Origin of the sequence: Luteibacter sp. 9133 (assembly GCF_000800155.1) — a bacterium.
Classification (GTDB): Bacteria; Pseudomonadota; Gammaproteobacteria; order Xanthomonadales; family Rhodanobacteraceae; genus Luteibacter; species Luteibacter mycovicinus.
On record NZ_JUHO01000001.1, the window covers coordinates 4,434,099 to 4,491,769 of the forward strand.

44 protein-coding genes (2 of these 44 cut by a window edge) are annotated in these 57,671 nt (G+C 65.5%); 28 read left to right on the forward strand and 16 right to left on the reverse strand.

Going from position 1 to position 57,671, the window contains the following annotated elements; genetic code table 11:
• From rsmG to FA87_RS19335, 6 genes are all read left to right on the forward strand, one after another.
• On the forward strand, window positions 1–420 hold the 3' portion of the coding sequence (gene rsmG / locus FA87_RS19310) for a 16S rRNA (guanine(527)-N(7))-methyltransferase RsmG (RefSeq protein ID WP_043696922.1). Its footprint begins 210 nt before the window's first position; the window shows 420 of its 630 coding nt (coding positions 211–630); the start codon falls outside the window, past its left edge; its stop codon occupies window positions 418–420.
• A gap of 83 nt (window positions 421–503) precedes the next feature.
• Window positions 504–1,358: a ParA family protein gene (locus FA87_RS19315; RefSeq protein ID WP_043696923.1), complete on the forward strand. Its 855-nt coding sequence runs from the start codon at window positions 504–506 to the stop codon at window positions 1,356–1,358.
• A 9-nt stretch (window positions 1,359–1,367) separates the two neighbouring features.
• Window positions 1,368–2,240: a ParB/RepB/Spo0J family partition protein gene (locus FA87_RS19320; protein ID WP_036108901.1), complete on the forward strand. Its 873-nt coding sequence runs from the start codon at window positions 1,368–1,370 to the stop codon at window positions 2,238–2,240.
• 25 nt (window positions 2,241–2,265) lie between these two features.
• On the forward strand, window positions 2,266–2,799 hold the full coding sequence (locus tag FA87_RS19325) for a sigma-70 family RNA polymerase sigma factor (RefSeq protein WP_051943113.1): 534 nt from the start codon (window positions 2,266–2,268) through the stop codon (window positions 2,797–2,799).
• Window positions 2,796–3,533, forward strand: coding sequence for a DUF3379 family protein (locus tag FA87_RS19330; protein WP_043696925.1), 738 nt, complete (start codon window positions 2,796–2,798; stop codon window positions 3,531–3,533). Before FA87_RS19325 ends, FA87_RS19330 begins: the two co-directional genes overlap by 4 nt.
• 80 nt (window positions 3,534–3,613) lie before the next feature.
• Window positions 3,614–4,330 carry a glycosyltransferase gene (locus FA87_RS19335; RefSeq protein WP_036108895.1) on the forward strand — a complete coding sequence of 239 codons (717 nt, stop codon included), beginning with the start codon at window positions 3,614–3,616 and terminating at the stop codon, window positions 4,328–4,330.
• On the opposite strand, the gene FA87_RS19340 is transcribed toward FA87_RS19335, so the two are convergent.
• Both FA87_RS19340 and FA87_RS19345 read right to left on the reverse strand, forming a co-directional pair.
• Window positions 4,327–5,277 carry a patatin-like phospholipase family protein gene (locus FA87_RS19340; RefSeq protein ID WP_052191463.1) on the reverse strand — a complete coding sequence of 317 codons (951 nt, stop codon included), beginning with the start codon at window positions 5,275–5,277 and terminating at the stop codon, window positions 4,327–4,329. The genes FA87_RS19335 and FA87_RS19340 overlap by 4 nt on opposite strands.
• A gap of 13 nt (window positions 5,278–5,290) precedes the next feature.
• Window positions 5,291–6,283, reverse strand: a complete 993-nt coding sequence (locus FA87_RS19345; protein WP_036108893.1) for a YafY family protein — start codon at window positions 6,281–6,283, stop codon at window positions 5,291–5,293.
• 196 nt (window positions 6,284–6,479) lie between these two features.
• Here FA87_RS19345 and FA87_RS19350 point away from each other — a divergent pair, with 196 nt between their 5' ends.
• On the forward strand, window positions 6,480–7,409 hold the full coding sequence (locus FA87_RS19350) for a hypothetical protein (protein WP_052191464.1): 930 nt from the start codon (window positions 6,480–6,482) through the stop codon (window positions 7,407–7,409).
• A gap of 31 nt (window positions 7,410–7,440) precedes the next feature.
• On the forward strand, window positions 7,441–8,304 hold the full coding sequence (locus FA87_RS19355; protein ID WP_036108890.1) for a DUF481 domain-containing protein: 864 nt from the start codon (window positions 7,441–7,443) through the stop codon (window positions 8,302–8,304).
• Window positions 8,305–8,500: 196 nt separating this feature from the next.
• On the opposite strand, the gene hemC is transcribed toward FA87_RS19355, so the two are convergent.
• The 4 genes from hemC to FA87_RS19375 all read right to left on the reverse strand — a co-directional run bounded on the left by hemC (window position 8,501) and on the right by FA87_RS19375 (window position 11,976).
• The gene (gene hemC / locus FA87_RS19360; RefSeq protein ID WP_043696929.1) at window positions 8,501–9,421 is read right to left on the reverse strand and encodes a hydroxymethylbilane synthase; all 921 of its coding nucleotides are present in this window, start codon (window positions 9,419–9,421) and stop codon (window positions 8,501–8,503) included.
• Window positions 9,422–9,504: 83 nt separating this feature from the next.
• Window positions 9,505–10,221: a LytTR family DNA-binding domain-containing protein gene (locus FA87_RS19365; RefSeq protein ID WP_043696932.1), complete on the reverse strand. Its 717-nt coding sequence runs from the start codon at window positions 10,219–10,221 to the stop codon at window positions 9,505–9,507.
• Window positions 10,199–11,266: a histidine kinase gene (locus FA87_RS19370; protein ID WP_036108885.1), complete on the reverse strand. Its 1,068-nt coding sequence runs from the start codon at window positions 11,264–11,266 to the stop codon at window positions 10,199–10,201. Before FA87_RS19370 ends, FA87_RS19365 begins: the two co-directional genes overlap by 23 nt.
• 44 nt (window positions 11,267–11,310) lie before the next feature.
• The gene (locus FA87_RS19375; protein ID WP_036108882.1) at window positions 11,311–11,976 is read right to left on the reverse strand and encodes a carboxylesterase; all 666 of its coding nucleotides are present in this window, start codon (window positions 11,974–11,976) and stop codon (window positions 11,311–11,313) included.
• Window positions 11,977–12,165: 189 nt separating this feature from the next.
• On the opposite strand from FA87_RS19375, the gene FA87_RS19380 reads away from it, so the two are divergent.
• Entirely contained in the window at window positions 12,166–13,650 is a 1,485-nt protein-coding gene (locus FA87_RS19380) for an FAD-dependent oxidoreductase (RefSeq protein WP_043696934.1), read from the forward strand.
• Between the two features lie 52 nt (window positions 13,651–13,702).
• On the opposite strand, the gene FA87_RS19385 is transcribed toward FA87_RS19380, so the two are convergent.
• From FA87_RS19385 to FA87_RS19400, 4 genes are all read right to left on the reverse strand, one after another.
• Window positions 13,703–14,803: a glutathionylspermidine synthase family protein gene (locus FA87_RS19385; RefSeq protein ID WP_043696935.1), complete on the reverse strand. Its 1,101-nt coding sequence runs from the start codon at window positions 14,801–14,803 to the stop codon at window positions 13,703–13,705.
• Window positions 14,803–15,282: a hypothetical protein gene (locus tag FA87_RS19390; RefSeq protein ID WP_043696938.1), complete on the reverse strand. Its 480-nt coding sequence runs from the start codon at window positions 15,280–15,282 to the stop codon at window positions 14,803–14,805. The genes FA87_RS19385 and FA87_RS19390 overlap by 1 nt, the downstream gene beginning before the upstream one ends.
• Window positions 15,283–15,294: 12 nt before the next feature.
• Window positions 15,295–15,699, reverse strand: coding sequence for a DUF350 domain-containing protein (locus tag FA87_RS19395; protein ID WP_036108873.1), 405 nt, complete (start codon window positions 15,697–15,699; stop codon window positions 15,295–15,297).
• 89 nt (window positions 15,700–15,788) lie between these two features.
• Window positions 15,789–17,891: a prolyl oligopeptidase family serine peptidase gene (locus FA87_RS19400; RefSeq protein WP_081996664.1), complete on the reverse strand. Its 2,103-nt coding sequence runs from the start codon at window positions 17,889–17,891 to the stop codon at window positions 15,789–15,791.
• Window positions 17,892–18,012: 121 nt separating this feature from the next.
• Between FA87_RS19400 and FA87_RS19405 the strand changes: the two genes are divergently transcribed.
• Window positions 18,013–20,424 carry a prolyl oligopeptidase family serine peptidase gene (locus tag FA87_RS19405; protein WP_043698576.1) on the forward strand — a complete coding sequence of 804 codons (2,412 nt, stop codon included), beginning with the start codon at window positions 18,013–18,015 and terminating at the stop codon, window positions 20,422–20,424.
• A 3-nt stretch (window positions 20,425–20,427) separates the two neighbouring features.
• Here the strand turns inward: FA87_RS19405 and FA87_RS20895 are convergent, their stop codons facing one another.
• Window positions 20,428–29,901 (reverse strand): neuraminidase-like domain-containing protein, encoded by a 9,474-nt coding sequence (locus FA87_RS20895; protein WP_043696941.1) that lies wholly within the window; start codon window positions 29,899–29,901, stop codon window positions 20,428–20,430.
• Between the two features lie 135 nt (window positions 29,902–30,036).
• Window positions 30,037–30,384, reverse strand: coding sequence for a hypothetical protein (locus FA87_RS19415; protein WP_156128596.1), 348 nt, complete (start codon window positions 30,382–30,384; stop codon window positions 30,037–30,039).
• A gap of 343 nt (window positions 30,385–30,727) precedes the next feature.
• Here FA87_RS19415 and kdpF point away from each other — a divergent pair, with 343 nt between their 5' ends.
• The 9 genes from kdpF to FA87_RS19455 all read left to right on the forward strand — a co-directional run bounded on the left by kdpF (window position 30,728) and on the right by FA87_RS19455 (window position 40,848).
• Entirely contained in the window at window positions 30,728–30,820 is a 93-nt protein-coding gene (kdpF, locus tag FA87_RS20570; RefSeq protein ID WP_081908594.1) for a K(+)-transporting ATPase subunit F, read from the forward strand.
• Window positions 30,817–32,538: a potassium-transporting ATPase subunit KdpA gene (gene kdpA, locus FA87_RS19420; protein ID WP_043696946.1), complete on the forward strand. Its 1,722-nt coding sequence runs from the start codon at window positions 30,817–30,819 to the stop codon at window positions 32,536–32,538. The genes kdpF and kdpA overlap by 4 nt, the downstream gene beginning before the upstream one ends.
• 3 nt (window positions 32,539–32,541) lie before the next feature.
• Window positions 32,542–34,617 carry a potassium-transporting ATPase subunit KdpB gene (gene kdpB, locus FA87_RS19425; protein WP_036116842.1) on the forward strand — a complete coding sequence of 692 codons (2,076 nt, stop codon included), beginning with the start codon at window positions 32,542–32,544 and terminating at the stop codon, window positions 34,615–34,617.
• A 17-nt stretch (window positions 34,618–34,634) separates the two neighbouring features.
• Window positions 34,635–34,826, forward strand: a complete 192-nt coding sequence (locus FA87_RS19430; RefSeq protein ID WP_036116841.1) for a hypothetical protein — start codon at window positions 34,635–34,637, stop codon at window positions 34,824–34,826.
• A gap of 62 nt (window positions 34,827–34,888) precedes the next feature.
• Window positions 34,889–36,307 carry an outer membrane beta-barrel protein gene (locus tag FA87_RS19435; RefSeq protein ID WP_043696947.1) on the forward strand — a complete coding sequence of 473 codons (1,419 nt, stop codon included), beginning with the start codon at window positions 34,889–34,891 and terminating at the stop codon, window positions 36,305–36,307.
• A gap of 11 nt (window positions 36,308–36,318) precedes the next feature.
• Window positions 36,319–36,894, forward strand: coding sequence for a potassium-transporting ATPase subunit KdpC (kdpC, locus tag FA87_RS19440; RefSeq protein WP_043696949.1), 576 nt, complete (start codon window positions 36,319–36,321; stop codon window positions 36,892–36,894).
• Between the two features lie 83 nt (window positions 36,895–36,977).
• The gene (locus FA87_RS19445) at window positions 36,978–39,635 is read left to right on the forward strand and encodes a sensor histidine kinase KdpD (protein WP_043696951.1); all 2,658 of its coding nucleotides are present in this window, start codon (window positions 36,978–36,980) and stop codon (window positions 39,633–39,635) included.
• Window positions 39,632–40,330 (forward strand): response regulator transcription factor, encoded by a 699-nt coding sequence (locus tag FA87_RS19450; protein ID WP_036116834.1) that lies wholly within the window; start codon window positions 39,632–39,634, stop codon window positions 40,328–40,330. Before FA87_RS19445 ends, FA87_RS19450 begins: the two co-directional genes overlap by 4 nt.
• A 122-nt stretch (window positions 40,331–40,452) precedes the next feature.
• The gene (locus FA87_RS19455) at window positions 40,453–40,848 is read left to right on the forward strand and encodes a hypothetical protein (protein ID WP_043696954.1); all 396 of its coding nucleotides are present in this window, start codon (window positions 40,453–40,455) and stop codon (window positions 40,846–40,848) included.
• Here FA87_RS19455 and FA87_RS19460 read toward each other — a convergent pair.
• On the reverse strand, window positions 40,841–41,635 hold the full coding sequence (locus tag FA87_RS19460) for a helix-turn-helix transcriptional regulator (RefSeq protein WP_043696956.1): 795 nt from the start codon (window positions 41,633–41,635) through the stop codon (window positions 40,841–40,843). The genes FA87_RS19455 and FA87_RS19460 overlap by 8 nt on opposite strands.
• A gap of 111 nt (window positions 41,636–41,746) precedes the next feature.
• Here FA87_RS19460 and FA87_RS19465 point away from each other — a divergent pair, with 111 nt between their 5' ends.
• The 5 genes from FA87_RS19465 (at window position 41,747) to FA87_RS19485 (ending at window position 46,783) form a co-directional block, all read left to right on the forward strand.
• Window positions 41,747–41,989 carry a hypothetical protein gene (locus tag FA87_RS19465; protein WP_043696958.1) on the forward strand — a complete coding sequence of 81 codons (243 nt, stop codon included), beginning with the start codon at window positions 41,747–41,749 and terminating at the stop codon, window positions 41,987–41,989.
• Between the two features lie 78 nt (window positions 41,990–42,067).
• Entirely contained in the window at window positions 42,068–42,523 is a 456-nt protein-coding gene (locus tag FA87_RS19470; RefSeq protein ID WP_043696961.1) for a MarR family transcriptional regulator, read from the forward strand.
• 24 nt (window positions 42,524–42,547) lie between these two features.
• On the forward strand, window positions 42,548–44,008 hold the full coding sequence (locus FA87_RS19475; protein WP_043696964.1) for an efflux transporter outer membrane subunit: 1,461 nt from the start codon (window positions 42,548–42,550) through the stop codon (window positions 44,006–44,008).
• 24 nt (window positions 44,009–44,032) lie between these two features.
• Window positions 44,033–45,247, forward strand: a complete 1,215-nt coding sequence (locus FA87_RS19480; protein WP_043696967.1) for an HlyD family efflux transporter periplasmic adaptor subunit — start codon at window positions 44,033–44,035, stop codon at window positions 45,245–45,247.
• 9 nt (window positions 45,248–45,256) lie between these two features.
• Complete coding sequence (locus FA87_RS19485) at window positions 45,257–46,783, forward strand: DHA2 family efflux MFS transporter permease subunit (RefSeq protein ID WP_036116823.1); 1,527 nt, start codon at window positions 45,257–45,259, stop codon at window positions 46,781–46,783.
• 68 nt (window positions 46,784–46,851) lie between these two features.
• Here the strand turns inward: FA87_RS19485 and FA87_RS19490 are convergent, their stop codons facing one another.
• Window positions 46,852–47,385 carry an acyloxyacyl hydrolase gene (locus FA87_RS19490; RefSeq protein ID WP_043696970.1) on the reverse strand — a complete coding sequence of 178 codons (534 nt, stop codon included), beginning with the start codon at window positions 47,383–47,385 and terminating at the stop codon, window positions 46,852–46,854.
• 277 nt (window positions 47,386–47,662) lie between these two features.
• Here FA87_RS19490 and FA87_RS20105 point away from each other — a divergent pair, with 277 nt between their 5' ends.
• The gene (locus FA87_RS20105; protein ID WP_052191465.1) at window positions 47,663–50,593 is read left to right on the forward strand and encodes a GGDEF domain-containing phosphodiesterase; all 2,931 of its coding nucleotides are present in this window, start codon (window positions 47,663–47,665) and stop codon (window positions 50,591–50,593) included.
• 62 nt (window positions 50,594–50,655) lie between these two features.
• Here FA87_RS20105 and FA87_RS19500 read toward each other — a convergent pair whose 3' ends face one another.
• Window positions 50,656–51,432: an SDR family oxidoreductase gene (locus FA87_RS19500; RefSeq protein WP_052191466.1), complete on the reverse strand. Its 777-nt coding sequence runs from the start codon at window positions 51,430–51,432 to the stop codon at window positions 50,656–50,658.
• Window positions 51,433–51,541: 109 nt separating this feature from the next.
• Between FA87_RS19500 and FA87_RS19505 the strand changes: the two genes are divergently transcribed.
• From FA87_RS19505 to FA87_RS19515, 3 genes are read left to right on the forward strand one after another with little or no spacing between them, the layout of a single operon-like run.
• Window positions 51,542–52,480, forward strand: coding sequence for a LysR family transcriptional regulator (locus FA87_RS19505; protein WP_052191467.1), 939 nt, complete (start codon window positions 51,542–51,544; stop codon window positions 52,478–52,480).
• Between the two features lie 54 nt (window positions 52,481–52,534).
• On the forward strand, window positions 52,535–53,095 hold the full coding sequence (locus FA87_RS19510) for a DUF2239 family protein (protein ID WP_036118728.1): 561 nt from the start codon (window positions 52,535–52,537) through the stop codon (window positions 53,093–53,095).
• Complete coding sequence (locus FA87_RS19515) at window positions 53,092–54,510, forward strand: MATE family efflux transporter (RefSeq protein WP_052191468.1); 1,419 nt, start codon at window positions 53,092–53,094, stop codon at window positions 54,508–54,510. The genes FA87_RS19510 and FA87_RS19515 overlap by 4 nt, the downstream gene beginning before the upstream one ends.
• Window positions 54,511–54,562: 52 nt before the next feature.
• Here FA87_RS19515 and FA87_RS19520 read toward each other — a convergent pair whose 3' ends face one another.
• Window positions 54,563–57,671 carry the 3' portion of an efflux RND transporter permease subunit gene (locus FA87_RS19520; RefSeq protein ID WP_043696973.1) on the reverse strand. The gene runs 65 nt beyond the window's last position, so the window shows 3,109 of its 3,174 coding nt (coding positions 66–3,174); its start codon lies off the right edge, out of view — the gene reads right to left on this strand; the stop codon is at window positions 54,563–54,565.

Below are 57,671 nucleotides of genomic sequence, written 5' to 3' on the forward strand. Positions count from 1 at the left end.
GAAGGCCGCACTCTTGCCGATCTGGGCACGGGCCCAGGCTTGCCCGGTATTCCGTTAGCCATCGCCGAGCCGGCGCGCGAAGTGCTGATGGTCGACTCCAACGGCAAGAAGGTCCGCTTTCTGCGCGAGGCCATCCGTTCGCTGAAGCTGACCAACGGCCGCGCGCTGCAGAGCCGCGTGGAAGAGGTCGAGGGCACGTTCGAGTGCATCACCGCGCGTGCCTTCGCCAGCCTGGCCGACATGCTCGGCTGGGGCGGCCACCTGCTGGCGCCGGGCGGCGTATGGCTGGCGATGAAGGGCAAGCATCCCGCCGAGGAGCTGGACGGCGTGCCCGATGGGTTCAAGGTCGAGGCGATTCACGCGCTGACCGTGCCGGGTGTGGAAGGTGAGCGGCATCTCGTGGTGATTCGGCGGGACTGAACCACCTGCAGGCTGTCTAGGGCGAAACCACCCGTCGATGCTACGCTAACGCCCTTTCCGCGCACGGCAGCGAACCACAGCCCATGGCCCGCATCATCGCAGTCGCTAACCAGAAGGGCGGCGTTGGCAAGACCACCACCTCCGTCAACCTCGCCGCGGCCCTGGCCGCCGCGAAGCGTAAGGTGCTGCTCGTCGACCTGGATCCGCAGGGCAACGCGACCATGGCCTCGGGTGTGGACAAGTACGAAACCAAGCCCAATGGCTGCGAAGTGCTGCTCGATGAGGTCGGTATCGCCGACGTTCTCGTCCGTACCGAAGCCGCCTTCGATCTTCTTCCGGGCAATGGCGACCTCACCGCCGCCGAGCTGAAGTTGATGGACGGTCTGGCGCGCGAGCACCGCCTGAAAGAACAGCTGGGCAAGGTGTCGGATAACTACGACACCATCATCATCGACTGCCCGCCGTCCCTGCACCTGCTGACGTTGAACGCGCTGACCGCCGCCGACGGCGTGCTTATTCCCGTGCAGTGCGAGTACTTCGCGCTCGAGGGACTCTCGAGTCTGCTCGACACCATCTCGGCCGTGCGCCAGCGCCTGAATCCGCAGCTCGAGGTCGAAGGCCTGCTGCGGACCATGTACGACGTGCGCAACAACCTCGGTAACGAGGTGTCGGCCCAGCTGACCCAGCATTTCGGCGACCAGGTGCTGCGCTCGATCATCCCGCGCAACGTGCGTCTTGCCGAGGCGCCCAGCCACGGCCAGCCCATTCATCTGTACGACCGCGGTTCGCGCGGCGCCATCGCTTACATCGGTCTTGCCGGCGAGATCATCCGCCGCGAGCGCGCCCGCCACGCGGCGGCCGGCGGCGACGTCGCCGCGGAGCCCGCTGTCGACGAAGCGGCGACCGGCGCCTCCGACGCCGCCCCGACGACTTCCTGAGGAACCCCCATGGCAGCACCTAAGAAACGTGGTCTCGGCCGTGGCCTGGATGCCCTGCTTGGCGGCGGCACCGGTCCGGAGGCGCCTCCCTCGGTGATCGAGCAGGAAGGCGAGCTGCGTACGCTGCCCATCCATCAGATCCAGGCGGGCAAGTACCAGCCGCGCCGGCACTGGAACGACGAAGCCCTCGACGAACTGGCCGCCTCGATCAAGGCCCAGGGCCTGATCCAGCCGGTGGTCGTCCGCGCCATCGGCAAGAACAGCTACGAGCTGATCGCCGGTGAGCGCCGCTGGCGCGCTGCACAGCGTGCCTCGATGAGCGAGATCCCGGCGCTCGTGAAGGACGTGCCAGAGCAGTCCGTGCTGGCCATGGCGCTGATCGAGAACATCCAGCGCCAGGAGCTGACACCGCTCGAGGAAGCCCAGGCACTTCAGCGCCTCATCGACGAGTTCGACCTGACCCACCAGCAGGCGGCCGATGCCGTGGGCCGGTCGCGCGCGGCGGTCTCCAACCTCCTGCGCCTGATCGACCTGCCCGAGTCGATCAAGCAGCTGCTCGACCAGAGCAAGCTCGAGATGGGCCACGCCCGCGCCCTGCTGACCCTGCCCGCCAGCATTGCCGAGCCGCTGGCGCTCGAGGCGGCACGCCACGGCTGGACCGTGCGCGAACTGGAAGAAGCGGCACGCAAGGCCCAGCTGGCGCCGAAGGGCAAAGCCAAAACCAATGCGGTCGACCCGAACATCGCCAACCTCGAGCGCGAGCTGGCCGAGCGCTTCGCCACCCGTGTCGAGCTGGCGCACGGTCGTGGTGGCAAGGGCAAGCTCGTCATTCATTACCACAGCCTCGACGAGCTGGACGGCATCCTGACGAAGGTCCGCTGAGCGGCCGGCCTGAAAGGAAATCCGTATGCCTCCGGTCCATAAGGACGTGAACCCGAAGCAGCGCCAGTACGAAGCCATGGTGCGCGCCCTGTCGGCCGACCTTTACCGGTTCGCCTTCTGGCTGTCGCGCTCCGAAACCGTCGCCCAGGATCTGGTCCAGGAGACCTTCCTGCGCGCGTGGAAGAATCTCGATGCCCTGCGCGACGCGGAATCGGCCAAGCCCTGGCTGATCACCATCCTGCGCCGGGAGCATGCCCGGCTCTACGAGCGCAAACGTTTCGACACGGTGGAGCTGGACGACAGCGTCCCCGAGGATGCTGCCTTTGCCAGCCCCGAACGGAGTGGCGACGCCGCCCAGGTGCGCGACGCTATGCTGAAATTGCCTGAAAAATATCGGGAGCCGCTGGCCATGCAGGTACTGGGCGGGATGAGCTGCGACGAAATCGCCGAAGCCACCCAGCAACAGCCGGGCGCGGTCATGACTCAGTTGTTTCGCGCCCGTCAGCGCCTCAAGGCGATGCTTGGCGGACGTGCCGCGGCTGAAGGGGGACGGACGTGAACTGCCTCGACTTCCGCCGCCGGATCACCGCCGAACCGCGTTCCCGCGATGCCGACCTGTTGGCTCATCGCGACAGCTGTAAGGAAGGTTGCGCCCCGTTCTGGCAGCGTGCACAGCGTTTTGAGGACGACGTCGAATCGGCGTTGGCGGGCATTCCCGTGCCCGACGGGCTGGCCGATCGCATTCTGCTCGCCCATGCGACCGACGAGCGTCGCGGACAGGTGCGCCGACGCCGCTCGTGGATGGCCATGGCGGCATCCGTCCTGATCGCCTTCGGCGGTGTCGGCCTGGTGTGGCGTCACATGGATGGCACCTCACTGCCCGCGCTCGCCGTGGCGCACATGCCCTGGGAAATGGATTCCCTGAACATGACTCGCCCCATGACCGATGCCCAGGTCGAAGCTGGGTTTGTCGGCCGTTCCGCCCATCTGAAGGGGCCCGCCCCCGCTGGCGTCACCTATGTGCACGACTGCACCGTGGGGCCGTACCCGGCGGTGCATCTGGTGACGCGGATGAACGACGAGCCCGTGGTCGCCCTCTACATGCCCGGCAAGATGAGCGATGCCGACAGCGACTTCCACCGCGACGGCTGGGATGGACGGCAGATCGCCCTGAGCGGCGGTACCCTGGTGGTGATGGCGCAAGGCGCGAGCCGCAACACCATGGACGCCGTGGCCCGCGGTTGGCGCGAGGCCATCGAGGGGCCGGTCGCTCCCAGCGTCGGCCAGATCTGAACGAACGGCCGCTTTCGCGGCCCCATGGGCCGCCGCTTGGGCGATAATGCCGCCCCGAATCCTCCAGCCCCGGAAAAGCGATGACCGACCTCGCCGTGGTCGTGCCCGTCTTCAACGAGCGCGACAACATCCCGCCCCTCCTCGCCGAGATCGCGTCGGCACTGCGTGGCCGGATCGACTTCGAGATCATCTACGTCGACGACGACAGCACCGACGACAGCGTCGCCGTGCTGACCGCCGCCCGCGCTCAGTACCCGGAACTGCGGATCATTCGCCACGTTACCCGAAGCGGCCAGAGCACGGCCGTCTGGAACGGTGTGCGCAACGCGCGCGCGCCGTGGATCGCCACGCTCGACGGCGACGGCCAGAACGACCCGGCCGATATTCCGAAGCTGCTCGAGGCGCGGGCGGGCGCGGCACCGGATCTGAAGCTGTTCGCCGGATGGCGCGTGACCCGTCGCGACAGCTTCAACAAGCGGATCTCGTCCAGGGTCGCCAACGCCGTGCGCTCGCGCATGCTCAAGGACAGCACCCCGGATACCGGCTGCGGCCTCAAGCTGTTCGAGCGGGAGACCTTCATGCGGCTGCCCTATTTCGACCATATGCACCGGTATCTGCCGGCGCTGGTGAAACGTGCGGGGTTTGCCAGCCAGAGCGTGCCGGTCGGTCATCGTCCGCGCACGGCGGGCACCTCCAAGTACGGCATGCTGGACCGCCTTTGGGTCGGCCTCGCCGACCTGCGTGGCGTGGCGTGGCTCATGCGCCGCGCCAAGGTCACGCGTACCGAAGAACTCTAACCAAGGTGCAGGTGCCGCGGCTGCCAGCTGTCGAGCATCTGCTCGGTACGCACGCGACCCAGTTCGATCAGCTCGCGCGCCCGGTAAAACTCGTACACCGTGGACACGTTGCGCGGGATCTCGATCAGCAGGTCGGGCGGATAGGCCGCCAGACGCAGGCGCGACAGGTTGGCCTGCATCAGGTCCATCGACTGGGTCATCAGGTCGAACGCGCCGGGGTCCTTGAGCTTCGGCTTGCCGTCGCCGGCGGGTAACACCCGTCCGAAGAGCCGCCCCAGCTTCGCCGTGTAGCCATGATCGGCCACGGCGGTGACGTTTTTCTCGGGCGGCTTTTGCATTTCAGCCGCGCCATCGACGCTTACCGCGAACACGTAATCGGCCTCTTCGCGCATCAACGGCAGGACGGGCAACGGGTTGAGCAAGGCGCCGTCGACCAGACGACGACCTTCATGCGTATAGGGCCGGAACAGCGTCGGAATGGCGATCGATGCACGTATGGCGTCGAACAGCGGCCCGCGCGTCAGCCAGACTTCGCGTTCCCGGTCGATGTCGGTCGCCACCGCCGTATAGGCGATCGGCAACTCCTCGATATTGACCTCACCGATCAGCTCGCGCAGCGCGGCCATGATCCGGTCGCCCTTGATGAAGCCACCGCCGGAGAAGCTCCAGTCGACCAGACGCAGCACGTCGAAGCGGGCCAGCGTGGAGACCCAGTCGCGATAGATGTCGAGCTTGCCCATGCCGTAGATGCCGCCGATCAGCGCCCCCATCGACGTGCCGGCAATGGCGACGATCTCGAAGCCGCGCTGTTCGAGGACCTCGATGGCACCGATGTGGGCCAGACCCTTGGCCGCGCCCGCCCCGAGGGCAAGCGCGACGCGGGGTTTACGGGGTTCAGTGCTGAGAGCGGGCAGGGCGCCGGTTTCGGCGATATCGAAGTCACTCATGTAACGGCGGCGCTCAGTGGGAGTGGTTCGAACCGTTCTGGTAACCGGACAAGGCCAGTTGCAGCAGGATCTTCATTTCTTCGCGTAACGGCAGCGGTGCGACGATCTCGGCGTCGGGACCGTACTTCAGCACGTCCATCAGCAATTCGCGGGAGTTGGAATACGGCACCTTGAGCTCGTAACGGCCGTCGCCCAGCCATTCGCCCTTCTGCTGCGAGTGCCAGTGCTCGTCGGCCACCCAGCGTGCGGCATGCGACGAGAAGCGAATGGTCGCCCAGGCCTTCGGCTTGCCGGCAAAGATGCCGTAGCTGGACGCGAGCAGATCGTTGAGCTCGGCATCCTCGACATCCCTGGCTTTCGCGTCGAGCGCCTGCGGATCGGCGATGCGGTCGACGGCGAAGCTGCGCAGCGCTTCGCGGTCGTGGTCCCAGACATCGAGGTACCAGTTGTCACGATAGTGGGTCAGGCGCTGCGGCGAGACCGTACGCTTCGTGTCGGAATTGGTGGTGCGCGCGCGGTAGCGGAAGCTGACCTGACGTCGCTCCAGCGTGGCGCCCGCGACGATGCGGAAGACCTGCTGGTCCATCTTCCGCGCACCCCAGGAAATCACCCGGATGCGATCGACCGGCAGCGCCTTGCCGCTGCCGTGATCGGACAGCAGACGTTCGATGCGCGCCTTGAACGGCGCCAGGGCGCCGGCGAGCACGCCTGGGTCGGAGCGGCCGATCAGTTCGTTCAGCGCCATGAGGGCGGCCAGCTCGTCGCTGGTCAGCCACAAGCCGGGCAATTCAAACGAATCGCCCTCGCCCGCCTCGTAGCGGAACGACGCCTGCTCGCCTGCGACGCTCTGCACGGGCGCGCCGAGCGCATCGCGCAGGAAGGCCACATCGCGGTATAGCGTGGCGCGTGAACACTCCAGCTCGTCCATCAACCGGGACAGGGGTACCGGGTAATGGGCGGACTTCAGGAGTCGGTGCAGGGTGAGAATGCGCTCGTAGCGGTCCATGTGTGTCGCCGGCAGGATGGAGCTTCGGAAAGTGTGTCCGCGCGGGCGTGACGCCCGTATCTACGCGGGCCAAGCATGGCGTCGCCGGGAGCCGTCCGCAAGGGAGTCTCGCGGGCGTCGCGACATGCCCGTTTGCGCCGGGCGCCATAAGGCGCAAAAATGCCGCTTTGCGATTCGCCGAAGGCCCTCCCCGACCATGGCGGAACCCAACGACGTCCCTTCCGTCGCGCTGGATCCCCTGGACCGGCCTGGCGAAGTCACGCCCGTCCAGAGCCTCTTCTCGACGCCCGGTGTCGTCGTCCAGACCGCGATGGCGGCCGGCTATGGCCTGTGGATGGTGCTGGGCACGGCCCTGGCGCTCGGCCTGTATCCCGATGGCCGGGGCGAGGTACTGGTCCCGCTCTCGATCGGGCTGGTACTGGTAAGCCTCGGCCTCGTGGCCACGTGCCTGCGCCTTTCCTTCGCGCCGGCGTGGCATGGCTGGGACCCCGTCAAGCGCATGATGCCCACGGCCGAGGGCATGGTGGCCATGGCCAATTACCTGCCGATGCTGGCGCTTGCCGGGCTGGCGCGGGGTGGCAACGACTTTTGGGCGACGCGGCTGGCAGGCGCCGCGCTGATGCTCTGCAGCCTCGCCACGCTGGTCTATACGGCGCGAGGTGCCTCACGCCATCTGCCGCTCTCCGTGGCGTCGGTCGCCAATGCCTTGCCCCTCGGCCGCACCGTATCGGCGTTGTTCGCCGGCGGCCTGTGGTTCTGGCTCTGCGTCGCGCTGCAGAGCGAGGTCCCGATCAATCCGCTCAATCCGTGGCGACTCGCGCTTCTCGCGGTGGCGCTCGCGCTGGGCGTCGTCGAGGGCATGCGCTGGCGTGCCTTGCGCCAGCTTGCCGAAGAGAGCGGTGCCACCGGGTACTTCACGACGGGGCGGACGGCGGTCTCGTTGCTGGCCTGGCGCTTCACCGTCGCGGTGCTCTCGGTCGGTTTGCCCTGCGTTTTGCTGGTTTCGCACCCCGCGGGACCGCTGCTGCCGGTGGCCGCCGGTCTGGCCGCGTTAAGCTGCATTATCGGTCAATGTCTCGAGCAGCGGCTTTATGGCCGGGCTTACGCACAGTGGGTTCACGGCTGACGCCACCTTCCATTCCATCTACGGGTAGACGATGAAAAAACTCCTTCTCGCCACGCTCGTCCTTGCCGCGCTGCCGTTCACCGCGTCGGCCCAGGACGCGACCGCCAATCCGGCTGCCACTCCCGACCAGAACGCCGACGCCGCGAAAAACGGCGGGTGGACCGGCAACGGCGAATTCGGCTTCGCGTCCTCGCGGGGCAACTCCCGCTCGGAAAATGCCAACGCCAAGATCGGATTCAATCAGGAAAACGAGCTGTGGAAGAACAACTTCTACCTCAACGGCCTGCGCTCCAAGGGCGAAGTGGATGACGGGGACGGCAACAGTCAGTTCAGCACCACGGCGAACCGTTACGACACCGGTGCGTCGGTGGGCTACAAATTCGATCCGCGCAGCTACGTGGTCACGGCGGCGCGTTACGAGCACGACGACTTCGGCGCCAATCTCTGGCAGGGCATCGTGTCGGTCGGCTACGGTTATATCGCTCTGAAGAACGAGAAAGCCGAGCTGTCCTTCGAAATCGGTCCCGGTTTCAAGCGCTATCAGCCGGCGAAGTCGACCCGCGACCTGGTCAACGCCGACGGCACACCGGTACTGAATGCCGATGGCACCACGGCGACCGAGGAATACAAGCCCGACGCTGAAAGCGAAGTGGTCGGCCGTGGCCTGATCAACGCGAAATACCGCCTGACCGACAACACGGCACTGGAAGACACGCTGCTGGTGGAAGCGGGCTCGAAGAACCAGTACTACCAGAACGACATCGGCCTCTCGGTCAGCATGACGAAGAAGCTGGCGCTGAAGATCGGCTACCAGATCCGCTACAACAGCGACACGCAGCCGGGTACCGTCAGCACGGATAAGCTGACGACGACTAACCTGGTTTACAACTTCTAAGCGAAGCGCGCCTCGTTGCAGGAGCGCCCTTTTTTGTAGGAGCGCGCCCTGCGCGCGAAAAGCCAACGGAGCGGTGAAGCGGTAGCCTTGCCGCATCTTCGCTTCGTTGGCTTTTCGCGAGCAAGGCGCGCTCCTACGACAGCAGCGGCCAGCGTCAGCGGCAGTAAGCGTGAGCCGTTGCCAGCGTCGGCCGCCGCTAGCGCTGCGGTTTCAGAAACTCTTCGGCACCCAGGCCGATCAGCATCGCCGCCACTTCGTGGCCCAGTGTTACCGGATCGCCCGAGGCGTTGTCGGCCTGCGCATGCAGCAACTCGCCAGTGAGCGCATTGCCGACCATGCCGTGAAGCGTGAGTCCGTGTTCCGCGACCACGCACCACGCACCGATCGCCACGGCGCAGCTGCCACCCAGCTGCTCGTTCATGGCGCGCTCCGCGTTGACGGCCAGCAGCGTGTCTTCATCCGTCAGTACGGCCAGCAGCTCGTTGACGCGAGTGTCGCTGGCGAGGGATTCCACCGCGATGGCACCCTGCCCCGGTGCGGGCAGCCAGTCCGGGCTAGCCAGGCGTGCGGTGATGCGATGGCCGAGGCCGAGCCGCTCGACGCCTGCGCAGGCCAGGATGATGGCGTCGTAATGCCCCTCGTCCAGCTTGGCCAGTCGGGTGTTCACGTTACCGCGCAGGTCCAGCAGTTGCAGGTCGCCGCGGACGGCGCGCAGCTGTGCCTGACGCCGCAATGACGAAGTACCGACCCGGGCGCCGTTCGGCAGGTCGACCAGCGTGGCGTAGTCATTGCTGATGAAGGCGTCGGCGGCATCGGCACGCGGCAGGATCGCCGACAGCGCGAAGCCGGGTTCGAGCTCGGCGGGCACGTCCTTCAGCGAATGCACGGCGATGTCGGCGCGACCGTCCTGCATCGCGACTTCGAGCTCCTTGAGGAACAGGCCCTTGCCGCCGATGGTCGCCAGTGAGCGGTCGAGGATCTCGTCACCCCGCGTAGAAAGCGGAACCAGTTCCACCACCAGGCCGGGATGCGCCTGGCGCAGAAGGCTGGCCACGTGTTCGGCCTGCCAGAGGGCCAACGCGCTCTTGCGCGTGGCGATGCGAAGCGGTGCGGTCATGGGATCCTGGCGCTGGCTCGGTCGAAAGCGTGATTGTCCCGCAATCCAACCCGGCGTGCAGCGCGGCGACGTGTCACGCGGCCTCAGCCGGCCTCCGCGCGAAGCAGCTGGCGCACCGCGGGCAGGTTGCGCCGGCTGACTTCGGGTGTGACCTCGGTACCGGCCAGGCGCGCCATCACGCGACCGTCGGTCAACGTTTTCAGACCTACCAGGCGTGTACGCGGCACCAGGCAGTTGCGGTGCAGGCGGATCAGGCGCTCGCCATGCGCGATCTCGAGCTGGCGCAGCGACTCATCGATCAGCCACATCCCGCCACTATGATGCACGGCGACATACTTCTCGTCGGCGAGGAGATAGAGCACGTCGTCGAGCGCCACACGGACCTCGTCGTTGCCACTGCGCGCACGGAGCCACGCGTTACGCGATGGCTGAGGGGCGCGTACCGTGCGCATCGCGGCACGATCCAGCGCCTCGGCCAGACGCTCCGCGAGTATGGGCTTGAGCACGTAGTCGGTCGCACCGAGGTCGAAAGCGCTCAGCGCGTGTTGCTCGTAGGCCGTGCAGAAAATGACCTGCGGACGCTCGACGAGCGTGGCCAGCTGCACGGCGACGGCGGTGCCCGACAATCCAGGCATTTCCACATCGAGCAGCACGAGGTCCGGTCGCAACGACGCGCAGGCGGCGATCACCGCATCGCCGTCGGCGGCCTCGCCGACGATTTCCACGTCGTCGCGTGGCGCCAGCAACGCCTTCAGGCGTGCCCGTGCCAGCGGCTCGTCATCGGCGATCAGGACGCGCATGCGCGGACTCCGGCAGAAAAACGGTGACGATGAAATGGCCCTCGCGCTGTTCCGCACGCACGCTGGCGCGCTGGCCGAAATGATAGGCGACGCGTTCGCGCACGTTGCGCAGTCCATGTCCGGTGCCGGGCGTCGGCAGAGCATCGGAGAGCGAGTTCTCGATCACGATCTCCACGCCACCGGGGACACGTCGTCCGGCAAGGCGAATGCTTCCACCGGTGCGGCTGGGCTGCACGCCGTGACGAACCGCGTTCTCGACCAGCGGCTGCAGCAGCAGGTGCGGCAACGGCAGATCGGCGGGTACGTCGATGTCGCGCTCGACGCGCAGCCGGTCGCCCAGGCGCAGGGACTCGATCTCCAGATAACGGTCGACCAGGGTCCACTCGTCACCCAGCGTGCCTACCGCATGATGATCGCTGCCCAGCGCCGCGCGGAACAACTCGCCCAGGTTCTCGACGGTGCGTTCGGCCGCGTCGGGATCGACGCGGATCAGCGCGGCCACCGCATTCATGCTGTTGAAGAGGAAATGCGGGCGGATGCGTGCCTGCAGCGCGGCGACCTGTGCCTGTGCGGCAGCGGCGACCCGTGCCTGCCATTGTGCGACGACGTAGAAGTAGCGGAGCAAGCCGGCACCGAGCAGCCCCGTGGCGATGCTGGCGTCGCGCACGAAGCCGGTGCGCGACGCCGGCGTCATGCCTGTCCTGATGCTGTGGTCGACCCAGCCAAGCAAAGCGGCGCTCGCCGCCACCAGCAGGACGAGTACGAGCCACACCGCGGCATACGGTGCCATGCCGGGGAGACGCTGCATCCATGGCCGCAGTTTGCACAGCGCGACCGTCAGCAGAACCGACAGCCAGCTGGTGAAAAGCACCGCTGTTCCATAGTCGCGCCAGTCGGCGTGGCTGCCGGGTGCCAGGCACATGAGGGTGACCGTGAGCGAGCCGACCACCAGCAACGCGAACAGCAGCGGCAGGCTGCAGAAGTCGGGCAGAGGCGCCGACGGAGGGCGCAAGCCCTGGGTCGAGTCGGTAGGGGCGGCGGACATGCGGCGAGTATGCCGGATGCCCGCACGCGCCGACGCGCGCGGGATCACGCGTTCGCGAAGAGCCCGGAGAACCAGGCGCGGATGTCGACGATCTCCGGCAGGCTCACCTGATGAGCCATCGGATAGCTGTGCCAGTCCACGCGATGGCCGAGCAGCTCGAGCACCTGCCGCGAGTGCTCGCCGAGCGCCATCGGCACGACCGGGTCGGCGCTGCCGTGGCCCCAGAAGATCGGCGTGGCGTGGTTGGCGCCGCTGCGCTCGGCTTCGATGGTGTCGTGCAGGGGCAGGTAGGCCGAAAGAATCAGCAGGCCGGCCAGACCTTCGCGATGACGCAGGCCTGCCGACAACGCCATCGCGCCGCCCTGCGAAAAGCCGGCCAGCACGATCCGCGATGCGGGCACGCCACGCTCGACCTCACGGGCGATCAGCGCCTCGACTTCGTCGATGGAAGCGCGGATGCCTTCGGCGTCCTGCTTGTCCGCGATGGACAAGCCTTTGATGTCGTACCAGGCGCGCATGGGCACGCCGTTGTTTACCGTCACCGGCCTGACCGGCGCATGCGGAAACACGAAGCGGATCGCCGGCCACGACGGATCGGCCAGCTCAGGCACGATCGGCGCGAAGTCATTGCCGTCCGCGCCGAGCCCATGCAGCCAGATCACCGACCAGACGGGCGATGGACGGGTTTCCTGTTCGACGGTAGGCAGCATGAGGTGTTCCGGTATTCGAGGACTCCGAATCCTACCAGCCCCGATATTCCCCCGGAGATCGATCGGCGCCGACGCCAGATACGCGCGGGCGCCTGGATCTGACGAGATATGTGTATCTTGCACTTTCTTTGGTGCACGCTTAGCCTCGCCTCCAATATGTGCATATTGCACACGATTCGGAGGTTCCCCATGCGTGATTCCGTTGACGTCCTGATCTGCGGTGCCGGAGCGGCCGGCCTGACCCTGGCTATCGATCTGGCCCGCCGTGGCATCGCTTTTCGCCTGATCGAAAAGCTCCCCTCGCCCTTTCAGGGGTCCCGTGGCAAGGGTATTCAGCCGCGCAGCCTGGAGGTCTTCGAAGACTTAGGCCTTCTGGACCGGGCCATGGCGACGGGCGGTGCCTATCCTCCCGTGCGCAAATATGCCGCCGACGGCTCCTTCGTCGACCAGGAAATGGTCGGGGCCGATCACCCCCCGACGCCAGCGGAGCCGTACCGGCTGCCGCTGATGGTTCCGCAGTTCCTCACCGAGACGCTGATGCGCGAGCGTCTTCTCGAGCTCGGGGCGGTGGTCGAATTCGGTGTGGAGCTGACCGGCTTAGCGGCGACTGACACGGGCGTTGAAGCCACCGTGCGGAGCGAACGAGGCGACGAGGTCATCCGCGCAAGCTATCTGATCGGATGCGACGGCGGACGAAGCTTCGTCCGCGGTGCGTTGGGCATCGACTTTCCCGGTAAGACACTGGGCGTGAGAGCGATCGTGGCCGACGTGATTCTGGAAGGTCTGTCGCGCGACGTCTGGCATCGGTTCGACGGCGGTGATGGTAAGCACCTGAGCATCTGTCCGCTTGCGGGCAGCGACCTGTTCCAGATTCAGGGCCCCATTCCGCTGGAAGGCGACATCGATCTTTCCGCCGAAGGGCTGACTCGCCGTGTCGTCGAGGCGACGGGTCGTGAGGACATCGTGCTGCGTTCGGTGTCCTGGGCCTCGGCATACACCATGAACGCGCGGCTGGCGGATCGCTATCGCGACGGCCGCGTCTTTCTCGCAGGCGATGCGGCGCATATCCATCCGCCGACCGGCGGCCAGGGCCTCAATACCAGTCTCCAGGATGCCTACAACCTCGGCTGGAAACTGGCGGCCGTGCTTCGCGGCGCACCCGGGTCGCTGCTCGATACCTACGAGGCCGAACGCCGTCCGATCGCGGCCGGGATGCTGGGCCTTTCCACGCGTCTGCTCGAGGGATTCAAAAAAGGCGATAACCGCCGGGGCCGCGAGGTACAGCAGCTGGATCTGGATTACGCCGAATCGCCGCTGTCCTTCGTGTCAGACGCCGCCAGTCATCTTGCACCGGGGAGTCGCGCACCGGACGCCAACGTGCGCGGCGCGGGTGGCGGCGCCACGCGGCTCTTTCATCTGTTCAGGGGAACGCACTGGACGTTGCTGGTGAGCGGGTCGGCGCCGTTCACTCCACGCGCCGGTATGCACATCCACCGGATCGGACCGGGACTGGAGTTCGACGACCATCTCGGTCAGTTCACCGCCTTCTACGGTGTGCCGGATCGTGCGGCCATGCTGATCCGGCCGGATGGTTATGTGGCCGGCGTCTTCGCTGCCGCGCAGGCCGAGGCATTGCAGGCGTATCTCGACCGGGTGTTGCCCGCCGGTACGTAGCGCCTGCGCCGGCTGGCTCCCATCAGAGCGGCGCGTCCCCGAGTAACCGCCGTCAACGAAACAGATGCGGCACGAAGCAGCTGGTGTTGCGCGTGATCCGGTCGTCATCCTCGCGGATGCCGATGCCGGCCGGCTCATCGCCGATCACCCAGGAACCGACCAACGCGTGCCGACCCTGGAATACCGGCAGCGGTGCGAGCGCCTGATACACGGTAAGCGGCGTCTGCGCACCACGCTCATGGGCATCGAGCACCGCGATGCCCTCGCCTTCGCGACCCCAGTAAGGCTTGGCCACCGCCGCGCCGACGATGTCTTCGCGCCGCCTGCTCGCTGCGAGAAGATTCGGGTGCCCCGGAAAGAACTCCCACAGCAACGGGAGAATCGCCTTGTTCGACAGCAGCATCTTCCATGGTGGCTCGAGCCAGCGCGTGCCGCTTGCGGGAATGTGTTGCGCGAACGCTTCGCTCATCAGCCATTCCCACGGATACAGCTTGAACAACCGGTCGATGGGACGGTCGGCCAGGTCGATGAATGCCTTGCCCGACCAGCCGATGTCCTCGATGTCCAGCGCCTGCACGTCGTGCCCGGCCTGCCGGCAGGTGTCCACGAGATAGTCCGTCGTGGTCGCGTCTTCAGGGTTGTCGTAACACGCCGCGAAGTGCACACGCGGTCCACCCCCGACGGTGCGCCAGCGGTCGATCAGCTTCTCGTGGATCGAATTGAACTGATCCGCGTCGGAGGCGACTTCTTCCAGCCAGTACCACTGCACGACCGAGGCTTCGAACAGCGACGTCGGTGTATCCGCGTTGTACTCGAGCAGCTTCGGCGCCGAACGGCCGTCGTACGACAGGTCCATGCGCCCGTAGAGCGCAGGGTCGCGATCGAACCAGCTGCGCTCGATCAGGCGCGCGGCGCGGTCATCGAGCCCGAGCTCGGTGTAGCGGCCGTCGCGTACGATCCGGTCGACGGCTTCGAGACACAGGGCATGCAATTCGGCCGTGGCGGCCTCGAGCACGTCGACCTGCGCTTCGTCGAACACGTAGCAGGCATCCTCGCGCCAGTACGTTTTGCCGTCGATGGTGTGAAAACCAAAGCCGATGGCTTCGACGTGCGTCTGCCAGTCCTTGCGAGGGACGATGGTCTCGCGGCGCATCAGCCGCCCCGCGCGGAGACGCGTCCGCTCGAGCCGAAGCCTCCGCGGCTGCCGAAATCGAAGCCGGTCGGGCCGTGGCCGGCGAAGCCGCCGCCACCCGCGACGGTGCGCCCCGGACCCGGGTCACCCTTGAACGCGTTGCCGCGCCAGTCGCTGCGATACCAGGGGCCGTAGTAGTGATAGCCGGCCGAATGGCCACCGCCGCTTCCCGACACGGGCTGGTCCTGAGTGCACTGCCCGGTGGCGTAGTCGTGCTCGCAGTCCTCGAGCGAGGCGTAGCTGTTGCGTTGGACATCCTTGCCGCCGAAGGCGGCATAGCCGGCCACCGTCGCACCCAGGAGGCCGAGCGCGATCGCAACCGACCGGCGCCGGGTCAACGGCTCCTCCGTGAGGCGTGTCGGAGCGTTATAACCGCGCGGCAGATCGATGGACCAGGAGGCCGGTTTGAAGGGATGATCGGACTCAGGACGTTCGGACATGATGAGCCGTCCTCAGTACGTCATCGCTGCGGCGTTGAGCGTGCCGACACAGGCCGCCACGATCGCCACGAACAGTGCCACGGAGCGGACGTCCGCTTCGATCCGGCCACGCAGGTCGCGCACGACGAGGCGCAGGACGAGGTGGGTCAACAACTGGACGACCCAGGCAACCAGACCCCAGAGGGCGAGATCGACGAGGCTCACGCTGTGCGCGATCGCACTCGCCAGTGGCTGTACGAAGCCGATGGCCGCACCGCCGAGGCTGATCGCCGCCGAGAGATTGCCCTCGCGGATCAGCGCCATCTCACGCTGCGGGGTGATCCAGATGTAGGTCACCACGAAGGCGACGAAATAAAACACGCCCAGGGCCAGGTAGGCCACGAACGCGGGCAGGGTGAACAGGTCCGACACGATCACGCAGGCATCCTTGTTTGAGGCGGCCTCCCCTGGCCGCCTCGCAAGGATAGGCTGGCTACCCGGTGGGAGCCAGCCCCGTTGGCGAACGCTTACTCGCCGAGCCCCAGTTCCGTCGCAAAGAACGTCAGCTGCAGCGCCGCATTACCTACCCGCTGGCTGAAAGGCGCACCGACGCCATGCCCTGCATTCATCCGCGTCAGCAACAGTACCGGCTGACCGGAAGTCGAGGCGTCCTGCAACGCGGCGGCGAACTTGCGCGACTGCCACGGCGCGACGCGTGGATCGTTGGCGCCCGTGGTGAGCAGCACCGCCGGATACTTCGTCCCCGCCTTGACGTTGTGCAGCGGCGAATACGCCAGCATCGCCTTCGCGATCACCGGATCCGTCGTGCTGCCGTACTCGCTCACGTTGTATGGACCATTCGTAAAAGCCGTCTCGTGACGCGGCACGTCATAGATGCCGACGGCACCGACCACGGCGCGATACTGCTCCGGATGCTGCGTCAGCGCGGCACCCATCAACAGGCCGCCGTTGCTGCCGCCGAGGATGCCCAGGTGGCCGCGGTCGGTCCAATTCGTGTCGATCAGCGCCTGCGATGCGGCGTAGAAGTCGTCGAACACGTTTTGCTTGCGCTGCTTCTGGCCCTGCTCGTGCCACGCTTCACCGAACTCGTTGCCGCCGCGAATGTTGGCGTAAGCGAGCACGCCACCACGCTCCAGCCAGGCCAGGTTGGCGCCGACGAAGCCCGGCGTTACCGGAAGGCCGAAACCGCCATAGCTGTAGAGGATGGTCGGCCGCTTGCCGTTCGGGGTGATCGCATCCATCGAAATCACGGTGACGGGAATCTTCGTGCCGTCCTTCGATACGCCGTCGATGCGCGACACTTTCACCTTCGAGTAGTCCGCGGCGGGCTTTACCTCGAACACGGTTTTCAACGTGCCGCTGGCGCCGTCGTACTCCGCCCAGCGGGTCGGGGTGGTCCAGCCGCCGTAGCTCAGCAAGGCCTTGTTCTGTCCGGCTTCGGAAGCGACGCCGCCGATCGTGATACCGGTCGCCGGCAGCGGCACGCGGCGGACCAGGGTGGCCTTCGCGTCGTACTGATCGGCCCACCAGTCGGGGCCGGCGCTGCGCACGACGAGAAACCCGTCGCCCATGGCGGAGACACGCTGAATCGCACCGTCACCCTGGGCGAGCACATCGCTGCGCTTGCCATTGGCGCCGACGGCGAGGAGTCTGCCACGCGGCGCATCGGCGAAAGCGACGACGATCAGGCGGTCGCCGACCCACGCGGCGGAGCGCACGTCCGCATCGCGGCCCAGCACACGCTTGAACTCACCCTTGCCCTGCCGCAGGTACACCTCCGCCGGGCCGCCGTCGCCTTCATTGGCGAGCAGCGCGGTGGACGCACCTCCCTTGCCCTCGAGCAGGATGTACTCGGCGACATGCGAGTAGCCCTTGCCGAAAACCGTGCGGTCCTTCGTGGCGGCCTCGCCGATCGTGTGATGCGCGAGCACCGCGTCGAACTCGCGCAGCGCCTGGCCCGCGGCGGGCGTCTCGAAACGCGCGTAGGTCACGCCCTTCTCATCGGCATCCCAGGCGAGCGCCTGCGGTGTGGTGCCGCCGCCGGCCAGGGGCAGCAGGTCGGGCAACGCCTTGCCGGTCGTGGTGTCGAGGATGTGGATGGTGGTCAGTTCGCTGCCGCCTTCCGCCGTGCCATAGGCCAGGTACCTGCCGCTGGGCGACGGCCAGTATTCGGTGATCGCGGTGCTGCCGTCACCCTGGTTCGGGTCGACCAGCGTGCGCGTCGGACCATCGGGCCACGCCTTCGCCACCAGCAGCGGTTGTGCCTGCGGCGGCGTGCTCTCGAAGTAGAACAGGGTGCCGCCGGCGAGCGTCGGCGAACTGCGCGTGGTCGACGTGATCGCCAGTTCGCGCACGCGAGCGCTCAGCGCCTTGCCCAACGGCATCGCGCCGATGGTGGCTTCGGTGTAGGCGTTCTGGGCATCGATCCACTGTTTGACGTCGGCGGCTTCGGGGTTCTCGAGCCAGCGGTAGGGGTCGTTGACCGGCTGGCCGGCCAGGGTTTCGGAGACCATGCGCTTCGGCGTCGAGGGGGCCTGGCTCGTGGCGGCATGGGCACCGCAGGCGACGAACAGGCTCACGGCGAGCAGGCGGGGGACAAAGGCGCGCATGGGATCGACTCCAGGGTGGGAAGGCGTCGAGCGTAGCAAACCGGGCGGGAGGACTCGCCGTGCCGAAAGGGGTGGCTGGCGGGTTATGCTCGTCCGCTTTGCCATTCCCGGGATCCGCCCGATGCGTGTACTTGCCGCCGCCCTGCTCACCGCCTTTGCCGCCGCGCCGTCGCTGGCCGCGCCGCCGCCTCCGCTGGACATGGAGATGATCATGGCGAACCCGGACTGGATCGGGCCGGCGGTGGAAGACGCGTACTGGGGTGTCGATGGCCGCGAGGTGTATTACTCGCTGAAACACGACGGCACGCCGGTGCGCGACCTCTACCGCGTCGGCGCCAACGGCGGAGTGCCGGAGCGCCTCGATCCGAGGGCAGCGGCGAATGCCGACGGCACGAAGCTGGTGTTCGACCGCGACCATCGCCATGCCGCTTTCATCCGCCACGGTGACGTCTTTCTCCGCGACCTTGGCACGGGCGCCACGGTGCAGGTCACGCGTACCGAAGCGACCGAAAGTCAGCCGCGCTTTTCCCTCGATGGCCGCCTGCTGACTTTCCGCGCGGGCAACGAATGGTTTGCCTATGCCGTTGCCGGTGGCCCCGCTGGCAAAGCGGCGGTGCTCGAGGAAAAGGACGACCCCAGCGCAAAGACCTCCGACGACCTCGAAGACGACCAGCAAAAGCTGTTCTCCACCCTGCGCGGTCTGCGCGCCGACGAGGCGGCAATGAAGACCGAGAAGGACGCCCTCGCCGCCGCCGACCCCGGTCGTGCGCCCGCGCCCTTCTGGCTGGGCAAGAACGTCAGCGTCGCCGATACCTCGCTCTCGCCCGACGGCCACTGGCTCCTCGTCGTCACCCAGGCCAAGGATGCGGACGCCGGCAAGATCGCCGACCTCACCCACTACGTGACCGACTCGGGCTACGCCGAGCCTGAAGCGACGCGCGCGTACGTCGGCCGCAGCGACCCCGCGCCGCAGTCGCTGCGTCTGCTCGACCTGAGCACGCACACCAGCTACGACCTCGACACGAAGACGTTGCCCGGCATCGGCGACGACCCGCTGGCCGACCTGCGCGCGAAGACCGTGGCCGCGCTGCGCAAGGACGGCAAGAACGACCGCGCCGACGCGCTGGCCGCACCCAAGACACGCCCGGTCATCGTCAACGGTGAATACAGCCCCGGCATCGTCTGGAGCGACGATGGCCATAACGTCGCCGTGCAGCTCCGTGCGATCGACAACAAAGACCGCTGGATCGCCACGGTCGACTTCGGCAGGCACACACTGGTCAGCCAGCACCGCCTGACCGACAAGGCATGGATCAACTGGGATGGCAACGACTTCGGCTGGTTGAACGATGGCCGTACGCTCTGGTACCTGAGCGAAGAATCCGGCTTTGCGCAGCTCTATACCCGTCCGCTGGGCGGCAAGGCCACGGCGCTGACCTCCGGCCGCTTCGAGGTCGACCACCCGGTGCTCAGCCCGGATGGCGGTACGTTCTACGTGCGCAGCAACAAGGTCGCGCCGTACAGCTACGACATCTACCGTGTGCCGTCGACGGGTGGCGAACTGCGCCGTGTCACGCAGTACGGCAGTCTCGACGATTTCTCGCTGTCGCCGGACGGACGTTCGCTGGCGGTGCTGCACTCGTCGCCGTACGTGCCTTCGCAGTTGTCGACCGTTAGCGTCGACGGCGGCGCACCGCGCGAACTCACCGACACGCGAAAGCCGGGCTACAAGGCGCGCGAGTGGATCGCGCCGAAAATCGTCGAAGTGCCGTCGAGCCACGGCGCGGGCACCATCTACGCTAAGTTCTATGGGCCGGCCGACGCTGCGGCAGCCGCATCGCGCCCTGCCGTGATCTTCGTGCACGGAGCGGGCTACCTGCAGAACGTGCACCTGTCGTATCCCGCGTACTTCCGCGAGCAGATGTTCCACAACCTGCTCGTGCAGCGCGGCTACGTCGTGCTCGACATGGATTACCGCGCGTCGAAGGGCTACGGTCGCGACTGGCGCACCGCGATCTACCGCCAGATGGGTCACCCCGAACTGGACGACCTGCTCGACGGCAAGGCATGGCTGGTGAAGAACCAGGGCGTGGACAGCAAGCGCGTGGGCATCTACGGCGGTAGCTACGGCGGCTTCATGACGCTGATCGCCCTGCTGCGCTCGCCGGGCGAGTTCGCTGCCGGTGCCGCGCTGCGTCCGGTCTCCGACTGGACCAGCTACAACCACGAGTACACATCCAACATCCTCAACGATCCGCAGATCGATCCCGAGGTGTATGCGACCAGCTCGCCGATCAACTATGCCGACAAGCTGGCCGACCCGCTGCTGATCGAGCACGGCCTGATTGACGACAACGTGCTGGCGAGCGATTCGATCCGTCTGTACCAGCGCTTCATCGAACTGCACAAGAAAAATTTCTGGATGTCGCTGTATCCGATGGAGCGGCATGGGTTCGTACATGCCGACTCCTGGTACGACGAGTATCGGCGGATCGATGAGCTGTTTCGGGAGCGGCTGGAGCGCAGCCCCTGAAGGCTAACTGGGCTCCCAATATCGCATTGCGAAGTTGAGTTTGCCTGCCTGGACTTGGAAGTGGTCGCGTCGTTTGTAGAAGAGTCTGTTGCCTTCCTTGACGTCGACGAAGAGCTCCAAGGCAAACAAACGCTCTGGCGTGCCAGCGCGGAAGATGCTCACGCTGTATCGGGAGATCGCCAGGATGGATGTGTTGTGAAAAGCGGATACGACGTCGTCGATGTCTTGTAGAGCGAAGAGCTCGTTGATCTTGGCCTTAGCTTCGTCGCCGGTGGTGCCAGGCCAGATTGCGTAGAACGTCTCGATCATTTTTTTCGCACTGATCTCCTCGGCAGTATCCCAGTCTGGTGCCTCGCCACCTTTGCTACTGCGCTGGGGCCACGAGAGGTCGGCCGATCGGGGCTGGGTATCCTCCGGCTCAGCGGGCTGATCGGGAACATCCGGGACATCCGGGACATCCGGGACATCCGGGACATCCGGCACGTCCGGAATTCCAGGAACACCCGGGACACCCGGAACATCGGGCGCCTGCGGCTTGTCGGGCTCATCGGCCGTCTGTGGCGAGCCAGGTGCTTCCGGGCTGCCGGGTTCGCCGGGCGGCTGTGCCGGGGAATTTCCCACGGTATGTTCGACAACCTCGTAACCGTTGCGTGTCCACCGCAGCTTGAGCTGTTCCTTGATGCCGCCAAGATCGTACGGATGCTCATAGGTGACGGTCGGCGACTCTCCCGGGTCGCTGACGACGCAATCCGCGGATTGCAATGCGGTCCGACCTAGTCTGTGCTGCTCGTTCTCACTGCTTATGTCGATGCCCTTGCCGTCCTTCAGGACGTAGAAGGTCTGAAGCAATTTCAGCTTTTCGTCCCGCGTCTCTTTAGCCGAAGCCTTCGATGCCCGCCACGCGATAGCGAGGTTCGCGATGAAACGACGGATACCTGCTTCGCTCCGGGCGTCCGAACCCGGTTCGGCAGGCGCATGGCTTGAAACCACCCTGGTCGTCGGCGGTGCCTTGGTATTTTCCTGCATGAGCTCCTTCACCTGAAAGGTGAAAGCCCCACCGCCCCAGACGGCAGAGTAGTCCAGCCGCAGAACGATATCCTCGATGTCCTCGGCATAAGCCGCCCTCATAGCCTCATCGCCGGGAAGCGTCAGCGTCCATTCGGAAACCGCGCCCGTACCTTCGAAGGGCGTATAGCGGCCATCCATGAATTCATTACGCAGTACGACGGTCGTCATCGGATCGTCGTGCACGCGCGGCTTTGTGGATGAAATCAGGATGTACTGGTTGGCTCGCAGGTTGCGCCGAATCGAGGAAGGGGTCTCGGAACCCGGCGCCCGAAGCCATCTCGCGCCTTCTATGTCGGGGGTGACATGCAGGTTGTTGGCGCGCTGGGTGAGAACCGCGCGGAGGACGCTCGTTTCGGTGAGCGTCTTTGCGTCCGGCTTCAGTTTGAACTCCACCGACACGTGCCGGATCTGCCGCAGGTAGTGGCCGGGGTAATCTTCGTCGAACATCTTCTGTGTTAAACGGATCCACAGGCGGTTCTTCTTCAGTCCTTCGGCGAGCTGTCTGTTGTCGAACGTGCTCACCGAAATATCCCTGCCCTCGGCATCCTTGCCCGGTGTCGTCCTGGGCCCACCGCCAGCGAGCGTGGCGATGGAGATGTCTTTGTGAATCAGCGGGCGTCGCTCGTGTACACGCAGGTACGAGCTCTGCATCGCCTGCAGGTCGTTCTGTAGCGCCTCGCCGGCGAACATGCCCCGCCAGGCACCCTGCCAAGCATCCAGCCGCACATGGCGCGTGCCGAAGTCGCCGGTCTCGAACATGTAGCTGGCTTCCGCCGAAAGGCACAGGCTCAATACGGACTGGTAGGCGGACGCGTAGAGTTCGCCGAGGCGTCCGAGCATCCAGGTATAGGTGTCCGCGATGGCAAACCCGCTGGTCAGTGTCGCGAACTCGGTGCGCAGGCGACCTTGCTGTGCGACGGCCTGGTCGAGTTCCTTTTTGGCGGTGGCGAGGCGTGACGCCTGCTCCGCCTCCTGAGCGGACAAGATCTCGAGGTCACCTCGCGCCAGTTCGATCTCATGCCTGAATTCGTCATCCCGGCGATTGTAGGCAGCCTCTGTGCGCAGATCCTCGGCAAGCAAGCGGGTCGCTTCGGCAAAGGTCTCCAGCTTTTCTTCGATGGCGTCGGGGGCAGCGTCCCACTTATTACCGCCCGTCGACATTCCAAACACATTCATCAGGGATCTAAGGGGAACCTTTGCCAGAACGGGAGCACTTGTCGCGTAAAGCGTCGCAACAGCGGCGTATCCGGTCGTCGAAGCAAGAATTTCGAGTGGATTGCGACCCACTTGCTCGGTGTAGTGCCTGACTCGCTTTTCCACATTCCGTCGGCTGGCCTTCAAGGTCATACCTTCGCGCTCGACCGTCACGATGGCCTGCCTGCGTAACGACACATCGAAATCCGCGACCGCCATCAGCGTCGTCTGCTTTTCAACCTCGTACGCGTTATCCGCTTCATGTTCCGCGATGTGGAAAAGGTAGCGCCCCAGATCGGTCAGCCGCTCCACCGCGGCTTGTGCGAAAGCCAGCCCATCGCGGAACCGGTGATGAGGAATCTGGTTCATTCGCAGGAGGTCCTGCATGGCGCCGGTGCCACCCCGGCCGCCGCTAAACGTCAGCGATTCATGCACGCCGCGGCCTATGTACGGTAGAAACGTCCCATCGATCGCCCGGCCGTGGCGAAGGTTGGACAAGCGACTGAGTATGAGATCCCGTGTCTCCCGAAGACGCAGGTTGACCGGCGCGACAAAGGCGTCACCCAGCGAGCGTAACGTGACTGGCCTCCAGGGCGCGGCGTCACCTGGCTCTTCCAGCGGACCGATAAGCCGCAAGGCACGCTGGTAGCACAACCATGCTTCCTGCAGGCTCTCCGGCGTCAGCTTGCGAAACAGCTCATCGCCCTGCATCAGCCACAGGCCGACCGCAAAGGCATGTAGCGCCTTCTGGAAATGCACGTGGTCCGCGTAACCTGCCAGCTCCGGTGCCTCGCCCGTATCGGAGGCTACCGACATCGGATACACGAGTGGCATGCTGTTCCAGAACGGGCGAGGGGGTGTCGCGCTCGTCGTCTGTCCGCGGTAGGGGTCGAACAGATACTGACTGCACCAGCGCCACGCCGCTGCGTACTCGCGCTTCTCGCGCAGGTTCCACGCGATCAGCCAGGGGACATGGAAGAACAACTCCCAGAAATAAAGTCCGTTGGCTCCACGAAAATCGACGAAACCGCCGCTTTCACCCTTGCGAAGGGCAGGCTCCGGCAGTGTCTGCGTGTCGAAGGAGAGAACCGCGTCCATCGAGCGAGCGGCCCGACCGACGAGCGGTTTTCCGAACAAGGTGTTCAGGCGCACTGGCGGCCGACGGGACTCATCCAGGTCCAGATATTGCGCATTCGACGTGTTGTGCCAGATGTAGACGGTCGGCACGCGATCGTCCGGCGACGATGCTTCCTCGGCCCGGTCGACCAGGGTAAACGTGCGTTTCAGCGTGAGCCACGTGCGCGCTTTGCCATCCGGATCGTTGGCAGGATCGTCCGGAACCTCGAGCGTCAGGGTGATCGGATAGGTTCTGGTGTCGGGATCGACGGGGAAATACGCTTCGATCTTCTTTCGGCCCATCTTCTCCATGTACAGCTTTTTCTTGAAGGGCTCGCTGGACCTCGTGCCGTCACTACCGAAGGCGGCGATCAGACGAGCGTAAAGGTTACCGTAGGACTCGGCATGATTCATGGCGAAGCTGACGATCTCTTCGACCGCTCGCGCGCCCAGTTCAGCCCCTCCGGCGTCCGATACGGTTCGAAAGAGGGATGCGGAGAAGGCGACGCGCAATGCCTCTTTTTGTTCACGGTTCAGCGACTGAACCGCCCGGAGGAATGGTACTGAACCTTTCAGCGCGACGGCGACGTTGGTGTCCTGCTCGGCTCCAGGACGACCCATCGCCTTATCGTAGGAGCGATTGTCGACACGCCACGTAAAAGGGTCGAGTTTCGGCAGCCACGTTCTGGCCTGTTTATCTGCTTCTGCACAAATGTGGAGTGCATCCAGATGCACGTTCTGCAGGTCGCCCAATAGACTCGAGTCGTCGGATATGGTGGTCGTCACCGCGCCGGACTGAAGCTTTGCGGTGATCGGCAGAGGGACGTATGTGATCGTTTCTCCCTGGTTGGCGCGGGGTTTCGAAACGAAAACGGAACCGACGGATTGGTTGGATAGCTGTCTGATGCCTTTAAGGGTATATCGGACCCAGTCGCGGCCGACATTCACGTAGACAACCGTGCCGATCCAATGCGATGTGTCAAGCTTAACCCTCTTGTTTTCGTAATCTACATCGAGTCTCACGGGCTCAAAATCGATCGACGCTTCATAGTCTCCCGCACGGGGACCGAGTTTATTCGTTTTCCAAGCCGATCTGTTTATGAGAAAGGCAACATATACCGCCATCGCGTCAATTTCGTCTCTTACATGATCGTCAACGGGTGAATGTTGAAAAAAAGGTATGAGATCACCAGCGAGAACGTAAATTTCTCCCGAATGGATTACCGAGAACTTACGCTTCCTTGTGGGCGTCGCGTGCTCCGTGAGGATTCGGTAGCTCACAGGAATCGCACTATCGGGTCTAGCATCTGCGGTAAAACGGACAGCGAAGGTACGAGATGAACGAGCGCCGCTCGCGGTGAAATCGCCGTCAGGAAAGAGCTCGCCCTCAACCCATTGGAGACGAGGAAATTTTCCAGTCGCCGACTCAATGGTGACGATCATGCGCTCGTCGACGAGGATTTCCGCGACATCCTCACGACCGTGAATATCCCTGTCGTCGACGATGACGCGTTCGCGGTCGCGCCACACGCTGTCGACGGTCCCGGTGACTTTCATGCGCTCGCCATCTTCGGAAAGCACAGCGGTCAGCGTCGCTGGCTGCGAGTCCAGCATGATCATCTTCTTTGTAACCGCTTCCCTCACGTCGTCATCCGAGGTTTCCGAATCTTTCCCTGAAGTGAGGCGATAGCGTGTTCCAAGATAGGGATGTTGTACGACGCGAGGGTCGCTGAAAAGCTTTTGCCAGTTTAAAACGAGCTTCCGCTCGAGCTTGTCCGACGCGTCCGCGTCGAGCCGTCGCTTGTCGACGAGCAGAAGATCACGCACGGCGATGAAATACGGGCTGTATGCTGCTGTTTTGGGTATCGTCGATTGCTTGCGGCGCTCAAGTTCGGCTTTGCTCGACTCATCAAGGGACGCTGCGCCTTCGTCGGCCGCGCGGACGAGTAACACATCGGAAGCCGCCATCTTGCTGTCGAGCAGCAGTGCCACCAGCAAAGGCTCATGCCTACGCCGCTTACCCTTGCGGTTCTCCATGACGGCCAACGTCGGCTGGTACTCACGGGTGACGAGGTTGAGACGCTCCTTGCACATGCCGTGAATCTGGTCGTCGCTCGTGGGCTTTCGTCGATTGCCGTCGGCGGACCGCCCATTCAGTTCGAGAAGCTTGTTTGCCGAGCTCCAGTGTCCGTCCGATTCCTGATAGCAGAAGCACACTCTCATGACGTAGTAGGCGCTCGCGCGGTCCTGATCGTCGAAGACGATGGGTGAAACGTCCCGCTCCGCCCAGACGACATAAGGGCGCCCGTCGATGGTCAGCGGACGAATGACCGGCACTTCATCCCGGGGGTCGTTGGCTCTCGCATGCGCGGCCTTCAATGAGAATTCCGCCTGGTGGAAATCCGCGGCTGCCTTATTCGCCTGTTCGATGGCAACAGAGGATGCGGCTTCGTCGGCGGTAGCCTGGTCAATCTCCGCCTTGGTGGGCTGAGGCCTGGCTGCGACGGTTTGCGATGCGACCGCCTTCGCCGTTGCAGTCTCTTCGGCTTTCTGACTTGCGTCTTTGCGTTCGCGCGCCGCTTCCAGGTCGGCAGTCGCTTTATCGAGTTGCGCCTTGTCTGGCCTGGGTGGCAACTTGCACGTGACCAACTCGCCTACCAGTGGAAGATCGATCGCTCGCCAGTCACTCCATGCAAGCATGGAGAACTGATCGCCCGGTGCCTTGACGGACATATCCGCGGTGCGCCAGAAGTATTCCGGCGGTTCTGCGTTGCTCTGCCCGATGATGTGCAGCTTGTTGCTGGCGGGATCGATGCCTTCGTGATAACCGGATATGGCCTGAATGTTGCTGACGCGCTCGAACGTCGTCAGATACGAGAGCAGGTTCGTTTCGATATCGGCAGGACGTGCCTGCCCCTGGGCAAGCTGCGTTTCGAGGTCGCTGAAAGCACGCGTCTTGTGTTGCCGGCGGCCCGACTCGATGTAGTTCTCGGGGTAGAGCGCTCGCTCTTCGCGAGAGCGCCAGTCCTCGTAACGCGCCTGGTACGTCGTCCAGGCTTCCCGAACCGCCTTCATGTCTTTGGCGGTATCGAGGCGCCTCTCCAGTCCGCTCAGCAATCGATGGATGTACAGCTGAAGGCTGCTTACCGCCGCATCCACACGTGTCGTCTGGGGTTCGACACCCACGGAGATATCCGTCAACAGCCAGTCGGCCAGTGCATCCCGGTCGGCAAATGGCTGGTTATCGGCGTCCCTCGCATGAACGTGGAGCCAGGCAAGCATGGCATCGCGGCGGGATGCGTCGTGCCGACCGATCATCGTCGTCCGGTCGGCTTCACCGAAGTTGGTCATGAGTTGATTGGCGACAGCCGAAAGCCACGCGGCGTTGCTGCCCGCATGCGAGGCCGACAGGGCGACGATCGCACCCGGCGCGATACCCGATCGATCGGCAAGCGCCAGAACGCGGAGAAGCCACGCCAGGTCGTGCACGTCGGCTGGGGCAGCGTTGCCCAGTTTCAATAATTCCTTGGGTACACCGAGGGTGGCCTCCAGTGCGACCGGGTCACCGCGCAGCCATGCGATCAGCCGCGAGGCCGTCTCGGATGGTGCGTTGCCTGCCCGGCGTGCCGCTTCGCTGATGACGAGGTTCCACTCCGTCAGCCGGTAGACCGTGCGGAGGTCGATGACGCCCGGGGATCCATCTTCCGTACGCTCATCGAGCCCGAACTTCCGTGGAAGCGCGGCGACGGCATCTACATCGTCCGCGGTGAGGCCGAGCAGGGCGACCAGTTCGCCGGGTTGTCGAAACGCGCCCGCCAGGCGGCCGATCTGTGTGCGTCCAGCGTGTTCCAGGTATAGCGCGAGAAGGTCTTCCTGGCTCACGGAGATCCAGCGCCCGACGCACTCCCGAAGCTTCGCATCCTTGATGCCGGGCACGATGGCCGCGAGCACATCGCTTGCGCGATCCATCTGGTTACGTCGCGCTGCCCAGAGGATGTCGCTCGTTTTCCGGACGGCTTCGTCGAACCGCGACTCGGCGTCTGCCTCTTCAAGCAAGTGTTCCGGAAACAGGCTATCCAGCGTGGCCGCGTATGTTCCCGTCGCCACATCCTCCCGGGTGAGCCGGAAGGGCGCCTCGGCCAGCAGGTCGTGGACCGCCGCGCGCATGCTCTCCATGTCGGTCATCAGAAAGGCGGCTTTTTGAAGCCTGCCGTCCGGTCGAATCAGCGACGCAAGCAGCACGAAGGGGTCGGTGTCCTCGTCGTCCGCGTCAACGGCAAAAGCAAGGCGGTCGAAGATGGGCGCCAGGTCGGTCTTGTGGATCAGGCCCGTGGTTCCGCCGGCCCGATGGTATGTGACGACCTGGTCCGCGGCATCGATGGTCGCGGTCCGGGCGGCGCCCGGTGCGAGCACGGCGAAGAGGCGTGCGGGAGGCAGTTCGTGCTCGCGCAACCAGTCCCGCATGTTCATCAGCGTGACGATCGCATCGACGATGTCAGGAGCGTCGGTCCCTTTTTCGGTGTTCAGCCGCGGCTGGGCCAGCTGCGCAAAGAGTGTGCCTTGCGTGCTCCGGAAGAGTTCCAGCAGGGCGGACGCTTCAGTCTCATCGGCTATGCCCAGCCACCGCGGCAGTAACGCGAGACGATGGCAGGCGGAGATGAAATCCAGCGTGCGGGTGGGTGCGCGCTCGCCTCGCGCATCCCGGATCCAGCCAAGGTAGCGAAGCAAGGTCTCTTCACGAAGACCCAGTCCCAGGCATAGCGCGCGCACGGTCGCATCGGCGACCAGTGGCGCGGCAGCAGAACTTTCGGCGGACGGCGCCTCGATCGCGAAGGGCGCACCATCCATGACCGGCGGCGCATGGGCACGTCCGGGCGCGAATAACCGATCGAAATACGATGTGTCGCGCCCGGTGGCATAAGGAGAGATCTCATGTACGACCGCCGCGTAGGCGTCGAGATCCACGGATCGGCTATCGCGCAAGTGCGCGTAGAGACCCAGCACGCGAAGGACGTTGAGGTCGATGCGTCGCCCCTTCTCGACCCGCTGGGCACCGAAGGCCGCCTGGAGTAAGCGGTCGATGTGCGCAAAGGACAGGTCCATGCCTGCCTGGATGCGCAGGATTCGCCAGACCCGGTCGAGATGGGCGGCGGTCAGCCCTTCGATCGTCACCGCCGACCCGCTGTCGCTGCCGGCGCGGACGAGACGCAGCGGCGCTGTGGCGCCGTCGTTGAGGTAGCTTGCACCGAACGCACTGCTATCCGGCGATGCGCCTGGCTTTCCCGCGTCGCTCACCCGCACGGAGGACACATGGGCGGTGTCGCCTGCCCCGGCTACACCATTGACCGCAAGGAGCTGCCGAAGCCGCTTGCGGTTGAGGCCGGTCACCTTCAGGAATGAGGCGCTCGCCGTGAGACTGTCGACGGACACGTCGGCCGGAAGTCCGAGACGCGTCCGCAGTGAGGCGGAAGAGGGCGCGGTGTCCCCGGGAGCGGCATCAAGCGACGTGGACTCCGGAACCACCAGGTTACGTATCTGGGCGGGCGACAGGTGGGTGCACAGCGGCAGCACCTCGCGCATACCGACGGCGGCGGGCGCACCGCAGGCAAAGCCGGGATAGTCGCGATCGACCTGCCTCAAGGTGTCCCAGCGCAGGAGATCCTTGTACCAATGGACCTGCATGATCCTGTCCCAGGCACCGTCGAACGGCAGCGTCGGTGGCCAGCTGGCCTCCGCCAGGATGTCCGCGCACGCTGCGCGGTCCGTTCGATCGGCCTTGGCGGTACCCACGATCAAGGCTTCAAGGATGTCGTTGACCAGCGTGAGCCGGGGGACGCGGCGCTTCAACGCGGGCTCGTCCAGAAGCAACGCCGGGATGTCCGGACGACGCCTTTCGAGCGGGCTTTTCGGTGCGTCGTCGAACCGTTTCTCCAGGGAACCCGCGACGTCGAACAGCATTTTCAGATAGGCCAGAGGCCCCAGCTTGCTCTGTAGCGCGTCCGGAAGGCACTGGTCGACGGAAAGGTCTCCGAACAGAGACGGGTAGTCCGCGGCAAACGTATTGGGCCGGGGCGTCGCGGTGGAAGTCGGGGCAGACATCGGCAAGTCCTTTTGCGGTGGGCGTCGTTACGCCCAATCCACCCTACGCTGGCCTTCGGTACCGGGGCACCGGCCATCCGTTGTAGGCGCCGTCTGCACGAATACGGCCGAACCGGACGAAAGCCGCGACTTACCCTAGGTATCTTCGGCGGCGGCAGGATCGGCTCGCGAGACCTCTCTCGATGAAATCCGCAAAAGCTCCTCGAAATGAACATGCGGATTGACCAGCGTGACGCCGTCGACCTTGAAGCCCTCGAGGCACTCGTGGCGCATGGTGGCCTCGAAGGCGGCCAGGGCGGTCTTGACCACTTCGTCGTCGATCATGTGGTCCGAGAGGTACCACTTCCGCCCCCGAAACGCGCGACGCTCGCCCGTGGTCACGCAAGGCGTGTCGTATTCCACCTGAAGAAAGATACGGCCGTCTTTCGGCGCCTTGACGTCACGCTCGATGCGAAGCCGGAACACGGTGTCAAAGGCTGACATCGAGATTCGTCCGCACAGCGCTCTCACCGTGTCGATATATGCCGGGTCCATGAGCATCCTGCTCCTCTATTTGCAAGGGTCCGTTCAGCGCTCGGAGCGCCCACGGATTCTTGAGCTCGTCTCTGGCAACTGTCAACTCGCGTGTTTCTTTACGCAAACGTTACGCCCGGGGGAATGGCCGATACACCGTAAATATCGCGCAAAGCGAACAATGCGCACCGTCCTCTTCGACGGAACACACCCGTGGAACTCCTGTACGTCCTTCTCGTCATCGTGCTCACGGCCATGACGATCGGCTTCCTCATGATCTGCGACCGGCTCGGCCGGCGCTGAGGAAACCCCTATGTCTCTCGTCTACATCGTAGCCACCGCCATCGCGGTGGCACTGACCGGTTACCTCTGCGTGGCCCTCCTCAAGCCGGAGTGGTTCGAATGAGCGCCAACGACATCTTTCAGATCGGCCTCTTCCTGGCGATCCTGCTGGTGCTGGTGAAGCCGGTCGGCCAGTATATGGCGCTGGTCTTCGCCGACGAACCGAACAAGGTCACCCGTTTCGGTGGTCGCATCGAGCGCGTGCTCTATCGCGTCTCGGGCATCCGCGCCGGCGAGGACATGAGCTGGACGCGCTACGCCATCGCCATGCTCGCCTTCAACGTGGCCGGCCTTGCCGTGGTCTACCTGTTGCAGCGTGCGCAGGCATGGTTGCCGCTGAATCCACAGCATTTCGGCGCGGTCTCGCCCGATTCGGCGATGAATACCGCGATCAGCTTTGCCACGAACACCAACTGGCAGGGTTACGCGGGTGAGTCGACGATGAGCTACCTCACCCAGGCCCTCGGCCTGGCCGTGCAGAACTTCCTCTCCGCCGCCACCGGTATCGCCGTGCTGATCGCGGTGATCCGCGGCTTCAGTCGCCGGGGCGCGTCCGCCGTCGGAAACTTCTGGGTCGATATGACCCGCGCCACGCTCTATGTGCTGGTGCCGTTTTCGCTGGTCATCGCGTTGCTCCTCGTGTCGCAGGGTGTCGTCCAGAACCTGGCGCCCTACCTCGACGTCGCCACGGTGCAGCAGGGCACACAGACGCTGCCGATGGGCCCGGCCGCTTCGCAGATCGCGATCAAGATGCTCGGCACGAATGGCGGCGGGTTCTTCAACGCCAACTCCGCGCACCCGTTCGAGAACCCGACACCGTTCTCGAACTTCGTCGAGATGCTTTCGATCTTCCTGATTCCGGCGGCACTTTGTTACACCTTCGGCAGCATGGTCGGCGATCGCCGCCAGGGCTGGGCGATCCTCGCCACCATGCTGCTCATTTTCGTGCCGCTGACCGTCGGTCTGGTCGCCGCCGAGCAGGCGGGCAACCCCGCGCTGCACGGTCTGGCCATCGACGCCCAGGCCTCAGGCCTGCAGGCGGGCGGCAACATGGAAGGCAAGGAAACCCGCTTCGGTATCGCCGCCTCGGGCCTGTTCGCCGCGATCACCACGGCCGCGTCCTGCGGCGCCGTAAACACGATGCACGACTCGCTGACACCGCTGGGCGGCCTCGTACCGATGTGGCTCATGCAGCTGGGCGAGGTGATCTTCGGCGGTGTCGGCTCGGGCCTCTACGGCATGCTTGCCTTCGCCGTGGTCGCGGTCTTCATCGCCGGCCTGATGGTGGGACGCACACCGGAATACCTCGGCAAGAAGATCGAGGCGCACGAGATGAAGATGGCCAGCCTGGCGGTGCTTCTGCCGTGCGCGCTGGTCGTCATCGGCACCGCCATCGCGGTGATGTCGAAGGCCGGCGTCGCGGGGGTGTCCAATCCCGGCGCTCATGGCTTCAGCGAGATGCTCTACGCGGTCAGCTCGGCGGCGAACAACAATGGCAGCGCGTTCGGTGGCCTTTCGGCAAACACGCCGTTCTGGAACGTTCTGCTCGGTATCTGCATGTTCCTGTCCCGCTTCCCGCTGGCGATCGCGATGCTGGCCATGGCCGGTTCGCTCGCGGCGAAGAAGCATGTCCCCGAGAGCGCCGGGACACTGCCCACGCACACGCCGCTGTTCATCACGCTGCTTGCCTGCATCGTCATCGTCGTGGGCGCGCTGACCTTCCTCCCGGCACTGGCCCTTGGGCCTATCGCCGAACAACTGATGTCCGCCACGGGCCACTGATCCATGACTACCCAAGCCCATAACGCCCCGCGCGGTTTCGACCGCGCGCTGGTGACACGCGCCCTCGGTGACGCGTTCCGCAAGCTCTCACCGCGCCTGCAGTTCCGTAACCCGGTGATGTTCGTCGTCTTCGTCTGCAGCGTGCTGACCAGCCTTCTCTGGATCCAGGCGCTGACAGGACACGGTGAAGCGCCGACGACCTTCATCTTCTGGGTCGCGCTCTGGCTGTGGTTCACCCTGCTGTTCGCTAACTTCGCCGAAGCCCTGGCCGAAGGCCGCGGCAAGGCACAGGCCGATGCGCTGCGAGGTTCGCGCCGCGATGTCGCGGCAAAGAAGCTGGCCTCGGCGGACCGTGATGCCGCTATCGTCTTCACCCCGTCGAGTGAACTGCGCACCGGCCACTTCGTGCTGGTCGATGCGGGCGACATCGTCCCGGGCGATGGCGAAGTCGTGGTCGGCGCCGCCAGCGTCGATGAGAGCGCCATCACCGGCGAATCGGCACCGGTCATCCGGGAATCCGGTGGTGACCGCAGCGCGGTGACCGGAGGCACCCGGGTGCTGTCCGACTGGCTGGTGGTACGCATCACCAGCAACCCCGGCGAAAGCTTTCTGGACCGCATGATCTCGATGGTGGAAGGCGCTTCGCGTCGCAAGACGCCGAACGAGATCGCGCTGACGATTCTGCTGGCCAAGTTCACCCTGATCTTCCTGCTCGCCTGCGCCACGCTGCTGCCGTACTCGATCTACAGCGTGCAGGCCGCGGGTGTCGGCCATCCGATCACCCTCACGGTCCTCATCGCGCTGCTCGTCTGCCTGATTCCGACGACGATCGGCGCCCTGCTGTCGGCGATCGGTATCGCCGGTATGGACCGCATGATCCGCGCCAACGTCATCGCCACGTCGGGTCGCGCCGTCGAGGCAGCCGGTGACGTCGACGTCCTGCTCCTCGACAAGACCGGCACCATCACGCTGGGCAACCGCCAGGCCGTCGCCTTCCACCCGGCACCGGGTATCGAGGAGCGCGAACTGGCTGAAGCCGCCGAGCTCGCCTCGCGGGCGGACGAGACCCCGGAAGGCCGCAGCATCGTGACGCTCGCGGCACGTTTCGTCGCCATGGCCGGGCGTCCGGCCACCGATCGCGGCGCCGTCTTCGTGCCCTTCACCGCGCAGACCCGCATGAGCGGCGTCGACGTCGGTACGCGGCATATCCGCAAGGGTGCGATGGACGCCGTGGAACGCTACCTCGATACCCAGGACAGCCACATGCCGCCGCTGGTGCGTCGTATGGCCGAGGATGTCGCACGTCGCGGCGCCACACCGCTGATCGTCGTGGACGGCTCGCTCACGCTCGGCGTCGTCGAACTGAAGGATATCGTCAAGGACGGTATCAAGGAGCGCTTCGCCGAGATGCGCAAGATGGGCATCCGTACGGTGATGGTCACCGGCGACAACCCCCTGACCGCCGCGGCGATCGCCGCCGAAGCGGGTGTCGACGATTTCCTGGCCGAGGCGACGCCGGAAGCGAAGCTCAAGCTGATCCGTGACATGCAGGCCGAGAACCGCCTGGTGGCGATGTGTGGCGACGGCACCAACGATGCGCCCGCCCTTGCACAGGCCGATGTCGCCGTGGCGATGAACAGCGGCACCCAGGCGGCGAAGGAAGCCGGCAACATGGTGGATCTGGATTCGAATCCGACCAAGCTGATCGAGGTGGTCGGTATCGGCAAGCAGATGCTCATCACGCGCGGCGCGCTCACCACGTTCTCGATCTCCAACGATATCGCCAAGTATTTCGCGATCATCCCCGCGGCATTCGCCACCACGTATCCCGCACTCGATGCGCTCAACGTGATGCACCTTGCCACACCGCAGAGCGCGATCCTGTCGGCGGTGATCTTCAACGCGCTGATCATCATCTTTCTGATTCCGCTCGCGTTGAAGGGTGTCGCGTATCGCGCCCTGGGTGCCGCCGCCCTGCTGCGCCGGAACCTGCTGGTCTACGGTCTGGGCGGCATCGTCGTGCCGTTCATCGGCATCAAGCTGATCGACATGTTGCTGGTCCTGATCGGACTGGCCTGAAAAAGAGGCGTCATCCCATGCATTCCGTGAAGCTCACCGTGCTCATCGAAGACAGCGCCGACCTCGACATGGAAGTTCGCGTCGTCGCCCCGGACATCCCCGCGACGGTCGCCAGCGTGCCGGCCAGGGTCACCGGACCGCGTGTCGTCGTGACGACCGCGACGCGGGACGAGGACGACTACGCGCTCGGCGGCTACGCCGGTATCTGATTCAAAGCACCACTCTTCTACTCACCGAAAAGGGGTCCCGAAAGGGATCGGTAAACAACGCCATGCGCACCACTCGTTATGCTCTTCTCGCCGTCTGTCTCGCCATCGCCCCCGTCACCCGTGCGATGGCTTCCGGCAGCGACGACTGCTCTCAGGGCTTCGCTTCGCGCTTCGCCGCCGCCTATCGCGAAGACGCTCAGCCCGCCGACCCCGATGCACCGGCGGCGCCACGCCGTGCCATGGCCTCGCCGCTCCCGTCACCGCCGTTCCCCTCGGCGGAATGGCAGCTCGGCGGTGTGGCCTATCCGATCGGCGTGCCCAACCTCAATTCGAGGTACCCGCTGGAGAAGGCGCTGGCGTGCAACCGCTTCGGCAAATGGATGACCGATAACCGCATCGAGATCTACGGCTGGCTGAACGGGTCGGTCAATGCGAGCAGCTCGTCCCACACCAACTACCCGCTGTCGTACGCGACGCGCCCCAACCGCGCCGAGTTCAACCAGGCCTTGCTGCGCATCGAGCGTATCCCCGACACGGTACAGACCGACCATATCGACTGGGGCTTCCACCTCGACAACCTTTACGGCTACGACTACCACTACACCACCATGAAGGGCGTCTTCAGCAATCAGCTGCTGAATAATCCCCGTGCCGATCAGCCGCAGACGGGCAAGACCTATGGCTACGATCCCATGCTGTTCTATGCGGATCTCTACCTGCCGCATATCGCCGAGGGCATGGTCGTGCGTGTGGGACGCTATCTGTCGCTGCCGGACATCGAGGCGCAGTTTTCGCCCAACAACTACCTGGTCACGCATTCGGTGCTTTACACGGCGGATCCGTATACGCAGATGGGCGTGATGACGACCACGCGGCTGAACGCGCAGTGGACCGTGCAGCTGGGTATCAACGGTGGCAACGACACCGCCGTGTGGAACCATTCGTCGCGTCCGACCTTGCAGGCCTGCGTGCGCTGGGTGTCGAAAGACAACAACGACATGTTGTACCCCTGCGTCAACAGCTTCAACACCGACGACTACAACTACAACAACGTGCAGATGTACGTCACGACCTGGGGCCACCGCTTCAGCGACGACGTCCACATCCTCACCGAGGCGTACTACATGTACGGCCGCAACATCGCGGGCTATGGCTCCGGTGGCGAGCCCGGCGTGGCCGGTTCGTCGCCGGTGGCCGGCAAGGCGGGCGAGTACGGCATCGTCAACTACATCAACGTGGCGATCAGTCCGCTCAACATGATCTCGTTCCGCAACGAGTGGTACAACGACCAGAAAGGTCAGCGTACCGGTTACGCCACGCGCTACACGACGCACACGCTCGGCATGACCCACTGGGTCAGCCCGGACGTCGAGATCCGCCCAGAAATCCGTTACGAGAAATCCTATGACGTCGACGCTTACGACGGTGGCCGCAAGGGTTACCAGCTCAGCGCGATCGTCGATGCGATCTGGCACTACTGAGGATCATGGCCATGACTACCTTGTTGCGTAACGCCTTCGTGCTGCTGCTGATGATGACCGCGGTCACCGGCGTGGCCTATCCCGTCGTGGTTGGCGGACTGTCCATGCTGCTGTTTCCGAAGCAGGCGGCCGGCAGCCTGATCGAGCGCGACGGTAAGCCGGTCGGTTCGGCACTGATCGGGCAGTCGTTCACCGCACCGCGTTATGTCTGGGGGCGCCCGTCGGCGACCACGCCCGGGCCGAACAATGCGGCGGCATCCACGGGCTCCAATCTCGGTCCGACCAATCCGGCCCTGACGGACGCGGCGAAGCAGCGTATCGCCGCGCTGCGCGCCGCGGACCCGGAGAACCGGGCGCCCGTGCCGGTGGATCTGGTGACGGCCTCGGCCAGCGGCCTCGATCCGGAGATCAGTCCGGCGGCGGCGGAGTTTCAGGCGGGGCGCGTGGCCCGGGCGAGGGGTATCCCCGCGGAGAAGGTGCGGGAGCTGATCGCGGCGAACACCGAGGGGCGTCAGTTCGGTGTGCTGGGGGAGCCCCGGGTCAACGTGTTGCGGCTGAACCTCGCGCTTGATCAGGCGCAGAGGTAACAACGCATCGCCGGCAGGGCCGGCTCCCACCGGAGCCGGTGGCACTTCGGCTACCCTTTCCTCAACTCCTGCGGCCCCACGCCATGAACGATGTCCGAGACGCCCGCGCCGACGCGCTGCTCAACGCGGTGAAGGAGGAGGACGGCCAGCGCCTCAAGATCTTCCTCGGCGCCGCCCCCGGCGTTGGCAAGACCTACGCGATGCTGTCCGCCGCGCGCGATCTGAAACGGCAGGGTATCGATGTCGTAGTGGGCCTGGTCGAGACCCACGGTCGGAGCGAGACCGCGGCCCTGCTCGAAGGGATCGAGATACTCCCGACCCGTCCGGTCCGCTATGCCGGCCGCGATTTCAGGGAATTCGATCTCGAGGCGGCGCTTGCGCGCAAGCCGGCGGTCATCCTCGTCGACGAACTCGCGCACACCAATCTCCCTGGCGGTCGGCACACGCGCCGCTGGCAGGACATCGCCGAACTGCTCGATGCCGGCATCGAGGTCTACACGGCGCTCAACGTGCAGCACGTCGAGAGCCTCAACGACCAGGTGAGGAGGATCACCAACGTCGCCGTGCGCGAAACGGTCCCGGATGTCTTCCTCGACCGCGCACGCGATATCGTCCTGGTCGACCTGCCGCCGCGTGAGCTGATCGGTCGGCTCAAGCAAGGCAAGGTCTACGTGCCGGAAACGGCGGCCGTGGCGCTGGACGCGTTCTTCTCACCGACCAATCTCGCCGCGCTTCGCGAGCTTGCCGTGGAAACCGTGGCCGCCCACGTCGACAGCGACCTGCGCGAGCACATGCTCGCCCGCGGCGATGCGATGCCCGTACGGCGACGGGTCATGGCCGCGATCGACGGTCACGACCAGAGCGAATACCTCGTGCGTATCACCCGGCGTATCGCGGAGCGTCGCGGTGCCCCGTGGAGCGTGCTGTTCGTCGATCGCGGCGGTCCCGACAGCGCCCGTCGCGAACGTGTGGACGCCGCGATGCGCCTGGCTCGCCGTCTTGGCGGTGAGGCGGTGATCCTGCGCGGCCATGCGGTCGCGGAGGAACTGATCGCCTGGGCCGATCGCGAAGGCGCCGGCCAGATCATCGTCGGCCGTACGCGAGAGCGGCCCATCGCCCGCAGGCTCGGCTACTCGCTGACCCAGCAACTGCTGAGGCGCGCCGCTCACCTCGAACTGACCATCGTCGCCACGCCGACGCAGCGGGCCCAGTCGCGCCTGCGGCTTCGTATCGAAGACGGCGGCTCGCGGCGTGACTACGGATTCGCCACACTCGCCACCGCGATCGCGATGGCGTTGTCCTTCGTCGCCGACCGGTTCCTGTCGGTGGCCAACCTCTCGCTGATTTTTCTGACGGCGGTGCTGGTGGTCGCGGTACGCACCCGCATGGCGGTGGCGGTGTATGCGGCGCTGCTGAGTTTCCTGGGCTACAACTTCTTCTTTGCGCCGCCGCGTTACACGCTGGCGATTGCCAACGCGGATGACGTGCTTGCGGTGACACTGTTTCTCGTGGCCGCGCTGGTCTGCAGCCGCCTGGCCACCCGCCTCGCCGGACAGGTCACGTCGTTGCGTGCGGCCCAGGTTCGCGCCCGCGCGCTCGTCGCGCTCGGACAACAGCTGGCGACGAGCGCGGATGCCGAGAGCGTGAGGGCGGCCGGCGCGCAGGCGCTGGCGAGGGCGCTGGACATCGACGTCGCCATACTCGCGCGGGAAGCCGGTGGCGAACTCGGCGTCGCCAGCACCGCACCCTCGGCCTTTCCGCTCTCCGCCCAGGATCTCGCCGCCGCCGACTGGTCCGATGGACACGCGGAGCCAGCCGGTCGGTACACCGACACCCTCAACGGCGCTTCCTGCTGGATGCTGCCGCTGGGCAGCGAGCATCAGCGCGGCGGCGTGGCCGCCCTGCGCTTTCCGCCGGGCATGCGTGAACCCGATGCGGACCGCCGCGGCCTGGCGCTGGCGATGGTGCAGGACATCGGGCAGGCGCTCGACCGCGCGCGCCTCGCCTCGGAACTGGAAAGCGCGCGCGTGCAGGGGGAGACCGAGCGCCTGCGTAACGCACTGCTCTCCTCGGTCTCGCACGACCTGCGGTCTCCGCTCGCCTCCATGATCGGTTCCGCCGGTACGCTGATCAGCTACGACAAGCAGCTGCCCGACAGCGAGCGCCAGGAGCTGCTGCAGGCGATCCTCGGTGAAGGTCAGCGCCTGGACCGCTACATCCAGAACCTGCTCGACATGACGCGGCTGGGCCACGGCACGCTGAAACTCAATCGCGACTGGGTCGACGCGGGCGAGATCGTCGCGGCCGCCGTATCACGCATGCGCAAGCTCTTTCCGGAGGTGCGCGTCGACATGCACCTGCCACATGACACCGTCCTCCTGCACGTCCACCCCGCGCTCGTCGAGCAGGCGCTGTTCAACATCCTCGAAAACGGTGCCCGGTTCACGCCGCCCGGCGAGCCCATGCGCGTGACGGTGCGTACCGAAGCGGGCCGGCTGCTGGTGGACGTGGCCGACCGCGGGCCCGGCATTCCCGAGGACGAGCGGGCGCGGATCTTCGACATGTTCTACTCGGTGTCGCGTGGCGACCGGGGCGGACACGGCACCGGACTGGGCCTGGCGATCTGCCGGGGGATGATCGGCGCGCACGGCGGCAGCGTGGAGGCCTTGCCCCACGTCGGCGGAGGCACGACCATTCGCGTCTCGCTGCCCTTGCCGCCGCCTCCTGACGAAGCCCCATGAATGCCTCGGCCCCCCGTGTCCTGGTGATCGACGACGAAGCTCAGATCCGCCGCTTCCTGGACATCGGTCTGCGCGCCGAGGGCTATCACGTGCTGCTGGCCTCGACCGGTCAGGAAGGCCTCGGCCTCGCGGCGACGCAGTCGCCCGATGTGGTCATCCTCGACATCGGGCTGCCCGACCTCGAAGGTCATGACGTGCTTCGCGAGATCCGTCAGTGGAGTCAGGTACCCGTGCTGATGCTCTCGGTGCGCGATACCGAAGCGGAAAAGGTCCGCGCGCTCGACGGTGGCGCCAACGACTACGTGACCAAGCCGTTCGGCATTCAGGAGTTGATGGCGCGTCTGCGCGTGCTGCTTCGGCAAGCCGCCCGTGGCGGCGACGCGGAGGCCGCGGTGCGTTACGACGATGGCCGTCTCGCGATCGACCTTGCCCGCCGGGAAGTGCTGCTGGACGGTGCGCCGGTGGCGCTCACGCGCAAGGAGTTCGCGGTGCTGTCGCTGCTGGTCCGCCATCCGGGTCGCGTGGTCAGCCAGCAGCAGATCCTGCGTGAGGTCTGGGGACCGACGCATACGCAGGACACGCACTACCTGCGCATCGTGATGGGCAAGCTGCGTCAGAAACTGGGCGACGATCCGACCACGCCACGCTGGCTGAGGACGGAACCCGGCGTGGGATACCGGTTTCCGGCAGGCTGACCGGCGCCTCCGTGTGATCCGCGTCGCACCGGCTGGAACGCGCGCGATTTTTCAGAATTTTCGGATTCTTTTACCCCGCTCGTTTGCGCAGCCTCGGCGTCCCCCACGCCTGAGGCATCCACGTGCAGTCTTCGTATCCCCGTTTCTGTAACCGGCGCGTTTCCCACGTCCTCACCCTGGTGGGCGCCCTGCTCGTCTTCGTTCCCGTCTTCGCCGCCGCCGTGGAATGCGGCGAAGAACGTTTCGTTTCCGGCGACCACACCTTGCCCAGCCACGACGAAGCCATGGCGAAGTGCCGGGAGCAGGCAGCGGCGATGACAGATCCGGTGACGGGCACCTACACCGCGACGCACGCGTGTCATGACGAAGGCGACCCGGGGCAGCGCGGGCCCTGGCGTTACGGCCGGGTCGCCGTCGATGTCGTGACCCGGGACGGCGGCGACAGCTATACGTTCGAAGGGCTGTGGATGTGTAAGCCGGTCGAGGAAGAGGCGTTCTGGGCAAACGGCGTCAGGTGAGAGCCGCCTGCCTCGCCAGATAACGCCCCGGCGAATCGCCGAACGCCTTGCGGAACATTGCGACGAACGCGCTGGGCGTCGCGTAGCCCAGCGCGTCGGATACCACTGAGACCGGCTCGCCGGTCGCCAGGCGCTCGAGCGCCCGAGTCAGCCTTGCCTGCTGCCGCCACTGCGCGACGCTGCACTGGGTCTCCTGCCGGAACAGCCGCGTCAGGGTACGCGTCGACATGCCTGCCCAGTTCGCCCAGTCCTCGATGCCGCGCGTGTCCTCCGGGTGCTCGTACATCGCGACGGCCACGCGACGGAGGCGCCGGTCCGTGGGCATCGGCAGATGGAGGGGCTCGACGGGAGCGCCGTGCAACTCATCGAGCAGCACCGCCAGCAAGCGGTCGCGAGCCGGGTCGGGCTCGGCGACGTCCACCGGCCAGCTCGCGGCGCGCCGGATGATCGACCGGATCAGGTCGTTGACCCCGACCACGCAGGGACGATCGGGCAGACCTCCCGCCGCGCAGGGCGCGATGAAGACACCCCAGGCGTGCATCGGTCCGGTCATGCTGATGGTATGCAGCGTGCCCGGGGGCATCCAGCCGGCGCGATGAGGAGGCAGCAGGTAGGAGCCGTGCTCCGTCTGGTTGGTGACAAAGCCTTCTTCCACATAGAAAAACTGACCTCGCACGTGGCTGTGCCAGTCGCTTTCCATTTTTGGGATCTGGCCGCGAACCTCGTAGGCCACCAGCGGCGGACCCTCGGCGCTTTCGAGCAGGACGTGGACTGCATCATGACCCATCTTGGCCGTTCCTCGACATAACTTGGCCAACTAACGATATCAGGCCTATACCCGTCATGGCTAATATCTGCTTCCCCAAGTATCTGTCCCGTTTCGACGAAGGAGACCCGCATGATCCGTCTCGTCACGAACGATTTCCACGACGCCACTGAAGGCCGCGAAGCCGGCGATGCCCTGGTGACCTTCGTCGCCTGCGCGCACGCGATGCTCGATCCGGGCACCCCGGAAGAACAGCGCCGGCGGCTGGAGCCGAGGCTCCTGGCACAGCTTCCGACCCTCCGCGCGCTCGGCGTCTTTGACCTTTTCGCGGTCCGCGACCCTGCGCTCGCGGCCCTCCTGGCCGACGAAGGATGAACTGATTCACACACGGCAATATATGCTGAAAGCATATTTGCCTTGACAACTATAATTCGAGCAATAGAATGCTCGTCCATGAACAATCCTTGCCCCGTCTACGACAACCCCGACAGCCTGGGCGCTCTCGTCGGCATGGTGCGTAGTGAGATCGTCCGGGCTATCGAGTCCGATCTTGCCGCGCAGGGCGCGGATCTGAAATTCACCCAGTTTCATGTGCTCAAGCGCCTGGCGACCTGCGGCGCGATGACCGCCACCGAACTGGCCCGCTCGGTCGACCTCGACGGCGGCGCCATGACCCGGCAGCTGGACCAGCTGGAAGCGAAGGGTTACCTCCGCCGCCAGCCGCATGAGCAGGACCGCCGCGCGCTGCGCATCGACCTTACCGAGGCCGGCGTGGCGCTGTGGAAGCACCTGCACGAAAGCAACCTCGCGACCCTCGAGCGCGCCCAGAAGGGGCTGACCGAAGACGAGCGCGAGAAGCTGCACGACTACCTGGGGCGCGTGCTCAACGCGCTTCGCGAAAAAGACTGAACTAAACGTCCGAGGCAATACGCAATGCGTCTGCACACTCTCGTGGCGGCCGTCGGGGCCGCGTTGATCCTTTCCGGCTGTGTCACCAGCCGTGGCCTGGATCCGCAAGGCACCCTGACCGACCCGTCCTCCCTTCACGCCGAGCGCAGCCTGGCGAAGGTCCCCGTGTCTCCGGCGGGGTGGCCGGCCGCCGACTGGTGGACCGGACTGGGTGACAGCCAGCTCTCCTCGCTGATCGAAGAGGCGTTGAAAGACAACCCCGACCTCGCCACCGCCGACGCCCGCGTGCGTCAGGCTCAGGCGCAGTCCGGTTCGGTTGACGCAGCGCGCGATCCCACGTTCAACGTAGGTGGCGGTGTCGCCGGTGCGCATCTGCCGGGCTCGTTGCTGCCGGACCCCCCGGGCAACCATTTCTCGTGGACCAAGTACGGCTACGGCAGTTTCAACTGGGACCTCGATCTGTGGGGCGGCAAGCGTGCCGCGTTCGAAGCGGCCGTGGGTTCGCAGCGTGCGGCTGAGGTCGATGCGCGCGCCGCACGCATCGAAATCTCGACCAACGTTGCCCGTGCCTACACGCAGCTTGGCTACGCGTTCACGCAGCTCGACGTCGCCAATGCCGAACTCGACCGGACGCATGCGTCGCAGAAGCTCACCGTGCAGCGCGTGGCCGCCGGCGTCGACAACCAGATGCAGGTGAAGCAGGCCGACAGCGAAGTGGCCTCGGCCGAACGTGAGATCGCGGTGGCGCAGCGTGCGATCGACAGCTCGCGCACGTCGCTCAGCGTGCTGCTCGGGAAGGGCCCGGATCGCGGCCTCGACATCGCCCGCCCCGCCGCGCTCACGCCGGCCGCCGTCGCCATCCCGGCCAACCTGCCGGCCGATCTGCTCGGTCACCGTGCCGACCTCGTCGCCGCGCGCTGGCGCGTCGAGGCGGCCTCGAAGGACATCGTCTCGGCGAAGAAGGCATTTCTGCCCAACGTGACGCTCGGCGTACTCGCCGCGCAGCTCGCCGGTGGCACGGAAAACCTGTTCGCCTCGCAGGCGCGCTTCTGGCAGGTGCTGCCGGCGTTCTCGCTGCCCATCTTCGACGGCGGTCGCCTTCGCGCGAATCTCGCCGGCAAGGATGCGGATTACGATCTGGCGGTCGCGCAGTACAACAAGACGCTGGTCGGCGCGCTCAACGAAGTGCAGGACGACCTGTCCGGGCTCGACTCGATCGGCACGCAGATTCAGGCGCAGCAGCGCGCGCAGGATGCGGCCCAGCAGGCCTACGACCTGTCGCAGCAGCGCTACAAGGCCGGTGTCGGCAGCTACCTGGAATCGCTCGTGGTGCGCCAGCAGCTGCTCGAAGCCGAGCAGCGCATGGCATCGCTGAAGGCCCAGCAGGTCGACACGTCCGTCCAACTCATTCAGGCGCTTGGTGGCGGCTTCCGCCCCGCGGCCGATGACCCGTCGGTCGTCACCGCAGCGCCGGCAACCCACTAAGCATTCATCTCGAGGCCTCTTCCGATGTCACAAGAAACCACCGCCCCCGCCGGCGCCGTCGTCGCACCGCCGCCGAAGAGCCGCCGCGGCTTCTTCCTCAAGCTGCTGGTACTCGTCATCGTCCTCGCCATCATCGGCTGGGTGATCTGGTACTTCGTCGACGGCCGCTGGTATGAAGATACCGACGACGCCTACGTCAACGGCAACGTCGTGCAGATCACCCCGCAGATCGCCGGTACCGTCACCTCGATCGGCGCCGACGACGGCGACCTCGTCCACCAGGGCGACGTGCTGGTCAAGCTCGATCCCAGCGACGCCGAAGTGAACCTGGAAAGCGCGCGCGCCAACCTCGCCAACACCGTGCGTCGCGTGCGTGGCCTCTACAATAACGTGACTTCGGCGCAGGCCGACGTCGCGGTGCGCCAGACCGCCGTCGACCGCGCCCGCCAGGATTACAACCGCCGTCGCGATCTGGCGAAGTCGGGTGCCATCTCCGCGGAAGAACTGTCGCACGCCGCCGATACGCTGACCTCCGCCGAGAGCAGCCTCGCGTCCGCCAGGCAGTCGTACAGCAGCAACAAGGTGCTGGTCGACGACACCGTGGTGTCCTCGCATCCGGACGTGCGTGCCGCTGCCGCCAAGCTTCGCTCCGCCTACCTCGACTTCGTCCGCTCGACGCTGGTCGCGCCGGTCGACGGCTATGTCGCCAAGCGCAGCGTACAGGTCGGTCAGCGGGTCCAGCCGGGCGCCGCCCTGATGGCCGTCGTGCCGCTGCATGAAGTCTGGATCGATGCCAACTTCAAGGAAACGCAGCTGACCAAAATGCGTATCGGCCAGCCGGTCGACGTCACCGCCGACGTCTACGGTGGCGACACGGTGTACAAGGCGAAGATCCGCAGCCTGGGTGTTGGCAGCGGCAGCGCGTTCTCCATCCTGCCGGCGCAGAACGCCACGGGCAACTGGATCAAGATCGTGCAGCGCGTGCCGGTCCGCGTCGTCTTCACCGAGCCGAAGCAGCTGGAAGACAAGCCGCTGCGCCTGGGCCTGTCGACCAAGGTGACCGTGTCGCTGCATGACCAGAGCGGTGCGTTGCTGGCGAAGCAGTCGCCCACGAAGCCCGAGTTCTCGACGCCGATCTACGACAAGCAGCTTGCCGATGCCGACAAGGACATCGCCCGCGTGATCCATGAAAACGCGTCCGCCGGTGAAGGTGCCGAGCAGCAGCAGGCTCCCAGGTAAGGTTTATTCATGAGCACCGAATTTCGACCGCCCAATCTGGCGCTGTCCACGGTCGGGTTATCGCTCGCTACCTTCATGCAGGTGCTCGACACGACGATCGCGAACGTGTCGTTGCCGACCATCGCGGGTAACCTGGGTGTCAGCTCCAACCAGAGCACCTGGGTGATCACCTCGTTCGCGGTGAGCAACGCGATCGCCCTGCCGTTGACCGGCTTCCTCACCCGTCGTTTCGGTGAGACCAAGCTGTTCGTATGGGCGACGCTGTTGTTCTCGCTCGCGTCGTTCCTGTGCGGCATCGCCCAGAGCATGACCATGCTGATCGTGTTCCGCGCCATTCAGGGCGCGGTCGCGGGACCGATGTACCCGATCACGCAGTCGCTCCTGATCTCGATCTACCCACCGGCCAAACGAGGCATGGCGCTGGCGTTGCTGGCGATGGTCACCGTCGTCGCGCCCATCGCGGGTCCGATCCTCGGCGGCTGGATCACCGACAACTACACCTGGCCGTGGATCTTCTTCATCAACGTGCCGATCGGCATCTTCGCTAGCTTCGTCGTGGCGAACCAGATGAAGGGCCGGCCGGAAGTCACCGAGAAGCCCAAGATCGATTACGTGGGCCTCATCACGCTGATCATCGGCGTGGGCGCGCTGCAGGTCGTGCTCGACAAGGGCAACGACGAGGACTGGTTCTCGTCCACCTTCATCGTGGTCACCGCGATCATCGCTGCCATCGGTCTGGCCGTGTTCCTGATCTGGGAGCTCACCGACAAGGATCCGATCGTCAATCTGAAGCTCTTCAGGCATCGCAATTTCGCGATGGGCACCTTGTGTCTGGTGCTGGCGTACGCGGCGTTCTTCGCCATCGGTCTGCTGGTGCCGCAGTGGTTGCAGCGAAACGTCGGGTACACGTCGACATGGGCGGGTCTCGCGGCGGCGCCGCTCGGCATCATCCCGGTGATCCTGACGCCGTTCGTCGGACGCTATGCGCACAAGTTCGACCTGCGCGTGCTGGCCTCGGGTGCGTTCATCGTCATGGGTGCGACGTGCTTCATGCGCTCGGACTTCTATCTCGACATCAACTTCTACAGTGTCGCGATGGTCCAGCTGATTCAGGGCCTGGGCGTGGCGTTGTTCTTCATGCCGGTGCTGAGCATCTTGCTGTCGGACCTGCAGCCTCGTGAGATCGCGGCGGGCTCCGGTCTGGCGACCTTCCTGCGCACGCTGGGCGGCAGCTTCGCGGCGTCGCTGACCACGTTCCTGTGGGATCACCGTGCCATCGTCCACCACGAGCGGCTGGCGGAGAACTTCACACCGTTCAATCCGACGACGCAGGATGCGCTCACCCAGATCGGCCGTGGCGACCCGCAGTACGCGGTGTCGTCGGTCAACGCGATGATCACCAATCAGGCCTATCAGATCTCGTTCAACGAGGTGTTCTACCTGCTCGGTTTCGTGTTCGTCGCACTGATCTTCGTCGTATGGCTGGCGAAGCCGCCGTTCGCGGCCAAGGCAGGGCCGGCCGCTTCGGGACACTGATCCGGCCATCGGGAAATAAAAAAGAGCCGGCGCTTCGCAGCGCCGGCTCTTTTTTGATACCAACGCACTCAGATATCGAAACCGATACCCACCAGCGCCATCGTCTCGCCACGGTTCGGCTCCTGGAAGCTGCCGTTAGAGATGTGACGGACCTGGAAGCTGACGTTCTTGTACTGCCAGCCGAGCGTGCTGACGAACTCGTAGCCGCTCGACAGCGCCTGCGTGCGACCGCCGGCGGTGCCCGCGACCTGGAAGCTGAAGAAGAAGGGGCGGTACCAGTCGCCTTCGCTGCCGTAATGGAAGCGGGCACCGGCGGCGCCGACCCAGACGTTGCTGGTCACGCCGGGATGGGAGTTCTCATAGCGGCCGATGTCGCGGCCCTTGATGTAGCCGATGGAGACGTCCGGGGACCAGGTGAACCGGCTCTGGCCCATCTGACGGGCGTCGAACACGGACTCCACGAAGAAAGCGTTGGTGCCGTAGTCGTCCATGTAGCTGCGGCCCCCCTGCACTTCCAGGTGGGTTTCGGCGGCTGCGGGGAGGGCCGCGGCGGCGAGGGAGAACGCGGCGAGGGCGCCGAGAGCGAAGCGGGAAGAGCGCATGGCGGGGGGTGGTCCTTGTGCTGGGACGTATTTTTATGAACCGGATGGTTCGGTAACTAGTGTTGAGTCGGCGTGAAAAAAGGGGCGCTCCTGCAATTATTCGCGCCGTATCTTTCCCGGGCTTGTCGGACCGTGCCGCCAGTTTCTTTCACCGTGGCGTTCAAGGCACACCCCGAGTTGCCGTTACAGAGCGACGGGGCCTGGCCGGGGGCGGCGCCCGCACGACATCAGGGGGCTAGGCACGGTGGGAGGCGCGACGGTAAAGGGAGCGACGAGGGTGCGCGCTCGCCGGATTCGTCTGGCGATCTGGGCCGTATCCGCCGTCCTGTCCCTGGGCATCGCCGCGCTGGTCGCCCTTCTGCAATCGCAGGCCTACTCCCGCATGCTGGCCACGCACAAGCGGCAGCTCGCGGCATCCGCGGGAGCCGTGGTGCGCCTGCTCGACCAACAGGTCAATTGGAGCCTTGGTCCGCTGCTCGCCCTTCGCAACGCCGTCGACGGTCCCGACCCGGGCCCGCTGCACATGCGCCTGGGGGAGGTGCAGGTGCGCCACCCGGAATTGCCATCCTTTGTCGCCCTGGATGGCGCAGGTAACGTCGTCGCCTTTACCTCGGCGCCCTGGGCGGCCTGGCGCGACGTGCTCGATGCGCCGCGGCAGCGGGCACTCGGTGCGAGCGTACGGGTGGCCGTCGTCGCCGGCGAGCCCGGTCGGCCTTCCAGCGTCCGTGTCACCGTGGACGCACGCGTCGCGCAGCCGGCCGCGTTCGGTACCGTCATCGACGCGGAGCGCCTGCGTGACGCCATGCGCCGGACCATGCTTGGGAGCAGCGCCGAGATCGCGGTGTTCTCGGTGTCGGGACAGCGGTTCACCAGCAACGTCGACCGGGACGTGCCTGGATGGACGCAAGGCGCGGTGACGCTGGGCGCCGCGGGCTCCGCGGACGATGACCGGCGGCTGGGCGCGTGGGCCGTATCGACCACCTATCCCTTCGTCGCCCGTTCCTCCCTGGACCGCGCACTCCTGCGCGCGGACTGGTGGCGCCAGTCACGGGAGACCTTGCTGGCCGCGCTGGCTCTCATCGTCCTGATCCAGGTCTTCGCGGCCGCCTTCGATCGCGCCTACCGCCGCCAGTCGCGGCTCGTCGATGCGTTGTCGCGCTCGGCCCGTCACCTGGGGGACGTGCAGCGAACGGGGCGCATCGGGCTGTGGGAGAGCGACCTCGATACGGGATCCGTCGTCTGGTCGGGCCAGGTCCACGAGATCACGGGTTCTCCTCACGAGCGCATTTCCTTCGATGGCGCCTACCGGGAACTCGTCCACCCCGACGACCGCCCCGGCATCGATGCGTGGGTTCAGCGTTTCAGATCGGAAGAGGGTCCGTTTGAATTGGAGCACCGTCTTTGCCGCGAGGACGGGAGGGAGGTGCGTGTCCATTTGCGCGCCGAACGAATCACCAACGAAGAAGGCCACGCGATCGTGGCCGGTACGATCACTGAAATTACCGCGCTGCACGAGACCCGTCAGCGCCTGGAAAGCACGGACCGCGATCTGGCCGCCAGCGCGACGGCCTACCGTCAGCTGCTGGCGCGCGTACCGTTGCCGCTCGCCATCGTCCGCGACGGGCGCATCGACTACGCCAACCCGCTGGCGGAAGAGCGGATGGGCAGCGCGGGACACAGCCTGGTTGGCCGTCTGGCGGCCAGCTTCATGGATGAGGAGGCGCTCGAAGCGCTGGGTGCGCGGCCGCCCGAAGGCGCCAACATCATGGCCTGGCTCAACCCGGATCACGGCATGCCCTTCGAGGCGGAACTGGCGCTGTCCAATTACCGCGACACGAAAGGCACCGGCGCCCTGGTGATCATGCGCGACGTGACCGAGCAGCGTCTTTACGAAGAGCGCCTCAATCATCAGGCCATGCACGACGAACTGACGGGGCTGCCCAACCGGCGCGCCCTGCGCGAGCGGCTCGACGAGCTGGTGGCTGACTGCGTCCGCGACGGCTCGGGCCTGATGGTCCTGTTCATCGACCTCGACCATTTCAAGGTGATCAACGATGCGCTCGGTCATGCGCTTGGCGATCAGGTGCTGCGCGACGTGACCTTGCGGCTTGGCGACGCGCTGGACGGTGTGGGACAGGTCGGCCGGTTCGGTGGCGACGAGTTCGTGGCGATGCTCCCCTTCACCTGCCCGCCCGCCGAAGTACTTGCCGTATTGCCGGTGATCCAGCAAGCGATCGAAGAGCCGCTCACCGTCGGCGGTTCGATGCAGCGTCTGAAGTGCAGCATCGGTGTCGCCTTCGCCACGCGCGATGGCAGCGACGCGGACACGCTCATCCGTAACGCGGATACGGCCATGTACGACGCGAAGCGGTCGGGCCGTCACACCTGGAAACGCTATTCGGCGGATATGCATGCCACGGCGATGGCGCGTCTGACCGTTCTTACCCGCTTGTCCGGTGCGAACCTGGGCCATGAGCTGGCGCTGGCATGGCAGACCCAGCACGCCGGTGACGACGGGCGCGTGATCGGTGTCGAGGCGCTGCTGCGCTGGCCATCGGCGCCGGCGGACCTCGCCGGTAACGACAAGCTCGTGCCGCTCCTGGAAGAGACCGGCGCCATCGTGCAGATCGGTCAATGGGTGCTGCGTGAGGCATGCCGTCAACAGCGTCGGGTCACCGAACGGCTGGGTCCGGATTGCCGGATCGCGGTGAATATCTCGGCGCAACAGCTGGTGCACAGCGATCTGGTGGCCGAGGTCAAACTCGCGCTTGCGGAGACCGGGGCGAGTGCGTCGTCGCTCGAGCTCGAACTGACCGAAAGCGCCTTCATGCAGGAACCCGAGCGGGCCATTCGCACGTTGCACGAGTTGCGCGCGATGGGCGTGAGCATCTCGCTGGACGACTTCGGCACCGGGTATTCCAATCTCACTTACCTGTCGCGGTTGCCCCTGGACAAGATCAAGGTGGACCGTCACTTCACGGTAAGTCTGCTCGACGACGCGGGCAATGCGTCCATCTGTCGTTCGATCGTCTTTCTGGCGCGCAGCCTGAATCTCGAAGTCGTCGCCGAGGGTGTCGAGACCGAGAGCCAGCGTCGCTGGCTGCTCGCGGAGGGCTGCGTGTCCATGCAGGGATACCTGTTCTCCCGGCCGGTGCCGATCGAGGCGCTGGAGATGGCCATTTCCGACACCGTGCACATGCCGTTGTAAGCTGCGCACCGCCGCGGGATCGCCTGCAGACTGGCGGCCAGCCTGCAGGCGACGTCCACCGGTCAGATCTGCGTCTGCCCGCCATCCACGAACAACTCGACACCGGTGATGTAGCTCGCATCTTCCGAGGCGAGGAACGAGACCGCCGCGGCGACCTCATCCGGCGTGCCCGTGCGACCCAGTGGCGTGATGCTTGCGGTATATGCCGTGAAGTCGGCGATCTGCTGGTCGTTCATGCCAAGCTCCGTCTTGTAGCCCGGCGTCACGACGGTGCCCGGCGCCACCACATTGATGCGGATGTCGCGACCCTTCAGATCGCTCGCCCAGGTCCGTGCCAGTGAGCGCACGGCCGCCTTGGTCGCGGCATAAACGCCGAACGCGGCCGGGCCCTTGATCGACACCGCCGAACCGTTGAGCACGATCGCACTACCCGGGCCCATGAGCGACAGCGCCTTCTGCACCGTGAACAGCGTGCCCTTGACGTTGATCCCGAAGTACTTGTCGAACTGCGCTTCGGTCACCTGGTCCAGCGAAGTGAACTCGCCGCCGCCCGCATTGGCGAACAGGATGTCGAGGCGACCGCTCTTCTCGCGGATCGTGGCGAAGATACGATCGAGGTCGGCGGCCTTCGCGATGTCGCCCTGGATGGCGATGACACCCAGCTTCGCGGCGGCCTCGTCCAGCTCGGCCTGGCGGCGGCCGGTGATGTACACGGTGGCGCCCTCGCGGACGAAGCGCTCCGCGGTGGCAAGCCCGAGGCCCGAGCTGCCGCCGGTGACCAGGACGATCTTGCCGGCGTGACGGGTGGTGTGGATGTTGCTGGTGGCGAGGGTTTTCATGACTGCGCTCCGATGGCCGCGGTGCGGCCGTTGGAGAGCATTCTGGCTATTTGCGCTGCGTGGATAAATAATCGAATCGCGATTTGATTATTCCCGCACGGAAACAAAGATGGATCACTTCCTCGCTATCAGAGTGTTCGGGCGTCTCGTCGAGACCGGCGGCTTCGGCCGGGCGGCGGACGCCTTGCGCATGCCCAAGTCCACCGTGACCAAGCTGATCCAGGGCCTCGAGGCGGAACTGGGCGTCCGCCTTCTCGAGCGCACGACCCGGCGGGTGACGGTCACCACCGAAGGCGCCGCCTACTACGAACACACGCAGCAGTTGCTGGGCGAGCTCGACGCTTTTGAGACCACGCTTGCCGGTGGTCAGGCCAGTCCCGTCGGCAACCTGCGCATCGACACGGGCGGCTCCGTCGCCGCCCGCCTGATCCTTCCGGACCTGCCCGATTTCCGTGCCCGCTATCCCGGCATTCGTGTGCAGGTCGGTGTGACCGATCGCACGGTGGACCTCATCGGCGAAGGCATCGACTGCGCGATCCGCAGCACCGCCGACGATCCGAACCTCGTGACCAAGAAGATCGCGGATGCCTCGATCACCCTCTGCGCAACGCCCGGCTACTTCGCGCGCCGCGGCACGCCCGATACACCTGAGGCGATCGAGCGCGATGGTCACGAGGTCATCGGCTATGCCGCGGTCCGCACGGGGCGTCCTGTCCCGCTGCGCTTCCGGCGCGACAACCGGGACGTCGAGGTGCATGTGCCGGCAGCTATCGAGGTCAACGAGAGCAATGCCCATACGGCTGCGGCGCTCGCCGGTCTGGGTATAGCGCAGGCGCTGGCCTTCACCGTGGCGCCGCACATCGCCCGCGGCGCGCTCGTGTCGGTGCTGGACGACTGGCGACCCACGGCTCTGCCGATCTATCTCGTTTACCCACCCGCCCGCCGACACAACGCGCGTCTTCGGGCATTCGTGGACTGGCTGTCGGAAGCCCTGCCCAGGCGGATCGCCGCGGCAGAATCGGGATCGGTTTTACCCGGACACTATTGACGACACGTTTGATCCGGGTAAAAATTGATCATCGCTCTTGTCCCGGCCACCTCCATGTCGACTTACACCGCTTTCATCGCTACCGAGCGCATTGCCCACGGATCGCTGGCGGCGGTCGCGGAACGCTGCAAGGTCCGCCTCGACGCCGACCCGCACGTCACGCCTACCGTCTACGACGATGCGACCGGCCGTGTCGTCGACATCGACTACCGGGGCACCGTCCACGATGTGCTTGCGCGCCTCCCCGTCGCCGAGCCGCCAGCCCGCCGTGGGCCGGGGCGTCCAAAACTTGGCGTGGTCGCCCGGGAGGTCACGCTGCTTCCGCGTCACTGGGAGTGGCTTGCGGCGCAGCCGGGCGGCGCCTCCGTGGCGCTGCGTCGTCTGGTGGAAGCGGCAAGCCGCGAGGGCGCACCGGCCGACCGCGTCCGTGCGGCGCGCGAGGCGGTCGATCGCGTCATGCTGACGCTGGCCGGCGATCTTCCCGGCTACGAGGAAGCCTCCCGCGCCTTCCACCGTCAGGACGCCGCTCGCTTCACCGCGCTGACCGACGCATGGCCGGCCGATGTACGCCACTACGTGCGCCTGCTGGTGTCGCGCGCCGGCGACGAGACATGACGCCGCCGCGTGGCGCGCTGACGGAAGGGCCGATCGCCAGGACCCTGCTGCTCTTTTCCCTGCCTATCCTGGGCGCCAACGTCTTGCAGTCGCTGAACGCATCGGTGAATGCGATCTGGGTGGGGCACTTTCTCGGCGAGTCAGCGTTCGCGGCCACCTCCAATGCCAACCTGATCCTGTTCTTCCTGCTCGGAGTCGTCTTCGGCGTCGGCATGGCGACGACCATCATGGTGGGCCAGACGCTCGGCGCGCACGACGTGCCCGAGGCGCGGCGTGTGGTGGGCACCGGTCTCGGTTTCTTCGTCGTGCTGTCGGTGCTCGTCGCGCTGGGCGGTTTCATCGCGACACCGCTCATGCTGCGCGCCATGGGCACGCCGCACGATGCGCTGCCGTTCGCGACCGACTACCTGCGCATCATCTTCGTCGCTCTGCCGGCGATGTATCTGTACACGTTTCTGATGATGACGCTGCGCGGTGCGGGCGACTCACGCACGCCCTTCGCCTTCATGCTGGTTTCGGTCGTGCTCGACGTCGCGCTGAATCCGCTCTTCATCTTCGGCCTGGGACCGGTCCCCGCGATGGGTATCGCGGGCTCCGCCGTGGCCACCCTGATCGCGCAGGTCGTTTCGTTGCTGGCGCTGATCGCGTGGCTTTATCACCGCAAGCACTTTCTCTGCATTCACCGGCACGAACTGCGCCTGCTGATTCCGGAACCCGTCCTGCTCAGGCAGCTGGTGATGAAGGGCCTGCCGATGGGTGCGCAGATGATCGTCATCTCGTCCTCGGCGATCATCATGATGTCGCTGGTCAACCGCCACGGCTCGCAGACCACGGCGGCTTATGGCGCGGCGGCCCAGTTGTGGACGTACATCCAGATGCCCGCGCTGGCGATCGGTTCGGCGGTGTCGTCGATGGTCGCGCAGAACGTGGGTGCGAAGCGCTGGGATCGCGTCGCGGGCATCGGCCGCGCAGGCGTGCTGACCAACTTCACGCTGACCGGCACGCTCGTGCTCGTCATCTACCTGTTCAACCGCGCCGCGCTGGCGCTGTTCCTCGGGGAGGACAGTTCGGCCATCGGCATCGCCCAGCATCTCAACCACATCGTGGTGTGGTCGTTCCTGCTGTTCGGCGTCACCTTCGTCATGTTCGGCGTGGTGCGGGCCACGGGCGCGGTCATGCTGCCACTGATCGTGCTGGTGATATCGATGTGGCTGGTGCGCTATCCGTTTGCCGCCCTGCTGGAACCGAGGTGGGGCGCGGACGCCATCTGGTGGAGCTTTCCGGTCGGGTCGCTGGTGTCGATCGCGATTACGACGGTGTATTACCGGCGCGGAAGCTGGAAGAAGGCGCATATGCTTCCGGCGACGCCAGCTTCGGTAGGAGCCAGCCCTGCTGGCGATGGGAGCTTGCCGTAACTCCTGTCGCCAGCAGGGCTGGCTCCTGCAAAAAGCCGGTATTCATGGAAGGCTATCGGGTCTTGCGCGCCTTGCGGATCTTGATCCAGCGCTTGTACCGACGCTTCAGCATGCGCCGGTGTAGGCGCTTCACCTTGCGCTCCTTGCGGTCGTGATTCCACAGGTAGATCGCGGGCGTACTCAGGAGCGTAAGCAGCTGCGAGACCAGCAAGCCGCCGACGATCGCGATACCGAGCGGCCGCCGCATTTCCGAGCCGACACCGAACCCGATCGCCAGCGGCAGCGCGGCACCCATCGCGACGAGGGTGGTCATGGTGATCGGACGGAAGCGGACCAGGGCCGCCTGACGAATCGCGTCGACCGGCGACATGCCGTGTTCACGCTGGGCCACGAGTGCGAAGTCGACCATCAGGATGGCGTTCTTCTTGACGATACCGATCAACAGCAAGACCGAGATGATCGCCATCAGGGTCAGCTGTGTCTGCGTGACCAGCATCGCCAGGAACGCACCGGCACCCGCCGCCGGCAACGTCGAGATGATCGTCAACGGATGGCCGAGACTCTCGTAGAGAATTCCGAGCACGATGTAGACGGCGAGGATCGCGCCGACCAGCAGCACCATGCCGTTGGACTGCGCGTCCCGCATGCGCTGATTGGTGCCGGTGACGTCCATGCGCACGCCTTCCGGCAAATTGATCCGGCGTACGGCCTCCTCGGCCAGACTGTTGCCCTTATCGGGCGTGATCTTCGGCGCGAGGTTGTAGGTGATGTCGGCCGATTCGAGCTGGTTCTGGTGGGTGACCGCACTCGGCGTCGCCACGGGCTCGATGTGCGCCACCGCCGAGAGCGGAATCATCGTGCCGAGTGAATTCTTCACGTACGTGTTAAGCAGCGCGCCGGGACTGAGCTCCTGCGCGGCCGCCGAGGTCAGCACCACCCAGTACTGGTTGATGTCCGAATAGATGATCGACACCTGGCGCTGGCCGAACGAGTTGTACAGCGCCGAATCGACATCGCCCATGCCGACGTTCAGGCGGCCCGCCGCATCGCGGTCCACCTTCAGCATCTGTTGCTTGCCGACGATGTCGAAGTCGCTGCCGACGTCGCGGAACTCCTTCATGCTGCGCATCTGACGCACCAGCTTCAGCGTCCAGGGCTGCAACGGTTCGCCGCCGGTACTGATCAGCTGGAACGAGTACTGCCCGCGGTTGCTGTTGCCCCCGCTCCCGCCGAGGAACTGCACGGGATTCATGAAGACCTGGACATCGGAGAGCTTGTCGTACTCCTTGCCCTTGCGATCCATGAATTCCTTCATGGATTCATGGCGCAGGTCCGGGCCGCTCCCCTTCTTCTTCAGATCGATGAACATGGTGCCGCTGTTGCCGACGGCCGCGCCATCGTTACCGCTGCCGAGCAGTGTGGTGACATCGGCGACGGCCGGGTCGTTCTGCATCATTTCGCCGACGCGTTTGAGCCGTCGCGACATCTCGTCCGGCGAAATGTTGGCGTCCGCGGTGACATCGGCCTGCAGCATGCCCGTGTCCTCGGCGGGCATGAAATTGCCACCGGCGGTCTTCACCACGGCGAAGCCCAGCGCGAAGGTGGCGAAAAGCAGGATGAGTGGCTGCCAGCGCATGACGCGCCGATGGCGCATCGCCCAGTCCAGTCCGCGCTCATACAGGCGCAGAAACCCGCGATCGAAGCGTTCCAGCGCGCGCTCGACGCGGCCTGGCTGGCGGTCGGGCTCGTCGTGCTTGAGATAGCGGGCACAGAGGGCCGGCGTGAGCGTCAGCGACACGATGGCCGAAATCAGCACGGCCGCCGCCAGGGTCACCGAGAACTCGCGCAGCAACTTGGTGATCATGTTGTTGCCGAACAGCAGCGGCGCGAACACCGCCACCAGCGACAGCGTGATCGACATCACGGTGAAGCCGATCTCGCGCACGCCCTCGAGCGACGCCGGCATCGGTTTGCTGCCGTTCTCCATGTGCCGGACGATGTTCTCGATGACCACGATGGCGTCATCGACGACGAAACCGATGCACAGCACCAGCGCCATCAGCGACATCGTGTTTAGCGTATAGCCGAGTGTCCACATCACGACGAAGGCGCCGGCCAGGGACAACGGCACGCTCAGCGTTGCGATCAGCGTCGGACCGAGACGGCGCAGGAACACCATCATGACCAGGAAGACCATGACGATGCTGATCAGCAGCGCGACCTTGACCTCGTGCAGCGCGGACTGCGTGGTCTGGGTCAGGTCGAAGATGGGGGTGACCTTCGCGTCCGCCGGCAGCAGCGAACGGAAGCGCGGCAGCGCGGCACGGATCGCGTCGGCGGTGGCGATGGAATTCGCCTCCGGACGCTTGCTCATCTGCATGGTGACCGAGCGCTCGCCCTGGAACCATGCGGCCTGGTACTGGTCCTGCTGGCCGTTGTAGACGCGGGCGATGTCCGAGAGGCGCACCGGCACGTTGTTGCGCATCGCGATGAGGATGTCGCCGAAATCCTTCGCGTCGCGAATGCTGTCGTTCGCGACGACCGTCATCTGTGCCTTGCCGTCGGACAGCAGGCCCTGCGGCGAGGTCACGTTGGCGGCGTGCAGCGCATTGGACACATCGTTGGCGGTGAGTCCCTTGGACGACAACGCGCGGGTATCCAGCTCAACGCGCACGGCGTGCGGGGTCCCGCCGAAGACCTGTACGCGCGACACGCCATCGATCTGCGCCACGGCGGGCCGGATCAGGGTGTCGACGACGTCGTAGAGCTTGTCCGGCGGCAGCGACTTCGAGGTGAACGACACCAGCAGAACGGGAATCTGGCCGGTGTCGAACTTAAAGTACTGTGGGGGGCTGGGCATGCCGGCCGGCAGGTCGGCGGCGGACGCGTTGATCGCGGCCTGCACGTCACGCGCGGCGGCATCGGTGGAGCGGTCCATGCTGAAACGGAGGCGGACGAAGCCGCTGCCTTCCGAGCTGTTGGAATACATCTGGTCCACACCCGGGATCTGGCCGAGGTGGCGCTCCAGGGGGGCGATGATGGTCGAGGCCATCGTCTGCGCGTTCGCACCGGGCATCTGCGTCTGGATGAAGACGGCGGGCACTTCGATGGACGGCAGGGCCGCCACGCCGAGCAGCATGTAGGCGATGGAGCCGCACAGC

Excerpts from the sequence above, each read along its gene's own strand:
- FA87_RS19415 (WP_156128596.1), bottom strand. The coding sequence starts at position 30,384 with ATGTCAGCCTTTGACACCGTGTTCCGGCTTCGCATCGAGCGTGACGTC.
- FA87_RS19320 (WP_036108901.1), top strand. The coding sequence starts at position 1,368 with ATGGCAGCACCTAAGAAACGTGGTCTCGGCCGTGGCCTGGATGCCCTG.
- FA87_RS19435 (WP_043696947.1), top strand. The coding sequence starts at position 34,889 with ATGCGCACCACTCGTTATGCTCTTCTCGCCGTCTGTCTCGCCATCGCC.
- FA87_RS19510 (WP_036118728.1), top strand. The coding sequence starts at position 52,535 with ATGTCGACTTACACCGCTTTCATCGCTACCGAGCGCATTGCCCACGGA.
- FA87_RS19465 (WP_043696958.1), top strand. The coding sequence starts at position 41,747 with ATGATCCGTCTCGTCACGAACGATTTCCACGACGCCACTGAAGGCCGC.
- FA87_RS19345 (WP_036108893.1), bottom strand. The coding sequence starts at position 6,283 with ATGGACCGCTACGAGCGCATTCTCACCCTGCACCGACTCCTGAAGTCC.
- hemC (WP_043696929.1), bottom strand. The coding sequence starts at position 9,421 with ATGACCGCACCGCTTCGCATCGCCACGCGCAAGAGCGCGTTGGCCCTC.
- kdpB (WP_036116842.1), top strand. The coding sequence starts at position 32,542 with ATGACTACCCAAGCCCATAACGCCCCGCGCGGTTTCGACCGCGCGCTG.
- FA87_RS19450 (WP_036116834.1), top strand. The coding sequence starts at position 39,632 with ATGAATGCCTCGGCCCCCCGTGTCCTGGTGATCGACGACGAAGCTCAG.
- FA87_RS19380 (WP_043696934.1), top strand. The coding sequence starts at position 12,166 with ATGCGTGATTCCGTTGACGTCCTGATCTGCGGTGCCGGAGCGGCCGGC.
- FA87_RS20895 (WP_043696941.1), bottom strand. The coding sequence starts at position 29,901 with ATGTCTGCCCCGACTTCCACCGCGACGCCCCGGCCCAATACGTTTGCC.
- FA87_RS19460 (WP_043696956.1), bottom strand. The coding sequence starts at position 41,635 with ATGGGTCATGATGCAGTCCACGTCCTGCTCGAAAGCGCCGAGGGTCCG.
- FA87_RS19315 (WP_043696923.1), top strand. The coding sequence starts at position 504 with ATGGCCCGCATCATCGCAGTCGCTAACCAGAAGGGCGGCGTTGGCAAG.
- FA87_RS19370 (WP_036108885.1), bottom strand. The coding sequence starts at position 11,266 with ATGTCCGCCGCCCCTACCGACTCGACCCAGGGCTTGCGCCCTCCGTCG.
- FA87_RS19430 (WP_036116841.1), top strand. The coding sequence starts at position 34,635 with ATGCATTCCGTGAAGCTCACCGTGCTCATCGAAGACAGCGCCGACCTC.
- FA87_RS19375 (WP_036108882.1), bottom strand. The coding sequence starts at position 11,976 with ATGCTGCCTACCGTCGAACAGGAAACCCGTCCATCGCCCGTCTGGTCG.
- kdpC (WP_043696949.1), top strand. The coding sequence starts at position 36,319 with ATGACTACCTTGTTGCGTAACGCCTTCGTGCTGCTGCTGATGATGACC.
- FA87_RS19325 (WP_051943113.1), top strand. The coding sequence starts at position 2,266 with ATGCCTCCGGTCCATAAGGACGTGAACCCGAAGCAGCGCCAGTACGAA.
- FA87_RS19505 (WP_052191467.1), top strand. The coding sequence starts at position 51,542 with ATGGATCACTTCCTCGCTATCAGAGTGTTCGGGCGTCTCGTCGAGACC.
- FA87_RS19365 (WP_043696932.1), bottom strand. The coding sequence starts at position 10,221 with ATGCGCGTCCTGATCGCCGATGACGAGCCGCTGGCACGGGCACGCCTG.
- FA87_RS19480 (WP_043696967.1), top strand. The coding sequence starts at position 44,033 with ATGTCACAAGAAACCACCGCCCCCGCCGGCGCCGTCGTCGCACCGCCG.
- FA87_RS19405 (WP_043698576.1), top strand. The coding sequence starts at position 18,013 with ATGCGTGTACTTGCCGCCGCCCTGCTCACCGCCTTTGCCGCCGCGCCG.
- kdpF (WP_081908594.1), top strand. The coding sequence starts at position 30,728 with ATGTCTCTCGTCTACATCGTAGCCACCGCCATCGCGGTGGCACTGACC.
- FA87_RS19355 (WP_036108890.1), top strand. The coding sequence starts at position 7,441 with ATGAAAAAACTCCTTCTCGCCACGCTCGTCCTTGCCGCGCTGCCGTTC.
- FA87_RS19485 (WP_036116823.1), top strand. The coding sequence starts at position 45,257 with ATGAGCACCGAATTTCGACCGCCCAATCTGGCGCTGTCCACGGTCGGG.
- FA87_RS19475 (WP_043696964.1), top strand. The coding sequence starts at position 42,548 with ATGCGTCTGCACACTCTCGTGGCGGCCGTCGGGGCCGCGTTGATCCTT.
- FA87_RS19400 (WP_081996664.1), bottom strand. The coding sequence starts at position 17,891 with ATGCGCGCCTTTGTCCCCCGCCTGCTCGCCGTGAGCCTGTTCGTCGCC.
- kdpA (WP_043696946.1), top strand. The coding sequence starts at position 30,817 with ATGAGCGCCAACGACATCTTTCAGATCGGCCTCTTCCTGGCGATCCTG.
- FA87_RS19385 (WP_043696935.1), bottom strand. The coding sequence starts at position 14,803 with ATGCGCCGCGAGACCATCGTCCCTCGCAAGGACTGGCAGACGCACGTC.
- FA87_RS19390 (WP_043696938.1), bottom strand. The coding sequence starts at position 15,282 with ATGTCCGAACGTCCTGAGTCCGATCATCCCTTCAAACCGGCCTCCTGG.
- FA87_RS19470 (WP_043696961.1), top strand. The coding sequence starts at position 42,068 with ATGAACAATCCTTGCCCCGTCTACGACAACCCCGACAGCCTGGGCGCT.
- FA87_RS19445 (WP_043696951.1), top strand. The coding sequence starts at position 36,978 with ATGAACGATGTCCGAGACGCCCGCGCCGACGCGCTGCTCAACGCGGTG.
- FA87_RS19340 (WP_052191463.1), bottom strand. The coding sequence starts at position 5,277 with ATGAGTGACTTCGATATCGCCGAAACCGGCGCCCTGCCCGCTCTCAGC.
- FA87_RS19490 (WP_043696970.1), bottom strand. The coding sequence starts at position 47,385 with ATGCGCTCTTCCCGCTTCGCTCTCGGCGCCCTCGCCGCGTTCTCCCTC.
- FA87_RS19500 (WP_052191466.1), bottom strand. The coding sequence starts at position 51,432 with ATGAAAACCCTCGCCACCAGCAACATCCACACCACCCGTCACGCCGGC.
- FA87_RS19350 (WP_052191464.1), top strand. The coding sequence starts at position 6,480 with ATGGCGGAACCCAACGACGTCCCTTCCGTCGCGCTGGATCCCCTGGAC.
- FA87_RS19335 (WP_036108895.1), top strand. The coding sequence starts at position 3,614 with ATGACCGACCTCGCCGTGGTCGTGCCCGTCTTCAACGAGCGCGACAAC.
- FA87_RS19515 (WP_052191468.1), top strand. The coding sequence starts at position 53,092 with ATGACGCCGCCGCGTGGCGCGCTGACGGAAGGGCCGATCGCCAGGACC.